Source organism: Longitalea arenae (genome assembly GCF_016924755.1).
Classification (GTDB): domain Bacteria; phylum Bacteroidota; class Bacteroidia; order Chitinophagales; family Chitinophagaceae; genus Niastella; species Niastella arenae.
Genome location: NZ_JAFFJX010000003.1, coordinates 1 through 57,671 on the forward strand (window position 1 = coordinate 1; position 57,671 = coordinate 57,671).

Here is a 57,671-nt window from a genome sequence, read left to right on the forward strand (position 1 = left end):
GACCGGAAATCTGATAGTCACCCGGGTACCGAGCGCCTCTTGCTGCTCGTCTTCCAAGTCATCGATCTGCATCGTGATTTTTTGTGCATGTTCTGTATTGTACATGGCTATCCTGTCGGCCGTTAATGACATGCCCTTCGACTGGTAATTGATGGGAGAAACGCCTTTATACCGCATAGCCGCTTTTCTGCCAATCCCATTGTCTTGCAGGATACAGACCAACTCATCGCCTTCCCGTTTCAAATGGATAGACACCACCCCATTTTTGTCGCGCCGGTAACGCAGTCCATGCCGTACACTGTTCTCCACAAAGGGTTGCAGGATCATTGGCGGAATATAGTAATCGGCCGGGTTTACGCCCTGCTCAATAGACACCGACCAGGAAAAAGCCCCTTCCAGCCGGTTCTTTTCCAGTTCCAGGTAATTGGTTAAATAATCCAGCTCCTCTTCCATACTGATCTCCGGTTTGGAAGAAAAATCAAGCGTTTGCCTGATCAGCCGCGAAAACCCGGAAATGAATTTATTGGCGCCGATCACATCGGCATCCATCACGAACTGCTGAATGGAGTTCAAACTATTGAAAATAAAATGCGGGTTCATTTGCGCCTTGCGCGACAACTGCTCCAGTTCATTGATGCGTTTAATGATCGCCGCCTTTTCCGATTCCCGCTTTCGAATACGCTGCACGTATAGCCATACCAGTAAACCCGCCGCTCCCAGGAACAACAAAACGGCCAGCAGGCGGAACCAGGTCTTTTCGTATAATAACTTATCAATAGTGAAGCGGGCGGTAATTAATTTACTGGCTTTATCAAATTTATTGATAGCCTGCAGCTGGAGCTGGTAATCGCCCGAAGGCAGGGCCGGGTAATTCAAAAACGTCTCCCGTGTTTCCTGCCAGTTGCTATCCAGGCCCAGTAACCGGTAACGGTAGCGGATATCACCACCTGATTTATAGGAAATACCCACGTAATCGAAGCGTACACTATTTTGATCATGGGCAATCACAGCCGGTATGCTGTCATAAGCCCAGGAATTAGCGCCCACGGTAATATCGGTGAACAAGAGGTCGCAACGCGAATTATTACCGATCTTGTCTTCATCGAAGAAGCTGAGCCATTCGGGAGTGCTTACAAATACCTTTTTATTCAGTACATATATGCTGTTTATAATATCAGAGGCCAAACCATCGCTATAGGTATACTTAACCGTAGGGTAATGGGAGCGCATCATATTCACTTTGTTCAGGCCTTTATCGGTACCTACCCATAATGTGCCTTTCTCATAGAACAGAGAGCGGCATATATTGCTCGTAAGCCCATGCCGCCGGGTAATATTGGCAACCACCTCGTTGTTACGCCACCCGATTACTCCGGAACCGGAGGTGGCCACCCATATAACATGATTGGCGTCTTGCCGTACGGCAACAATCCGGTTTTGCAGGGCCTTTATCTTTTGACCCAGGTAACGCACTTGCCGGTTTGGGGTAACCTGGTACAAACCATTCAAAGTACCGATATAGATTGTATCCTTATTCGAGAACAGGCAGGTCGCCCGTTCGTGCCAAACTGTATCTACTATTTTAAAGGATCTTGGATCTATTATCAGCACATTCTTTTCTGAAGCTACCAATACCATATCATTATGCCGGCACAATGCTTTCACTACCAAAAACTTTATTTCATTACTGAACTGCCTGAAGCCGGAATCCACTTTCATCAAATAGGACTTGGAGCCAAGTATAATATTATTGTCTGCCACTGTTGCCAGGTGGATCATGGGAGCAGCGTTGTACCACGAGAAGTCTGGCAAATCCCTGATGTGGTCAACACCTGCATTTTTCATGATGATGCCCATAATATCCTGTGCCCACAGCCATTCATCGGTGCGCAATCGAACAGGCACCGATTCAGGCACTTTCCTGATCGTATGCCGTACGTTCAATACAACCGCCGAATTTAACCGGTAAACTCCGCTGCCCAGGGTAGCAAACCACCAGTTTCCTTCTGAATCCTTAAATATATTACATACCGGTATTCCTGGCAGGTAATGTTTTACTTCGCCGTCTTTTTCCAGATCAAACACCCTGGCACCTACCTGCAAACATTGCGCTATATAACGATCATCGATTACCGCTAAATTAATATGTTCATCCTTTGGCAAATACTCGAAACGGCGGATCCTGTGGTTCGCCATTGACAATGCATTGTAAGACCACTCGTTCATTCGCCAGAATAGGTTTTGGCTGCCAAAAGCTGCGTAATTAAAATGCTTCAGCCTGTATTCAATGGTCTTCCACAAGGTGAACCGGCCTTTGTTATATATGTAGATGCGGTCATCTTCAATTACCCAAAACCCGCCTTCTTTTCGGCCGGCGATCAAAGTAATATACCCTAATTTCCGGCCATTATTGGTTAAAATGGTATGCACTGCCCCGTCTGCTTCTATCAGGTGCAAACAGTTAATTTCTTTTAACAGGATATTTCCCTGGTCGTCCTCGGCAAACTGGATCACATTGTCGTTCAGGTGCAGCTGCCGAAGCATGGGATCGTTCTGGCTGTTATAGATCTTTCCTTTATAATAATAACATACCGTTTTTCTAAATGGAGTGAACCATACGCGTCCCTTTGAATCGGCAAATAGTTGAATGATCTCGTTATCAGGCAATCCGTCTTCCTGCGTAAAATTTTTGAAATGCGTGCCGTCAAACTGCGTTAATCCCGTTTCTGTGCCAAACCACATGAACCCGTCCCTGTCCTGGGCCATACAATAAACCGTAGAACTACCCAGGCCATCTTTGCTGTCGTAATGTGAATAACTGTGCTCCTGACAGTAAGTAAGAAGCTGACATAATAACAAAAGCAAAGTGACGTTAAACCATTTCATAGTACTGATAAAAATAATATAATCAACAGATCAATGGACCGGAAATCTGATAGTCACCCGGGTACCGAGCGCCTCTTGCTGCTCGTCTTCCAAGTCATCGATCTGCATCGTGATTTTTTGTGCATGTTCTGTATTGTACATGGCTATCCTGTCGGCCGTTAATGACATGCCCTTCGACTGGTAATTGATGGGAGAAACGCCTTTATACCGCATAGCCGCTTTTCTGCCAATCCCATTGTCTTGCAGGATACAGACCAACTCATCGCCTTCCCGTTTCAAATGGATAGACACCACCCCATTTTTGTCGCGCCGGTAACGCAGTCCATGCCGTACACTGTTCTCCACAAAGGGTTGCAGGATCATTGGCGGAATATAGTAATCGGCCGGGTTTACGCCCTGCTCAATAGACACCGACCAGGAAAAAGCCCCTTCCAGCCGGTTCTTTTCCAGTTCCAGGTAATTGGTTAAATAATCCAGCTCCTCTTCCATACTGATCTCCGGTTTGGAAGAAAAATCAAGCGTTTGCCTGATCAGCCGCGAAAACCCGGAAATGAATTTATTGGCGCCGATCACATCGGCATCCATCACGAACTGCTGAATGGAGTTCAAACTATTGAAAATAAAATGCGGGTTCATTTGCGCCTTGCGCGACAACTGCTCCAGTTCATTGATGCGTTTAATGATCGCCGCCTTTTCCGATTCCCGCTTTCGAATACGCTGCACGTATAGCCATACCAGTAAACCCGCCGCTCCCAGGAACAACAAAACGGCCAGCAGGCGGAACCAGGTCTTTTCGTATAATAACTTATCAATAGTGAAGCGGGCGGTAATTAATTTACTGGCTTTATCAAATTTATTGATAGCCTGCAGCTGGAGCTGGTAATCGCCCGAAGGCAGGGCCGGGTAATTCAAAAAGGTCTCCCGTGTTTCCTGCCAGTTGCTATCCAGGCCCAGTAACCGGTAACGGTAGCGGATATCACCACCTGATTTATAGGAAATGCCCACGTAATCAAAGCGTACACTATTTTGATCATGGGCAATCACAGCCGGTATGCTGTCATAAGCCCAGGAATTAGCGCCCACGGTAATATCGGTGAACAAGAGGTCGCAACGCGACTGGCTGATCAGTTTCTCCTCATCGAAAAAAGTAACACCTTCGGGCGTACCTACAAATACTTTATTACTGTCGACATAAAGGGCGTTAATGATATCAGAAGACAGGCCATCGCCGGTCGTGTACTTGGTGACAGGATTCTCGGGGTGCAGCACATTTATTTTGTTAATGCCTTTATCGGTACCTACCCACAACTGGTTCCCACAGATATAAAAGGTGCGGCAAACATTACTGGTTAAACCATTTTTGCGGCGGGTTATTTCAGCAACCACCCGACCGTCTTTATATCCTATTATCCCATCGCCATAGGTGCCCACCCAAACAACGCCGAAAGCGTCTTTTTTTATGCAGGTCACACGGGCTCTTAATAGCGGGCTTTTTTCGCCAAGATATTGAATCGAGCGATTGGGGAAACTGCAATACAGTCCATAGAGGGTACCAATGTAGGCAGTATCATTACTGGCAAATACCGCTGTTGACCGTTGACGCCAAATAGTATCTGTTATCATCCAGTTACCGATATCAATCACAAAAACATTGTCTTTTGTAGAAACATATACCTTGCCTCCATCCTGTGATATCGATTTTAACGCTAAAGGATATACCTGCCGGTAACCACTCCACTGAAAATCGAGCCCTGCGCGTATCAACGCCGCACTGGTAGCCTGTATGGAATATTTGTTCTTGTAAATAAAGAAGTCAAGGATTGGGTTAAAGCCTTTTTCCTTCATCAGTACGATCTCATTTCTTTCCAGGTTCCCCGTTCTCCGGTTCAGCTTATATATGATATTTATTTCTGTTGAAACCAGGATATTATCCTTATAAGGGCAAAATGCAAACACCTGATTGGGCTGTGTATTATTGGTGAATTTTACGTTCAAAACATAAGGGGTGCTGAGTTTATAAACGCCATGTCCCATCGTGCTGAACCAGATATTGCCTTCCCGGTCTTTGAGGGTATTACTAACAGGTACGCCCGGCAAATAATGCCTGCTGCTGTCAGTACCGGTCAAATTATAAACAAATACGCCGTTGCGGGTACATTCCACCACATGGTCATCGTCGAGGATGTTGAAGTTCATATGCAGCAGGTTGAACGGAAAGTTTATATGCCTGTCACTGTCGTGGTAAGTCACTGCTGATACCAGGGAGTCCTTGCGCCAAACCAGTTTACGGGCATCAATCGTCATAGACCGGTAATGACTGGTATAGGATCGCACCGATTTTTTCAGGTAGAAATGGTTATTATAAAACTCAAACACCTTGTCGCGATCGACTACAACAAAACCACCGCCGGTACGGGCATGGATACCGTTTATGGCATGTATAGGTGTTCCATTAATGCTGTCGATCACCGAAACACTACCGTCTGCTTTAAGCAAATGCAATTTTCTTAACTCATGCATCAGCATATTGCCGGCATTATCTTCGGCAAACCTGGTCACATAATCATCAATACGGAACTGCTTTAATACCGGGTCATTGTCTGGTGTATGTATCTTCCCTTTATAATAATAACAAACCGACTTGTTAAATGGGGAGATCCAGATCCGGCCTTTGGAGTCGGCAAATAATTGTATCACCTCATTATCTGGTAAACCGTCTTCCCGGGTGAAGGTCTTAAAATGGGTGCCATCGAAGCGGCTTAGCCCCACTTCGGTACCAAACCATAAAAAACCATCCTTATCCTGCGTCATGCAGTATACGGTAGAACCGGAAAGTCCATCCCTGTTGGTATAATGCGTGTAGCCATACTCCTGGCAGAATATAAAAAGTGGGAAAAGGAGTAAACAGCAGATAGCAGCTTTAAACCGGTTCATAATACCTTATAAAAGTAAGGCTTATTCGATAATATTACAGGTACATAACGCCAACACCTGAATACATTGCCGGCAAAGCGGGCGGCCCAGGGAAAAGCCCTGAACGGGTTCCGCCCATGAAAGAGGTTATCAAAAAAACTGCAAATAAAGAAAAGCAGAATATTGAAGGTATAAGCTGCCAGTTGGAACAGGAACCAGCCGGCGCCAAACTGTTTACGGATGCGCACCATGTTCGAGATCATGATCTGCAATCCTTTCCTATCGAACAGGTTAGTATAACCTTTGCCACTGGAACTGAATGCAGTATTCGCCGATTCTCCCTGCAGGTGGATCACTTTGAATTGTCCGTAAATACATAATTTTCCATATTTCCTTAACCGGCTGCACCATTCAGCCTCTTCCGCATACAGGAAAAAATCTTCGTCGAGCAAGCCAGCTTTTTCAATAACTGTTTTTTTAACCATTAAAAAAGCGCCATTCACCCAATCCACTTCCACCAGGTTACTCGAATCGGGCACATTCGGTTTTTCGACCTTTGCCAGGTTACCCAGCCATTTGATGAACTGGCCGAGGTAAGGCAATGGGAGGAGGTAATTCAATCCACCGGTCATAAAATAGTTGCCGGAGATCTGCGGTGTACGGTCGGCATTTAACAACTGAACGCCACAAGCCACATATTCGTCGGCCAGGAACTGCCGGTAACATTTTTCAACGGCATTATCTTCTATAAGGGTATCGGAATTCAGCAGCAATACCGTATCACCGGTCGATTGCCTGATGCCTTCATTGTTTGCCCGGGCAAAACCGGCATTATACGATAGCTGGATCCATTTAACGCCCGGATAAGCTTTTGTTATTATTTCCCGGCTATTGTCACCGGAGGCATTGTCAACTACAATAACTTCCAGGGGCACCTGCGGTTCCCATGCAAAAAGCGTTGCCAGGCAATCGCTTAGTAATTGCGGCGTTTTGTAATTAACTATTATAACCGACAGGTTCATAGGCTTATAACGAAAAACTGATCAATGCCTTTATATAAGAAATCATCATTGATATTTTTGACCGGATACCCGGTTGCAATAAAGCGGGACTCATCCCCTGTTGAAACCGGACCATTTGACGCAATGCTTTTGGTACCGGTTGCTGCCGCGTACAGGCATTGAACTCGGCTTCTGTCCGGATGGCTGCATTTCGGATCAGCCGCCACCACCCGTCATATTGCGCGGGCCAGACCAAACGGATAACCTTTTCATTCAGTAATCGCAATTTCTCCGGTATAATGATATCCCGCAGAAACTGCGGATCATGCTGTGCGCTAACACCCCCTACTCCAAATTGCGCTATCACCTGGTCAACAAACTGCAGCCTGATCCCGGGCTGTAAAAAACAACGGATGTTGAATTCCCAGTCAGCCAGGGCTTTGTATTTCTTGTTGTATTTTCCTAATTGCTGAAACAATTCTTTCCGGTAGAATATAGCCTGGTGACAAATATTGTGATCCAGCAGTTTGGTAAGATCGAACCTCCCGTCATACACACCCTGAAACGAATCGCTTTTTACGTTGCCGTATACCAGGTCGGCCCGGCATGCGGCTTCCTGTGCAAACACCTCAGCTACTGCCTCCTTGGTATAAAAGACATCATCACTACCCATGAAAATGAGATAGTCACCCTTCGCCATATCGATGCCCTTGTTCATGGCATCATAAATGCCTTCATCTTTTTCACTTATCCAGCGGGTTATTCTACTTTGGTACTTTTTAATAATGGAGAGCGTTTCATCTTTTGAGCCGCCATCTACTATAATAAATTCAATATTCGGGTAAGTTTGTGTAACAACACTTTCAATTGTTGCTTCCAGCGTGCGGGCGCCGTTGTAAACCACTGTTATTACTGAAATCAATGGACCTTGCATCGGTGTAATTTTGTTACTATTGATTTCGTTTAAAAAGCAACTGTTTAAACTGAACCAGCAATTGAAAGGATCCGGGATAGTGTACAGCGATATGATACTTGCGTTTCCACCGCTTCATGTATGGAAGTTTAAAGATTGCTTCCATACATTGCTCAAAACTTTCGTTCCTGTTCTTGGTGGAGACGATCATCTTTTTTATAAAAACAAAATATACTACCAGCGTTTTGCCCACATACTCTTCGAGCGCTTCCTTCAACTGTTGCCGGTTGCCCGATGGCTGCAGTTTATCCAATGTATAGTTAACAAAACCTTCGGGCGCATTTACGAGGCTTTGGTAGTTACCGCCGGCATACCCAAAGTTATCGCCATGGATCACCTGCTGACCCAGCGCCTGGTTAATGACCACCATTCCCGATTGAGCGCCTGCCAGCAATACATAGCTGCAATCGGCCATGAACGGTGAGCCAAAATCAGGCACACCACCAATGGCTAAAGCTATATCCCTTTTCACCATACCTACCGACCACAGAATACCGCCGCCAAAGTCTTCTTTCATAAAGGCGTTGGGAAAAGCTTCAGCCGAAAACTGCCGCACAGTGCCGATCTCCAGGTCTGCAAGGCTGCTGTTCACCCCTACTTTTCCCTTAGATACCTTTGCCAACAACAGCTTGCTGTAATAGGTATCGTGACTGCCATAATAAGCACCATAACCAGGATGGTCTTGAGACAAGGCTACCAGCACCTGCAGCATGTTGGGGTACACCGGGTCATCGTCAGTAAGCATTACCACATAATCTCCCTTCGCATGCTGCAAACTGTTGTTGAAACTTTTTATCATGCCCAGATTTGCACCATTACAGTAATAACGGAACCGGGCATCGTTCATGCCGGTCACTACATCCCGGGCACTGCCTTCCGTATCGTTATCACAAACCACCACTTCAAAAGAGGTATATGTTTGCGTAAGTAATAATGACAACTGTTTTTGCAGAAAATCGGGACGCTTATACGTTGTCATGCAAAAACTGATCAACGGTTCCCTGTTAGTATTTTCCATAGAATGACCGGTAATTAGCCAATTCGCTTTAGATAGCCCTGCGGGGCTACGCTTATCAATAATTTATTGTCGATGCTTTCGTCGATCTGGAACTCTGGATGGTTCTTAATGAATTTCCACACCGCTGTTTTCGGATTATCCCCGGGTCCCCAGGGCCGGCCTGGCAAATAGCCTGAAGGCATATCTTCTACAATGGTATCGAACACCACAATGTAAGATCCTTTAGTGACCAGCGGAGCATATAATTCCAGTTCCTGCAATACATGTTCTTCCGTATGATTAGAATCGAGGGCAACCAGTACGGTTTGCTTGCCGGCAGCATATTGCGCCACCTGTTCTGCCATTTCCCTGCTTACCGAAGACCCCTGCAACATTTTGATGCGCTTAAACATGGGGTGACTTTCAATTTCCCTGCGATTGTGTTCGCGGATGTCAATGTCGATACCCAGCACTTCACCCTTGCCGATCAGTTCCAGTAACGACGCATAATATATTAATGAACCACCATGCGCAATACCTGTCTCAATAATGAGATCGGGCTTCAACTGCCAGATGATCTCCTGCATGGCGATCATATCCTGTGGGTATTGTATGATAGGCCTGCCCATCCACGAAAAATTATAGGAATATTGTGCAGTATTGGAGGTCTCATTAAAAGCCTGGGCGGCTTTGCGCAGCGAGGTATTATTTGCATTTTCGGCTACACGGTTCTTTCGCTCTTCAACAAACGCTTTAATTGGGTCGTTCATATTGTAGAATTGTTTTTAATTTGGTATCATCACCCCAGAAACGCATTGGCTCATAATCAGGATACGGATAATACCCCAGGTTCAGCGCAATGGTCTGTTTCTTTTGGGCCAGGTAATCATTTACAAGATCCTTTATAGTGACCGGCTTTCCACTACAGCAATTTATCACCCCGGTAACCGCTTTTTGCAAGGCGATGCGTACAATGTATTCAGCCACTTTTTCTACCGGCAGGTAATCGCGTACCTGCTCGCCTCCACTCATGTTAAATACCGGCTCATGGGCATCCAGTGCTGCGTCCAGCTGCGAAAGTAAGGATTTCGCACTTTGCCCTTTCCCATACATATAAAATAGCCGGATCCATTTTAGTACAAAAGGGGTTTGCTGTTGCAACTGCTGCAGTTGCAGCCTCAACTCATTCTTTGCCTGGGCATATGCATTATCAGGAAACACAGGCATATCTTCACGCAAACAACCTTCCTGCATTCCGTATTCAAAACAGGTTCCTGTAACCACCAGATCAGTAAGGCCATGTTGCACCAGGTTTTGCAGGAAGGCAAAATGACGCGGCAAATTTACTTCCGTATGAAAACTGGCCTTGTAATTGGGTAATCCTTCCCAGGCCAGATGTATCACAAGATCTGGCTCCCCAAAAAAACGGTAATAGTCAATACCGGTATCCAGGTCTTCGAGCGCAAAGGGAAAGTATTGTATCCGGCTGAACCAGGAGAAACTACTGGCTTTTTCGGGCCGCAAAGAACTCGCCAGCACCGTACAATTTACTTGCAGCAGTTCTTGTATGACATAGTTACCAATAAACCCTGTTGCACCGGTGACCAATACTTTCTTCATAGCTCTTTTTTTCGTCAACCCACTGTGAACCTGTTTTCAGCCATTATATTACCTCCAGTTGCGGAACCGGAATGATAAAGCGGCCTCCCCATTCTTTAATATAAGCCAGTTGCCTGGTGATCTCTTCCTTCAAATTCCAGGGTAAAATGATCACATACTGGGGTTTTACCTGTTTTAAATGTGCTTCATTTACCACCGGTATATGACTGGCTGGAAGATATTTGCCCTGTTTATGCGGATTGGCGTCTACCACAAAATCAATCAGGTCATTTTTAATACCGCAGTAGTTGAGCAGGGTATTGCCTTTGGCTGCAGCGCCATAAGCGGCCACGGTAGCATTCTCCCGCTTTAAATGGATCAGTTTTTGAATCAGGTCGAGTTTCACCTGCAATGCTTTTTGCTGGAAATGGCTATACCAGTCGAGGCCATTCATACCCTTGCCTTCTTCTTTTTGCAACAGGCGCCCAACAGCAGGACTGATAGTTTTGCTTGCATCTTCTGCATGCTTTCCGTAAATGCGCAGGGAACCGCCATGCGTTGGCAATTCCTCCACATCGAAGAGTTCAAGCCCCTGTGCGGCGAATATGTTTTTTACCGTTCCGAATGACAGGTAGGAAAAGTGTTCATGGTAAATAGTATCAAACTGGTTATTCTCCACGAGCTGCATCAGATGCGGAAACTCCATGGTAATAACTCCCTGGGGTTTTAAGGCCAGCTTCAATCCTTTTACAAAATCCACGATATCGGGCACATGTGCCAGTACATTGTTCCCCAGCAGCAGATCGGCCTGCCGGCCTTGGACCTTTAATGCCGTAGCCAGTTTTACACCGAAAAAGTCAACGATGGTCTCGATGCCTTTATCTACCGCCACCTTCGCCGTATTGGCCGTTGGCTCAATGCCCAGAACAGGTATGTTTTTCTGGTGAAAATATTGCAGCAGGTAACCATCATTGGAAGCAATTTCTATTACTTGTGAACCGGTATTAAAACCAAACCGTTCTACCATTTTATTGGCATAGTCCCGCGCGTGTGCGAGCCAGGTAGTGGAATAGGAAGAAAAGTATACGTAATCGCTATTGAAGATCGCATCAGATTTTTTATACTCGTCAACCTGTACCAAAAAACAGTTATGACAGGTATACACTTTTAGCGGATAAAAGGTTTCTGGCTCATTCAGTTGCTCACCAGTTATGAAAGAATTTGAAGCCGGTGAGTTGACCAGGTCAATAAAAACATGCTTCAATTCGGTTTTACAAAATCTGCATTGCATAATTAAATTCCTTTAAATTCAGCTGTCAGGTACGTATGACTGGCATCGCGTTCTGAAATAACCCCTGCAGGCAGCGGCCAGTTTATATTTATCAACGGATCATTGTACCGGATACCACCCTCAGCGTTGGGTGTGTAGAATTCAGTATGATGGTAGATCAACTCGCAATTGTCGGTGATACACTGAAAACCATGAGCGAATCCTTCCGGTATATAGATCATTCTTTTGTTTTTTGCAGATAATTCCACGCCAAACCATTGCAAAAAAGTAGCCGAATCCTTCCTCAGATCAACAATTACGTCATACACCGCTCCTGCAATACAACGCACCAATTTAATTTCACTGAATGGCGGTAGCTGGTAATGCATTCCGCGCAGGGTGGCTTTTTTGTAAGAAGTGGAATGGTTCAACTGGACCCAGGGTTTCACATGCCCTATCTGTGTAAACTCCCTTTCGCAATAAGAACGGGCAAACCAGCCGCGTTCATCGCTGTACGGCTCCAGCTCAATCACATAACTCCCGGCTAACGAGGTTGCAGTGAATTTCATAGGCCAAAGTAAGAATTGATCTGTTGAAAAGCATATTTAGCCTGCACAGCCACCGGCTGTTTGTACCAGTCAATGGTATGTTGTATCGCCTGGGTAGCCTTCCAGGAAGGTTGCCAGCCCAGTATCGTACGGGCCCTGCCAATATCCAGTTTCAATAATCCGGCTTCATGCACCTGAGCAGGGTCCGATACATCTTTCCATTCCCCGCTTCCCCAGGAAGCAATGGCCAACTGCACCAGTTCCTTCACCGTCAGGTGATCATCGGGCAAGGGGCCAAAATTGTAAGCTGCTGAATATTTTTGCGGCTGCTCGTGCAACAATCCGGCCAGCAGCAGGTAACCGCCGATCGGCTCCAGCACATGCTGCCATGGCCGCACCGCACTGGGGTTTCTAACCTCAATGGTCTTTTCCTGCTGCAGGGCACGTACTATATCAGGTATAATGCGATCGCGGCTCCAATCGCCGCCTCCGATCACATTTCCCGCCCTTACACTGGCGATAGCCTTTTTATGTTTATTGAACTGTGCAGGATTGAAAAATGAGTTTCGAAATGAATTAACCACCAGTTCTGCACAGGCCTTACTGGCACTATAGGGATCATACCCCCCCAACACATCTTCTTCGTTATATAAGATATCCTTCTCCCGGTTCTCGTACACCTTATCAGTCGTGATCACAATGACAGTGCATTTGCCTGGCAACATGTTAACTGCTTCCAGCAAATTGGCAGTACCCGTAACATTCACATCAAAAGTTTCGGCCGGAATTTCATATGACCGCCGTACCAGTGGTTGGGCGGCCAGGTGAAAAACGTAATCAGGTTGAAAGTCCAGCAGCTCTTCTGTTAAGCGTGCTTTATCGCGGATATCGGCAATTATACTATGAGTTACTTTATACGGCTGCAAGAGTTCGTACAGGCCATTTTTATAATCAGGTGCCAGGGCATACCCTTTTACGGTGGCTCCAAATAAATGAAGGGTAGCCGTTAACCAGCTGCCCTTAAACCCGGTGTGCCCTGTAATAAATACCTTTTTATGCCTGTAATAGGAGGAAAGGTGTTGGCCTATTTCCAAATTTTCCATTTTGCCTGATTTTTTTGCCATAAGGATTCCAGTTCCAGTTTGTCGCGCATAGCATCCATACATTTCCAGAAACCATGGTGTTTGTAGGCCATCAGTTGCTTGTCTTTCGACAATTGTTCCATGGGATCGTCTTCCCACATCATATTATCAGCATCGTCTTTCAGATAACTGAAAACTTCAGGCCGCAAAACAAAAAAGCCGCCATTGATCCATTTACCATCCCCTTTCGGTTTTTCCTTGAACACGCTTACGACCCCTTGGTCGCCGATCTCCATGCCGCCGAAACGGGCTTCCGGCTGAATCGCCGTAACCGTAGCTATTTTGCCATGCGATCTATGAAATTTCAGCAGTTCGGGCAGGTTTACATCAGCAACGCCATCGCCGTAGGTCAACATAAAATCTTCATTGCCTACATATTTCTGAATACGCTTCAAGCGGCCGGCTGTTTTGGTAGGAAGCCCGGTGTCTATCAGGGTTACTTTAAAAGATTCCGAATTGGTGTAATGCACATCTAGTTTATTGCTACCCAGCTCGATGGTGATGTCGGAATTATGCAGATAATACTGCATAAAGTATTCCTTGATCAGAAATCCTTTATAGCCCAGGCAAATGATAAAATCATCAAAACCATAATGACTATAAATTTTCATGATATGCCATAAGATGGGTTTTCCCCCGATCTCAACCATTGGTTTTGGACGGATATCAGTTTCCTCCGCGATGCGGGTACCTAACCCACCTGCAAATATGACAACTTTCATAGCACTTAGAAATTGCTGCAAAACTAACTGTATTTCAGTTACATCGCATAATTAACCGGCCCAAATTTACTAAGGTGGGGTGCGTCTGCTACAAGTTGTTAATTAACTGACAATCAAATATTTTATGAATCCAGCCAAGGTGTATTCAATAAAAAAAGAAAGCCCTTTCGGGAAAGGGCTTGTTATAATTGTATTGAAGACTTTGTTATTTCCAGGCATGCGCCAGCTTATCTATCTCACAGTCGTTCAGCACCCGGTTATATAACCGCACTTCATCCATTTTACCATCCAACGACATGATATCGTTTTTCCAGTGTCCTCCGATCACGAGGTCGGCGTTATCACATTTCTTTGCAGAAGAAGCTGGTCTTGTTTTAGAAGCTTCCAATACCCCATCGATATATATTTTTTGAACCCCACCGGCAAAAGAAACAACTATATTATACCATCTTCCAGCCTTGATTGGACCTTTTGAAAAAGCATAGATCGAAGAATCGTAGGTAGTATACACTCTTGTACAATTATCAGTGCCCGGAGGAACGCTGAAGGTCCAGAAAGTATCTGTTACAGAGCTCTGATGTACATTAAATACAGCCGATTGAGCGGTTTCAAAATTTAAACGGCTTATTGCTGCGTAATAACGGTTGGTATTGTTAATGAAGATCTGAAATGAAACGGTTATTGAATCAGCATTCAGTTTACTACTGCCAGGCACTATTAAGTAGTCATTTATGCCATCAAAACCCGCAGCTCCACCTGGTCTTCCCAGAAAATCGGTAGTGATCACCGCCCCGTTCTTTGCAGTTGCATTGTTACCATTCCCACTTTCATCATTAAAATTACCGTTGAAAGGATAATAAGCCAGCAGGCCTTTTGAGAGATTCACCTTGCAAGAAATATCGGGTGGCGGTGGAATGTAGATCGTATCAGTATTGCATGTCGAATCTTTAGTAAGATCGCACTCTTTACATTCTTCGCACTCTTTTTCACAGGCTGCCAGAACGGCGAGCGCAAGCAGGGTACATAAGAAGAACGAGACCTTTTTCATAATAGTGTATGTGATTAAAAAATCGAATTAGGACGAATTTGCTATAAGCCCCCGCGGACGGGCGCCCCCTTGAAGTGACATTTATAGTTATTTAGTCGGCAAACGGTTCTGCCAGTTTTTTGATCTCACAATCGCTTAACAGGCGTTTGTACAGCCGTACTTCATCTATCTTTCCATCTATAGATACGATGTCATTACTCCACCATCCGCCGATCATCAGGTCGCCATTATCACATTTTTTGGCGTTTGCAAATGTCCTTGTTTTGGTCCCTTGCAGCACCCCGTCGATATAAAGTTTTTGCGATCCGCCGGCAAACGAAGCGATGACATTATACCATCTGTTCGCTTCCATGGTTTGATTGGCATAATTCGCCATACCAGGATCGTAGGGGTCGTTTTTTGCGCAGGGATCTGTTCCGGGAGTTACACCAAAATTCCATTTATTATCTGATGGTTGACTGTTATGTATTCCGTATGACAACGATTGTCCGGTCGCAAAATTTATTTTGCTCACCGTTACATGCCTGCGATTAATGGTTTTTACCATTACCTGGAAAGACAGCGTTACTGTATCTGCATTCAGCTTACTGTTACCAGGCACGATCAAATAGTCATTGATACCGTCGAAGCCGGCCGCTTTACTGGCTTTACCAACCATATCGGTCGTAAGAAAAGCCCCGTTCTTTGCAGTTGCATTATTACCATTCCCACTTTCATCATTAAAATTACCATTGAAAGGATAATAAGCCAGCAGGCCTTTGGTCAAATCGGTTTTACAAGAAGTATCGGGTGGCGGTGGAAGGTAGATCGTATCAGTATTGCAGGTTGAATCTTTGCCGAGATCGCATTCTTTACATTCTTCACATTCTTTTGTGCAGGCAACCATGTTGATCATGGCAATGGTAAATATACTTACCGCTATTTTTTTCATGCTATCTAAAGGGTTTAATGAAAGGATATTGCGGGCAAAACTAATAAACCCCAGAACACATGCAAATAAAACTGATAAGTGTGTCAATAATGGCGATAACTGTGCAGAATTGGCAATAGGCGTGTAAAAAACCAAAGGCTAAAATGCTACACACTGATGGCAAAAAGACTATCAAAAATGAAATTTGCGTTCGGCGTTGTGTAAACTCGCGCGTCAGTTAGCATTCACCATTAGACCTGCAGCCTTATACGGGAAGCGTAATACGTTCGGCATTAAGAAAAGACAAAAATGTATCCAACCCCTTTCTTTTTTCAGCCGTAAGCTCATAACTGATATGCTGGGTATAATATGTATGCAGGTCAAATACCGTGTATGGATTTTCGGCCACGGCTCTATCAATATGCTGCAGCCCCAGTTGATTGGCTGCGTTGAATTCTGTTATAAAGTCTTCGGGTAGCGCTTTATTGCTTACCCAGGCGGCAAATACAAATGGTAAACCGGTCATTTCGATCCACGCTTCGCCCAGGTCATATATATATGGCGAGACCTTGCGCTGCTCCAGCGCCCGGTCGCCAATGACCACCCCTGCGGTGGTGCCATTGATAGATGCCCGGTAGTCAGACCGCGTATCTACCAGCTCCGGTGTTATCTTCCAGTATTTACGCAACAACACTTTGGCCAGTGCTACCGATGTACGGCTCTGGTAGTCGAGTAGTATTTTTTCGATCTTGGTTATCGGAACTTCACTAAATATAGCTACAGAAGCCACCGGCCCTGTACAACCTATACAATAATCGGTAATAATATGATGCGTTTTCAACCGCGGGATCACCGCCACAGGAACCAGGCCTGCATCAATTGTTCCTTCCACCAGCATCTTAGCCACATTGGCCGGATAATCTTCTATCAATACTATTTTATCAGCCACCGGCGCACGTTGAATTCCATAAATTAAAGGCTTCGTATTGAGATAATTAACAATTCCAACCTTAATCTTATTCAATTGATTTAATTTTGCGGTCACAAAGGTACTCGACGAGCCTTAAAACAACAATTGTTCATGGAACTAAACGCACTTACGGCCATTTCTCCTGTTGACGGACGCTATCGCCACCAGGTTCAACATTTAGATGATTATTTTTCTGAATTCGCCCTCATCAAATACCGGGTACTGGTAGAAGTAGAGTATGTGCGGTTCCTGGCCGACAAAAAATTCTTCGCCCTGAACGCTGATCAAAAAAAGGCCCTGCAGGAAGTTTGTGAGAATTTTTCCATTGAAGACGCTCAAAAAATAAAAGACACTGAAAAGATCACCAACCACGACGTAAAGGCCGTGGAATACTTTCTGAAACAAAAGATGGCTGCGATCGATGCCGAAGACCTTCAGGAATGGGTGCATTTTGGCCTCACCTCGCAGGATATCAATAATACAGCCATTCCGCTCTCGTGGAAACACGCTATAGAAAACGAATACCTCCCTGCCCTGCTGAACTTTAACCGGCAGCTGGAGATCCTGGCTACCGACTGGAAAGAGGTGCCCATGCTGGCTCATACACACGGACAACCTGCCAGTCCCACCCGCCTGGGCAAAGAGATCATGGTCTTTGTAGAACGCATCGGCAACCAGGTAGAACAAGTGATCAACGTACCTGTTACCGCTAAATTTGGCGGTGCAACCGGTAACTTCAATGCCCATTCAGTGGCTTTCCCCGAGAAGGACTGGATCTCCCTGGGCAACGAATTCGTGGAAGGCGTACTTGGTTTGCAACGGCAGCAGTTCACCACCCAGATCGAACACTACGACAACCTGGCGGCACACTTCGATGCCATGAAGCGCATCAATAACATCCTGATCGACCTTTGCCGCGATATGTGGACCTATATTTCCATGGACTATTTCAAACAACGCACCCTGAAAGGGGAAGTTGGTTCCAGTGCCATGCCGCATAAAGTGAATCCCATCGATTTCGAAAATGCCGAGGGCAACCTGGGCATTGCCAATGCGCTGCTCGAACACCTGGCCGCCAAATTACCGGTCAGCCGTTTGCAGCGCGATCTTACCGACTCCACCGTGTTGCGTAATATCGGTGTCCCTTTTGCACATATCACACTCGCGATAAAGTCTATAGAAAAGGGATTGGGCAAACTGGTGCTGAATGCCAGCGCCATCAATACCGACCTGGAAGATAACTGGGCCGTAGTGACTGAAGGCATTCAAACCATCTTACGCCGCGAAAATTACCCGCAGCCCTACGAAGCCCTGAAAGAACTTACCCGTGGTAAAAATGGCATCAACCAGGAAACCATTCACCAGTTCATCGACGGATTGAAAGTGTCCGCCGCCATCAAAAAAGAATTGAAAAGAATTACGCCGCAGAACTATACCGGGGTGAATCCTGAATTTTAGGGGTGTGCTTATTTAATTGAGTGTAGAAGGCAATTAGCTGATCTGCTAATGTGATAATTTGCTAATGTAATAATTAAATACAATTATTTCCAATGCTAAGACGTGCGGCTCTATCAAAAAGGACTGCTGCGGGTTGAGGCATTATCAAATTATCATATTATCACATTGTATTTGCACATCAGCACATCAGAACATCAGCACATTGGTAGTCTTCCTCCACCACCAATTCACACCTGGCCCATCTATCCGTTCAAACCCGTTCTTCTCCAGCACTCGAATGGATGGTTTATTGTCGGCACGGGTTTCGGCCAGTACCGCTGCGATATCCGGCCGGCTGGCAGCCCATTGTAAGAGGCCTTTCACCGCTTCGGTCATATATCCTTTGTTCTGCATGACTGGCATTGTGCCATACCCGATCTCTACCTCCCCTTTTGCCGAGGGCTTTCCTTTAAATCCCATCTCCGCCACGATCACCTTGCTTTGTTTATCTACCACCAGCCAGAAAGTATGAAACAGGTAATCAGCGCCGGCCTTTTCCATTTCGGGCAGCGTACACTGCGACACCCGGTTCAACACAGCTTGCGAGACCGTACGGCCAAAAGGGGTAAGCCCCAGGGCTTTTTCCAGTTGATCACCAGCCTTCAGGTATAATTCCAGTTGTTCTACTGTAAGTGGAAATAAATGAAGCCTTTCTGTTTCAATTGCGTTGGGATTGTGGCTGGAAAAATAACATAGGTATTTGTTGCCTTCCCTGATATTCGGCTGCTGTTTGAACCCGCAGCGCAACAACACCTTTTGCGACGCAATGTTCTCCGGCTCGGTAATGGCAACGATCTGCGGCAGCTTCATTACGTCGAAAGCATATTGACGGCCGGCCAGGGTACTCTCGGTTGCATATCCCTTGCCCCAGTGATCTTTCAATAAAGCATACCCTAACTGTATTTCGGTATGGCGTTTTTGGTCGGCGCTTTCAACAGGGATAATGGCAAAGGAGCCAACAAAACTGCCAGATCCTTTTTCGGTCATGGCCCAGCGGCCCATCAGTGGATTTTGCTCGTAGAACTGGATATTCCGTTTCAGAAAGATCAAGCACTCCTGCCGGTCCCGCGGTTCCCGGATATATCGCATGATCTCAGGATCTCCATTGATGGCGAAGAAGTTTTCTTCATCGGCCAGTGTATAGCGGCGAATAAGCAACCGGTCTGTTTCGAAGATAACCATGAACACTTAATGTGATAGTTTGATAATTCGATATTGTGATAATGGTCTATTGCGAAAGCGCCTGTTAAAAACCAACCTCACGCGAAGCAGCCACATGACCTGTATTTCATTATCAAATTAGCTAATTATCACATTATCATATTTCTAAACTGCTTCTTTGTGAATTTCACTCGTAAAGTGGAACTCGATATCGGGGTTATTGGTACGTTCGGTATTGAGGAACCATTCGCTCTGGGCCAGGTATACCAGGTGGCCGTCTTTATCAGTTGCGATGTTGTTCGACTTGAAGCGCGTGAAATCATCCAGCTTTTTAGGGTCAGCGCTGGTGATCCAGCAGGCTTTATAATAAGGCAGTGCCCTGAACTCGCAGGAAGCACCATACTCCTGCAACAGGCGATATTGGATCACCTCGAACTGCAGGTCGCCCACGCAACCGATGATCTTTTTATTTCCGCCGAACTGCGTGAACAATTGTGCAACGCCCTCGTCGGTAAGCTGTAAAAGACCTTTTTCCAGTTGTTTGGTTTTCATGGGGTCTTTATTGATCACCTCTTTAAATATTTCAGGAGAGAAAGAGGGAATGCCGGTAAAATAAAAATTTTCTCCTTCCGTAAGTGTATCGCCGATCTTGAAGTTGCCGGTGTCGAACAAACCTACCACATCGCCAGGGTATGCTTCTTCAATTACATCCTTGTCGCGGGCCATAAAAGTATACGGGTTGCTGAACCGCACATCTTTATCGAGCCGTACGTGGTGGAAGTATTTATTCCGCTCAAAACGGCCGCTGCATACGCGCAAAAAGGCGATCCGGTCGCGGTGTTTGGGATCGAGGTTGGCATGGATCTTAAAAATAAAGCCTGAGAACTTTTCTTCTGTGGGCGGAATATCCCGAACCGAAGTAGGCCGCGGACGGGGTATAGGTGCAATGCGGATGAAAGTGTCCAGCATTTCTTTTACCCCGAAATTATTGATGGCTGAGCCGAAGAATACAGGCGCTACTTTGCCCGAGAGGTAATCATTTACCGGCAGTTCGCCATAAACACCTTCAATGAGTTCTACATCCTCGCGTAAGATGGCTGCATCTTTCTCCCCCAGTTTCTCATCGAGCACCGGCAGGCTGAGGTCAGAGATCTGCACCGCATCTTCATCATCCGTAACCTTGGTGTTGGCAGTAAACAGCAGCAGGTTTTTGTCGTGCAAATTATACACCCCTTTGAAGTCCTTACCACTGTTAATGGGCCATGTCATCGGATGCAGGGAGATCTTTAGTTCATTCTCTATTTCTTCCAGCAGGTCGAAGCGGTTCTTACCATCACGGTCCATCTTATTGATGAACACGATGACCGGGGTATCGCGCATGCGGCATACTTCCATCAGGCGGCGGGTCTGTTCCTCTACCCCATTTACGCTGTCTACCACCAGGATAACACTGTCAACGGCGGTAAGAGTACGGTATGTATCTTCCGCAAAGTCCTTGTGACCAGGGGTATCGAGCAGGTTAATTAAAATATTTTTATACTCAAAACTCATTACCGACGTGGCTACCGAGATACCTCTCTGGCGCTCGATCTCCATAAAGTCACTGGTAGCGTGTTTTTTGATCTTGTTGCTTTTTACAGCACCGGCCGTTTGAATGGCGCCGCCGAACAGCAGGAATTTCTCGGTAAGGGTGGTTTTACCGGCATCAGGGTGCGAGATAATAGCAAAAGTGCGTCGTTTATGAATTTCGTTGTTGTATTTCATTGTGTTATAATCTTCTAGGTACCTTGGCCTCACCTGAAAATTGCCGCAAAGGTAAAGCACAATGGGCTAATTTGCTAATGTGCTGATGTGCTAATGAAAATCGATTGCTGATTTGCCGATCTGCTGCGAAAAATACAAGTCCGTTGCAGTTGCTTTCGTGCGAGGTTGGTCAATATTTATGCGGTCTGCCGGTGCAGCATTGCACAACTTGTCCCGCTCTGCGGGATTAGCAAATCAGCACATTAGCACATCAGAATTCAAATTTCTCCACATTCGCATCATTTAACATATAGTGAATGAACGCATTATGCTGCTCTTTGGAGCCCTCCGCCTCCCAGGTGCCGGAAACGGTTCCCTGATCACGGCATTGCGGCCCCCGCCGGAAGGTCAGATTGTGTTGTTTCATCAACGCTTCATAATGTTCAAATACTTTTTCACGGTATGGACAGGTGATCTTGTACATATGACTACGATTTAACCGGTCCATCCACCCTTCGATAATGGTGAACGCCTGCAGTATACCCACCAGGATAATACATCCCATCAGGGAAGCGTATTGATGGCCGGCGCCAACGCCCATGCCCAAAGCAGCGGTTACCCAAATAGTAGCAGCGGTGGTCACCCCGTTGATGCCGGTATCCCCACGGAAGATCACCCCGGCGCCCACAAAACCAATCCCGGCAACAATGCCACCGGCAATACGGTCGGGTGAGTTCTCATAACCGATCTCCATGGAGAACATCGTGAACAGGGTTGAACCCAGGCAGATGAGCATCAAGGTGCGTAAGCCGGCTGTTTTATTATGATACTCTCTTTCAGCCCCGATAATACCACCGATCAAAACGGAAATGAGTAGTTTGGTTATTACGTCTAATGCTTCCATGTCGTTAATTGTAGGTTTTGAGAATTCAGGGTGTCGTTGCAAGTTCCAGGTTACAGCTTGTGCGGCCCCCTGGAACTTGCAACCTGGAACTTATAACTATACCATCTACCACAAGCTTTAAATTAATAACTTCTGTATCTTGTCCCCATGTTCACCATCGAAAACAACCAGATCAAAGCCGTTATCAATGCCAAAGGCGCCGAGCTTACGCAATTGATTCACAAGGAGCACCAGCTCGATTACATGTGGCCGGGCGATCCTGCTGTTTGGGGCAAACATTCGCCGGTACTGTTCCCAATTGTAGGTACATTAAAAAATAATACCTATTTCTATAATGGACAATCGTACCAGCTGCCGCGGCACGGTTTTGCCCGCGACAAACAATTTGCCATAGAGCACCAGGCAGCCGATTCCATTACCTTCCTGTTGCGGCACGACGCAGAGACGCTCACCGTTTTTCCCTTTGCGTTTGAATTCCGCATCCGGTATACCCTGGTTGAAAACGCCCTGGCGGTCGCTTATGAGGTAGTGAATACCGGGAATGAATGGATGTATTTTTCCGTAGGCGCCCACCCGGCCTTTAAGATCCCGCTGGTGCCAGGGACTGATTATACCGATTATTACCTGCAGTTCAATCAAAAGGAAACAACTCCCCGGTGGCCAATTTCGCCCGACGGATTGATCGAAAGCTCGCCCTCACCCCTGCTCGAAAATACCGACCGGCTGCCTTTAAAGAAAGAACTTTTTCAAAAAGACGCCCTGGTTCTCAAGGGAATGAGTTCGACTATTGTCACTTTAGGTTCCGGTAAAACCAGCCATGGCTTCCGCTTCGATTATCCTGGCTTTCCATTCCTCGGCATTTGGGCGGCCAGAAATGCCGATTTTGTATGTATAGAACCCTGGTGCGGCATCGCCGACAGCGTGACCACGAACCAGCAGCTGCCAGAAAAAGAAGGGATCAATAAGCTCGTAGCGGGTGAGACGTTCACCAGGACATGGACAATTACTTTATTCTAGGCGTGGCATAATAGGCATGCAATGGGCTAATGTGCTGATTTGCTAATGTGCTGATGCTGCACCGGCGGACTGCATATATAATAGCCAACCTCGCGGCTATACGACCGCCCGGTACTCTTACTTTCATTAGCAAATCAGCTAATCGCGTTTTCATTAGCACATCAGCAAAACTTGTCCCGCTTGCGGAATTAGCACATCAGCACATTAGCAAATTAGTTAATTAAATCAACCATTCATATCAAAGAACAACCATAAACCACAAAGCCTCAATTAAATCAAGGTATTGATTTACATTTGGTCTTATGCGCCGTGTGCTCGAAATACTAAGCAGTAGCCTCAACCTGACCTGGCAGGAATTCAAAAGCCATAAAATTCGCACCTTGCTGTCTTTGACCGGGGTGGCCTTTGGTATTTTTTGCATCATCAGCGTGCTGGCCACCGTCGACAGCCTCGAATACCAGGTGCAGAAAGACATCAAGGCCCTGGGCACCAATACCGTCTATATTGATAAATGGGTATATGCCGGCGGTCCGGACTATCCCTGGTGGCGTTATGTAAAACGTCCCTCGCCCACCTATGAAGAAATGCAGCTGGTTAAACAAAAAGTACCGGCAGCCGCCAATGTGGCCTTCAATATCAGCACTACAGGTTATGTGGGTTTTGAGAACGATGTGGTGAAAAATATCAATTATTATGGCATCACCGAAGAGTTTGTAAATATCCAGCCCGTAGAAATACAGCTGGGCCGCTACCTGCAACCGGCCGATTATGATTTTGCCGCCAATGTGGTGGTCGTTGGTTATACCGTTGCCGAAACCCTTTTTGGCAAAGCCGAAAAGGCCCCCGGCAAAACCCTTCTTCTGAAATCAGGCAAACGCGCTCTGGTGGTCGGACTGATCAAAAAACAAGGGAAAAGTTTTGTTGGCGGCTGGGAATACGACAACAGCATCCTTATGCCGCTTGGTTTTATGAAACAAATAGTGCGCGAAAAGAATAGCAATCCCGTCATCATGGTGCAGGGGAAGGAAACGGTGCCCATGGAACAACTGCGCGATGAACTCACCGGGGCCATGCGTTCCATCCGCAAATTAAGACCCACCCAGGAAGACGATTTTGCCCTCAACGATATCGACGCTTTCAGCAGTTTTGCCAGCGAGATCTTCGGTGGCATCAATAAAGGGGGCTGGGCCATTGCCACCCTCTCACTGGTCGTGGGCATGTTCGGCGTGGCCAATATCATGTTCGTGACGGTTCGTGAACGCACACCACAGATCGGTTTGAAAAAAGCCATCGGCGCAAAACGCTCGGTGATCCTGACAGAATTTTTGCTGGAAAGCGCTTTCCTATGCATCATGGGTGGATTACTTGGACTGATCATCGTATTCCTGCTCACCCTGGCCTCCCAGGCCATCTTTGGATTTGCCGTGTTCATTGCCCCCCGCATCCTCATCCTCGCGGTTTCCATCTGTATCATTGTGGGCGTATTGGCCGGTATTATACCTGCATCTATAGCCGCTAAAATGGATCCCGTGGTAGCGATTAGAAGCAAGTAAGCCAATTAGCTGATTTGCTAATATGCTGATGTGCTGATAAAAGCCAATTAGCTGATTTGCTAATATGCTGATGTGCTGATAAGAGCCAATTAGCTGATTTGCTAATATGCTGATGTGCTGATGAGAATATAGGGAGGTTAACATTTAATGGGACTTCTGCAGTGAAAGCATTAGCACATTAGCTAATCAGCACATTAGCTAATTATCACATTGCGCTTATATTTGCACAGTGAGTATTACAATTCTGGCTATCGAATCTTCCTGCGACGAAACATCCGCAGCTGTCATCCGGGATGGGGCCATCCTGTCGAATTTTATCGCCAACCAAACCGTGCATGAACAATATGGCGGCGTGGTGCCTGAACTGGCTTCCCGCGCCCATATGCAAAATATAGTTCCGGTAATTCAGGCGGCTTTACAAAAAGCAGCGCTCGCTCCAGGCAGTGAATCAACAGGTGAAGCTGCTGCTCACATGCTGTTGCAATCCGTGAACGCCATTGCTTTCACCCAGGCCCCGGGACTCATCGGTTCCTTACTGGTAGGGGCCCAGTTCGCCAAATCACTCGCGCTCTCGCTGAATGTACCGCTTATTGCCGTACACCATATGCAGGCCCATGTGCTGGCCAATCTGATCGAGGATCCCAAACCGGAATTTCCCTTCCTGTGTTTAACGGTCAGCGGCGGCCATACCCAGATCGTATTATGCGAATCGCCGCTTTCACTAAAAGTGATCGGCGAAACCATGGACGATGCCGCCGGCGAAGCCTTCGATAAATCAGCCAAATTGCTGGGCCTGCCCTACCCGGGCGGTCCGCTCATCGATAAATATGCCCGAGCCGGCAATCCCAACCGGTTCAAATTTCCCGAACCGCAGATCCCCGGATTGAATTTCAGCTTCAGCGGACTGAAGACCGCTATTTTGTATTTTTTGCAGGAGAATACCGCCGCCAATCCACGTTTTGTAGAAGAGAACCTGGCAGATATCTGTGCATCCATTCAGCACCGCATTGTATCTATCCTGCTGAACAAGTTGAAAGCCGCGGCCCTCACGACAGGCATCGATCAGCTCTGCATCGCCGGGGGCGTTTCTGCCAATAGCGGGCTGCGCCAGGCATTTACCGAAATGGGTGAAAAATACAAATGGAAGACCTTCATTCCCGCCTTTCAATACTGCACCGACAATGCCGCCATGATCGCCATGACCGCACATTACAAATATCTGGCAGGCGATTTTGTGGATCTCAGTGCCAGTCCAACCGCCAGGGCGGAATGGTGAGGGCAATGCTAATGTGCTAATGTGCTGATATGCTGATATGCTGATGTGCTGATTTGATGATGTGCTGATGTGCTGATGTGCTGATGCATAAGATCGGGCAATTCCTGAAAGATCGAAGCTCACCTGTTAGCAACCATTAACGCCTGTATTCAATTATCGAATTATCACACTATCGAATTATCACATTCATTACGCACGTTCAATTTTCATCTAACTTGCATCATTTGAATGCGACTCAATTAAATGGCCAACTCCTATTTTCAATTCAAACAATTTACGATCCACCAGGACCAATGCGCCCTTAAGGTTTGCACCGATGCCTGTATTTTCGGCGCATGGTTCTCAGCCAAGATCCCGCAATACGCCACTGTGCTCGATATCGGCGCCGGTACGGGCCTGCTCATGATGATGCTTGCACAACGCTCCCAGGCCGAGATCCACGGCATCGAGATCGACCTGGCCGCTTACAGGCAGGCAAAGGAAAATATCAGCCAGAACGCCTGGGCAACGCGTATGAAGGTATTTCCCGGCGACGCCCGCAGCTTCCGGTTCCCCCTGCAATATGATTTTATTATAACCAATCCACCTTTCTTCGAAGACGACCTGCCGTCTACGGATGACCGTGCGCAAACCGCCAAACACAGCAAACACCTCACCCTTGAAGAGCTGATCGACGTCATTTCCGGCAACCTGCAGCCACATGGCGCTTTTGGTATCCTGCTTCCCTACCACCGGTGGGAATATTTCCATACGCTGGCCACCCGGTACAGTTTCTCGCTCACCGAAAAACTGTTCGTAAAACAAAGCCCCCGGCACAACCATTTCCGCGCTATCCTGCATTATACCCGCCATCACGAGGATTTTTCACCCACCTTCGAACTGACCATCCAGGAACCCGATCGATCGTACACGCCGGAGTTTATGGAGTTAATGAAAGATTATTATTTGTATCTGTGAAGAAGTATGGAAGGAGGAAGGCGAAAAAAATAAGGTTTAAGGTGCTTTGCCTTTCCGGAAATGTGCGTAAGCCATTCATCACCAAAAAGACGGAAACTTAAACCTTAAACCATGTACTGTAAACTTTGAACTGTTAAGTGTGAACAACTGTGAACTGTGAACTTTAAACGGCGAACTGTTTTATGCCAATGCCCTCAAACCTGACATAAGTATAACTTGCCAAAATATTTTCCCCGTCCTTACGGGATTCATAGATGGCAAAAGGGTTTACGCCCACATATACGCCAAATGACCCGGCGTTACCCTGGTTGTCAGCAATCTCCACATAGTCCTGGTACAGCCCCGGTGTGGTCCAACGGATAGTGACATACAGGATGCCTGCTGCAGGATCGGTGTTTTGCGCCACTATAGTGCCCGAATATACGCTCCAGGTATAAGTTGCTCCTTGGGCAACCGGTGTGGCATAAAAAGTGTATTCAGATGTACCGATGATCGTGTTTTCACCGGTAATGGGAATGTTGGCCGAAAAAGCAGGGCTGCTGAAGGCCATCAGAACGAGGGCAAAAAAGGATAAGATGCTTGTTTTCATAAAATTTGTTTTGGTTAATGAGACAGGTTTAAAGAGAATGAAGATACCAGAAAAAGCATATCGCATACGCCGCACACTGCTCTAATTAGTCACCGGCTGTTGGCAATCTATCGTTTTCAGCACATAAGGGAAAACAATTAAACTTTATACGTTGATTACCAGTCAGATAAATAGCATTGTAATAAATATTCGTGTACTGTTGGTTAAAAATCGAATATTTGTTCATTCGTATTCGTTTGAAAAGCGGTGAAACACGCTGGTAAGCGACCAAGACCAAACCTTGTCTGATTGTTGATTCCCGTGTTAAAAACCGAAACATACATGAAAAGCAAACTGTGCATTTCTTTTCCTTTGCTGCCGTTCGTATTGCTGATTCTATTTGTTGCCTGTAAAAAAGGCAATCATTCAGATGCTAATACAGGTACTGATCCCGTTGAGACAGGCGTTGATTCATCGATCACAAAAATTGATTCAACCGGACTTTCAGCCGGCAATAACCTCTTAATAGTAAATGCTCCCCAATGCCCCAATGCGCCCAATTACGGGGATTCGATCGTTTTCACAAAACCGAGGAACGGCGGTGACAAATTTGTTGAACCGCTCAATAATGCAGGTGTTCAGGGCACCTATTTATCGTGGCCAGAAGGTCTTAAAATTAACAGAAATACAGGCGCCATTAATGTATCGCAAAGCGAATCCGGCGTTCGTTATAATATCGCTTTCATTAAAAAAGGCACCCAGGATACCTGTGTGAGCCAACTGATCGTGGCCGGTATGACCTACCTCGATCATATCTTTGTGCTTGACCAGCACGACACCCTGGCAAAACCGATCTTTAATGCTAACCCTTTTGGCGCTTCGATCTGTGATGCCAGTGATGACACGGATTATCCCGACAATAACAGCAACGGTAACAGCCGCTGCAGCTTCGATGACGCAGCCCCGGGCTCTAAAGCCAATGACCAGCATTTACGGGTACGCTCAACCAGCGGTATCATCAACCTGAAAAGATCAGTGGCTGAAGGGCTGTTCGGTACCAGCCCCCGGAACGGCGCCACCAGGATAATTCCCATCGAATACAAACTGAACGATGCCAGCCAGCGGGCAGTACAACGGCTTTCTGTGCAGGTGATCTACTACGACAAAGCCTCGAATATTCCTCTTAGCCTGCAGCAGGAAGTTTCCAATAAAAATCTCAGCATGTTCAATTACCGGGTAGTGAATGGCAAACCCAGACCGCCATTGCTGATCATTGCCGGCTTATTGCGTTAATATATATCTTCGCCACCCATGACAAAAATGGTGCGGGCAATTTTACAGGGACTAACATGGAAGAGCTGGCTGTTGCTGGCAGGCTGGATGGTGTGTTCGTACAACACCGGCAATCCAGACAACCCCCAGGCGCTGCAGGAGCTTTACCGCAAGGCCAATGCGCTGTTCAATACGCCCAACCCAACCGATCTTACCGATAGCCTGGCCCTCGACATGTTTCAACAGGTGCTCGACATGGCCAATAAACAGGGATCAGCACCTGATTCCATCTTGTTCTATACGCAGCTCAGAAAAGGCATCCTGCTCGATGTAGCTACCAACTATCCGCAGGCCATAACAGCTTACAGGCAGGCATATAGCATTAAACAACGCAATCCGCAATGGAGCGATTCCCTGCTGTTTGAAGTGGCGGAACACAGTGGTTCCGTGTATTATCACCTGAATAATTTTGATTCAGCCAGCTATTTCCTGCTGCTGGCAGAAAACCTCGCGGTACGATTTCCCAATGTGCCGGAAAAAGAACGGCTGTACAACGACCTCGGCGTACTCTACTACGAGAACGGCAATTATTTACAAAGCCGTAATTATTTCAGAAATGCCCTGGCCATCATTAATAAGAACCCGAAGAAAGATCCTGCCTGGGTGGTGAATATTGAGAACAATATGGCTGCCGCCAGTTATAAACTGGGACAATATCAGCAAGCCATTGCCATCTACCAGACGATCTGCTCCCGCAAGCTGTTCACCAGTCAGATCTTCCTTAATATGGGACTCGCCTATAAAGGCATGGGAAAATACCAACAGGCGCTGCAGTCCTTTTACCGCGTGAACGCCACTACCCTGCCCCAGGTATACAACGAACTGGCACATACGCATGGCTTGCTCCAGCGACCTGACTCGGCCGGCTATTACCTTACCCGCTTTGAAAAGGCGGCCGGCGCTACCGGAACCAACCGTATTTATACCGGCATGAATCATTTTTACCGCGCTGAATGGCTGGCACAACAACAACAATATCTGCCGGCCTTACAAAAACTGCAGCAGGCGATCATTATTTTCAGCGGTCATTTTCGCAATACAGATATATTTACTGATCCCACGCAGTTCACCGGCACTTTTACCTCGTACCGGCTCTTCGATGCCTTGTTTAAAAAAGCCGTTACATTCGAAGCACTGTACCGGCAGCAGCGCCAGGAAAAACAATTGCAGGCGGCCCTGAGCACCTATGGCAGCGCCATAGCCCTCTTGCGTTATATCGAAAAGAGCTACGATACCGACGAGGCCAAATTGTTTTTGAAAAAGAATAACCAGCAGGTGTATCAGAATGCGGTGCAGCTTTGCATGCAATTACATGCCCTGCATCCTGAGGCAGGCTATGCACAGCAGGCTTTTGAAATGGCCGAACGCAACAAGGCCTCGGTAGTATATAGCGGAGTAACTGAAAAAGGCATTCGCAAGATAACGGGTATCGATCCTGCATTGTTACAGCAGGAACGCAACATCAAGTATAACCTGGCCCGCCTGAGCATCAGAACCGATCAAACGCAGGACAGCGCTGCGCTTCTTGCCCTGGCCAATGAAAAAGCCCGGTACGAGCTGCAACTCGTACAGCTACAGCATACTATTGAGCAGCACAGTGGGTATTACCGCCTTAAATACAGCGATAGTTACCCCACACCCGACTCTATACGGCCATTGCTGCATGCCAACCAGGCAGTGATCAGCTTTTACGCCACCGGAAACAGCCTGCATGTATTTGTAATAACCCGGTCGGGCTTTCAACACAGCCGCATCGATTCTTTTGCTTCGATACAGGAAGCCACCCGGTCATGGCTGGCGGCTTTACAAACTACCGAAGCTGGCCGGCGTTTTAAGGGCGAGCCCTGGGGCGGGCAGCTCTACCGGCAGCTGGTAAAACCAGTGCAGGCGCTGGCAGGCAGTAAAAGCGAATGGATCATCATTCCCGACAATATCCTGTATTATCTGCCTGTTGAATCACTGCCGGCAGACAATAACCCAAATGGTAAAACGCTGTTAGAGACCAACGAGATCAGCTATCAGTTCTCTGCGCGGTTCATTACCGCCCGGCACAAGGGTCCGGCTGCAACAAAGACTTATGCTACCCTGGCCTTTGCGCCCTTTGCGCAAAGCGGTGAACGCTTTCCCCATGCAGATTATCCTTTTATGCAACAGCTGCCGGCTTCAGCCAAAGAGATCGCCCGGTTACCTGGCCGTTCATTCACCGGCGTGCAGGCTACCAAAGAACATTTTCTGCAATACCTGCCCCAATACCCGGTGGTGCACCTGGCCACCCATGCGATTGCAGATACGGGTAACAGTGCTGCCTCTTTCATTGCATTTTATCCGAAAGCCCAACAACCAGCACAGGACGCCCTCTACCTGGAAGAATTGTATGGAATGAATATGGAAAACACCCGGCTTATGATCGTGAGCGCCTGTGAAACGGGGCATGGACAACTCGTGACTAGTGAAGGGGTGTTAAGTCTCACGCGTGGATTTGCCTATGCGGGTTGCGCCAGCCTGGTAAACAGTTTATGGAAGGCCGATGATGAAGCCACGGCGGCCATCCTGCATCAGTTTCATCTTTATCTGCAGCAGGGATATAGCAAATCGAAAGCATTACGCCAGGCCAAAATCGATTACCTGCATAGCAATACATTGCATAAGTCGCCCAACTACTGGGCGCATTTGATACTTACGGGTGATCCGCGGCCATTGATAGAACCGGTCAGCTGGCGCCGGTGGTTGCTTGTAAGTGGCGGATTGGTGGCAGTAATCAGTTTGGGAATGATCTACTTCAAAAGGAGAAAAAAGTCGACGTGGTTTTCCTAGTAATACGGATTAAAAAATTGCTCTGATGTGTGTACTCCGGACTACAGCAGGTTCTGCGTTATCCTTCGTGATCGATGACGTCGACTTTTATACGTTTAGATCCGTGATCAGCGGATGAATGATTTTATAAAGAGCTGCATTTGGCGTTTTGTGATTTTGCTTTAAAGAAGGTAACCGGGGTCCATTGCTGGGTGCCCGGTTACCGACAGAAAACTAAATCATTGTGTAAATCAGGTCTGTTAAACGCTGTTTTCTCTGGCTATGTCATTTAGGGTTTAGAGATACGCTGAACGCAATACGAGGTCATACACGTTATCCACTTCAGGTGGACAGCGCATGTTAGCGTTCTGCGTAATATATATGTGACTGCATCGTGCCCAATGAATATTGTCACGAACGGGTTGTACAAAAAAATCGTGAAGAAAGAACCATCCAGGTTTCTCTGCTGTGGATCCTCCGCCTAAAGGCAGAGCACCACCCAGGTTTCCGATATCATGATCCGGTCTTCACGAATAGTGAAGCTCGTTATCCGTGAAGATGGAATCAAGCAGGTTTCTCTGTCGTCGATCTGCCGTTGGCGGATGCGCAGGTTTCCGATATCATGATCCGGTCTTCACGGATGGTGAAGCTATAATGTCCGTAAAGTAGGAACCATCCAGGTTTCTCTGCCGTGGATCCTCTGCACATAGGCAGAGCTCCACTCAGGTTTCCGATATCATGATTCAAATCCTTACGGATGACTAGAATATTCGTGAAGATGGAACCATCCAGGTTTCTCTGCTGTGGCCGTAACTACTGCCACCCAGGTTTCCGATACCATGATCCGGATCCTCACGAACGTAAAAAGAATTAATGTAAAGAGCTGGTTCTATTTAATAGTAATAGCTGACTGAACGAATGTAACCGCGAATGAAAAGTTTTTTTAAAAAATGTTTCAAACTAGCTGCCACCTTTGATCTTTATGATCTGTAGATCGATATTCCCGATCCGGGCAGCCTGTTCGTGGTACAAATGACCCTTATCGGCCCTGATCTTTTTCAATAAAGGAATGGCTTCGCGGGTATTACGATTGGCCAGGTAACTCAATGCCCCGTAAAACTCAGCTTCGTCCTGGTAAAGGTCGTCCCCTCTTTGGGTATTGTTGGCCATCACCTTGTTAAACAATCTTGACGCAGACGCGTAATTATGCAACTGCAGGTGCGCCATACCGGCCAGGAATAAGGTTTTATTGTCATTTAAGGAAGAAGAGCCAATGGTATTGAAGGCGGCGATCACAGCCTGCCAGTTTTGCTGGCGGTATGCCTGTTCTATATCAGTGATGGTTGCCTGCCCCCTGGTAGTTGGTAGTGTATATGCTATGAACGCGTCGTCATACATGCGTGTTGCGCTTACTGATAAATATTTATATACTCCGGCGCCCATCACGCAAAATAATAAGACTGCGGCCACCCGCATGATCGTACGCATTCGCATGCGCACGTTTTTTTTAGTAGATGTTTGTAATACCTCAACAGGTTGTATGGTGCGAAAATTTTCTTTTACCGCTGCTACCTGGTCATAGATGGCGGAATATTCCACTGCATCCACAGCAAGTTGCAGGAACTCCCATTGACGGCGTGTTTCCTGGTCGCTGTTGATCAGGGCTTCCATTTCCCGCATTTCCTTTTCTTCAAGGGCTCTGTCGAGGTAATTGATTAATAGTTGTTCGTTGCGGCCTTCCATATTAATCGGTCTGTTGGTTTACCATTTTGGCAATAACGGGATTTTGTTTTACCAGTTCCGTTAGCGCCTGCAGGCATTTATATTTTTTATTACGCACCACCTGCTCATTTTCATAAGGCAGGTGATGCACTATGTCTTTCATTGAGAGATTTTCATAATAGAACAAGGTGAGCAACTTTTTACAGGGTTCGCCCAATTTACCCAGCACCACCAGGAATTCTTGTTTTACTTCCCGGTTGGCAATGTATTGGCTAACGTCCATTTCGATACCCTCGCGATCTGTCTCAAACGCCTTTTCCCGGACACCGCTACGCGCTCTTTTTTTCAATTCATTCAACCACAGGTTTCGGGCGATGGCGGTTAAAAAGGTCTTTACACTGGCTTCTCCCCGGAATTTACCTTTCCTCACCAGGTCAATGAATGTGACCACCGTTTCCTGGAAGATATCTTCGGCGTCGGGCGCTGTCCCGCTATTAGCCAGGATAAAAGACTGAACCGTTTGTGAATATTGCTGGTAAATGAAAAAAATGGCGTTATTCAACTGATCCCCGCTTCCGATGGCAGCAAGCAGCTCGGCATCGGAATACATGTTGCCTTTTATCATTCTCCGTTATTAATAGTAAACGCCGGGTCTGGTTTTGTAACCGGCCTGAACACTTTTTTAAAGATTTTCAAAAGTTCCCTGTCTGTTGGGCGTAAAAATAACGCACGGAACATTATAAGCACATTAAAGTTTGTAGAATAACCCATCAAATTGATGGATGTCAACATTTTCCACCCGGAAATACAATCCAACGCCGGAAACCACTTTTACAATGATAGCCTGCTTTTAAGGCCGGCCGCCATGTCTGCGCCAAACGATCAATACAGGATTTTATTAAACGGACCATTTTCCAAACGCTCCCCCCAACTGCTGCTATTTCCGGCCTCTTTCCTAATGACCGGGCCGTAAAAAGCGTTTTTTATGCATGGGAATGAAGGGCAAGTCGATCTTTCGGAAAACGAATTCGAAAAATAAAGTTTCAGGTCATAAAGGTGAACACACTCCATGAAATCTCCATATATAATTCCTTTTCGTTCAAAAATGCACATCGTTGATTGTCCACTGTTCTAATAGGAAATACAAAGAGGCGCAGGAGTGAATTTTGCCAAAATGGCGAAAGCACAACCGAATAGGGCAAAACATGAATTGATTGATTTAGAAAATAATAACAAGGTAAGTAACTTGCATTCGGAATGTAGAATCAACCCGGGATCTTGCGAAGGGAGATTTGTAGCGCCCTATCCATGTCATAAATTGTATTGCTTATCCTTTAGCATGCAGCGTACAGTGCGCAAGCGTTATCCCTGACAAGTGGGCAACGGCTTGCAGTTGTATATTATCTGTTAAAACCAAAAGAATGGCAACGCAGTTCTGAATGAATGTGGCTGTGGACGCATATATGCCCGAGATAGATAGCATACGAATTCGTCACCATTCATTTAAACAGGCGTATATGCCAAGACAATATAAAAAAGGAGTATTGGAGGCAGTGAGATGGGTCAAAAAAAATATCGACAACCATCCCAACAATGGCACCAGCACGGCAGCAATGGCCCGTATAGCCGGTGTGAGCCGAAATGCGCTCCAGGAAGTATTCAAGGCAAAATATGGTACTTCCATTGGCCAATACAAATTAAACCTCCGCATGAAGCTGGCCGCACAACATCTTAAGACCGGTAAATCGATCAAGGAAACAGCCATCCTGTTACAGTATTCCTCCGCCAGCTCATTCTGTAATGCTTTCAGGAGTTTTCATGAGGTTAGCCCCACCGACTGGTTAAAAACACAAAAGCTGACTAACGCTAACAAACAGGCCAAATAGCTACTCTGCCCCGGCGCCATTGCATTCCAAAATACCACCTATGTAAGCCGTTCATACATGTATGGTACAAAACCAGATCTGCGGATAGCCAGGAAACTGTATTCACCGGCAAGGTCCTTACAGGTTGCCGACGCTATCGGCAGCTTCAATAACAAGCGGGGTATGACCAGAGCAGAAAAAGATATATATGCTTTCCTGGACGATCATTTAGGGATCTATGATAATCCCCATGGCATTGAGTTTATCATGAACATGGATGATTCGGTATTTGTCATTCATGGATTGAACCCGCCGCCCGAGCCCTATGCTGACTTTGGATTGTTATATCCCAGTGCTGCATTCAACACCTTTGTGAAAGATTTTAAGTTTGCGAACAGCCGCGCCCTGGCCACATTAACACCCGGGCATCTTTGGCAAATGTATTATGAAGGCAAAGCTGAGATCTATTGTACCCTGGTGGTAAAGATCATCTTTTATGCATTGTATTTCCGCCTCACCGGCCATAATACAATGATCGTACGCGATGAGAATGACCAGGAACACGAAATAGGCGAAGTATTTACCAGTCCACACCAGTTCCTGGAGTATACGCAAAGCCATTTTTTGCAGGACGAAGGATGACCCTGGTTAAGCCCTGACCTCACCATTAAACCGGCCGGAACATGACCAATGATGAAAAAAGAGTTAAACAACATGTGCTGGAGGCAGTTCATGCCTTTAAGGGGCTTCTTGACGACCACCGTTATAATGGCGATTCTGCAGTGCAACTATCTGCGCAGTTCGGTGTGAGCCGCAATGTGCTACAGGTAACTTTCAAGCGGAAATATGGCATCGGTATCCGCGACTATAAGATGAAACAACGTATGGAGCGGGCCCGCCAGTTACTGGAATCGGGCAAGGATGTAAAGGAAGTGTCGATGTTACTCAATTACACGCAGCCACGCGCCTTCACTGCTGCATTTAAGAATTATTTCGGCGTTACCCCTACTGTTTTTGCGCATAAGTCGCCGGGTGGGTGAACGTATCCCCAAGTCTGATGTACATAAACCCAGTCTTTTTTCAACTTCCGGCTTAATAAAAATCTCGCTTAAATTGACATTAGTCAATAATTTTTCTGACTGTCCGCGCTCAAACTTTGTTCGGGATGGTACCCGATAAGTGCCGGGATGGCTCCCGACTTTGTTTTGGTCTTCTTCGGGTCTACACTAGGGAGACCGGGTGTTTTCCCGGAGAAATCCCGAAGCCGTACCGAAGAAAGCTGGACGAGAACCCAGCACAATACCACCGCCATTCTGCAGACAACCTGAAGCAAACCAATACTTTACCAACAGACTTCTTCGTTAATTCCTGAGGGTATTGTTTCCATCACTTAGGCTATAGCGTTAGAGAAAATGTTTAGCATATCTATTTGATGGAAACATCAAATCAACATAGATCGGCCATTCATCAGCGTTCTATATCGATATAGATTTTATTTAAATTACGGTTCATGTTCATGGCAAATAAAAGCAGCTTATTTTGTACTTATAGAGCTATTAAATGGTGGCGACGCTTTGAGTAACACGAACATATACCAGGCCAATAAACCTATCATGGTTCAACGAGATACTGTCTGCAGGGCATTACTCCACCACCCATTCATGAATACCCGTAGCAAATTCAGCCGGCAATTGTACTTCCAGTTTGAGCGCATGTGTTGTTACCGGCTCAAAACGCACCTCATTGTATTTATCTTTCGCTATTTCATAACCAGTCGTATGCTTTACCGGCAGCCATTGCCCATCCTTATTATAATAGACCGTCCATTTTGCCGGAATGCGGCAACCGCCCCAGGGACCGTCATCGAACCAGTACACCTTGCAGGACGATACCGTACGTTCACTGTTAAAATTATATTGCACCCATTCAGTTGTGTTCTTTTTTGGCCACCAATGAAAGTAAGGCAAGGAATTGTCTTTTGAATCGGCTGGCTCCAGCTGGTCGTGCACTGCCATCAAACTTCTTGACTGGATGCTAGCTGTTGCCTTACTCGTGTATGCAACCGTTGGCGCCGGCTGGGGGCGGGCAACCGCCTGTGTATAGGGGATCCAGACCTGCATCTCCCCCGCACCCCGGTTATTCCAGGCATAATAGGGTATCGCGGTAACGGTTTGCGCACTGGTGATCAATGCAGTGGTATTCAGCTGGCGTTTGGAACCGGTACCGCGCATGGTGATAACATTGATGCCACCGAGCAGGCTATCTGCATAACGCACCTGCACATGTGCATTCTTATCTACGACAATATTCTGTACGAGGCTATCCTTGTTATCCCAGCCTTCGAGACAATATACGACGGGTCCCACCTGCAGGGCAAAGCGGCCTTCATCGGCCTTTACTTTTTCATTGGCATACACATGTTGCGGCTGCATCGGCAGGTTGAGTGCGACCTTGTCTCCTTTTTGCCAGCTGCGTTCCAATACTGCATAGCCTTTTACCATTTTAGCGGCAACCGGTTTTCCGTTTACCGTTATAGTAGCGTAACCCGGTTTATCAGTAGTTGTATAAAGATCGCCGGGAACCGGTTTCCCTTGCGCCCAGCCTGGAATGCGGATATGCAGGGCAAAAGCAGTTGGTTTGGCCACATCTATTCGAATGGCGACCTGTCCCTCCCACGGATAATGGGTGGTCTGTGTCAACCGCACCTTGCCGGCCGGTAATGTAATGGTGCTGTTATTACTCATGAACAGGTTTACATACAGATCATTTTTATTCTGTGCATATACATAACCTGGCACAGAGGGCAGGAAGCGGGTCATATTCGAGATACAGCAGGCGCAGGAAAACCAGGGACTGCGGTCATGCTGGCCAACCGAAGCAAGCGGATTCGGATAAAAGAACCGGGTGCCGTTCAGCGACATGCCCGACAATAATCCATTGTACAGGGTCCGTTCCAGCACATCGATGTATTTAGCATCGCCATGCAGCAGGAACATCCGGTTATTCCAGTACACATTGGCAATGGCGGCACAGGTTTCGGCATAGGCGCTCATATTCGGCAGATAAAATGCGTCGCCAAACGCCTCGCCATTATTGGTAGCGCCAATTCCGCCGGTTATGTACAGCTTCTTCGTCACCACATCATTCCAGATGGCGTCAATGGCTTTCAGGTAGGCGGTATCGCCGGTGAGCGCCGCAATATCGGCCATACCGCTGTACATATACGCTGCCCGTACCGCATGGCCTACCGCTTCTCTTTGATCTACCACCCGTTTATGGGCTTGGTTATACGCGTCGCCTGACGGACCGCGTACATCCAGGAAGAATTTGGCAAGGTCGAGGTATTTTCTGTTGCCGGTAATGCGATAGAGTTTGGCCAGTCCGGTCTCGATGATCTGGTGTCCCGGGTAGATCTCCAGTTTGCCCCAGCCAAAATCTTTTACCAGCAGATCGGCATTCTTGAGGGCAATATTGAGCAGGTTCTTTTCTCCCGTAGCATTGTAATGAGCATAAGCCGCCTCGTATAGATGGCCGCTGTTATACAATTCATGGCTTAATACTGAATCTTTTACCCAGCGCCTGTCGCCGATCCATTCGTGTGGTTGAGCAGGTTTAATGGTTCGGAAAGTGAACAGATAACCATCGGGTTCCTGTGCTCCGGCAATAATATCGATCAATGAATCGAGGTATTGGGAAAGTGCAGCATTAGGCGCCACCTGCAAAGCGTAAGAAGCGCCTTCGATCCATTTGTACACATCGGTATCGTCGAAAGTGAATTGGGAGCAGACTTTATTTTCCCGCTTGCCCGCCGCTGCCAGAAAATTATCGATCCGCCCATGCTTTTTACACATCTCCAGGATATAAGGAATAGTCACCGTAGCATTTACGTTCATCTTCGGTTGCCAGAAGCGGTCGGTCACTTTCACCTGCGTGAAAGGCACCGGTTGTATAGGATAGTCTTTTATCTGCGCCACGCTTGCTAAAGGCAGTAATAACAGAAGTATGTTTTTTATGACCATGATTCATTTTTGTTTGAATGGAGGTATATACAGGGTTGCGGGGTGAATGGTAATTGTCAATGCGGGATGGTCAGCCTTGAACTTTGTGCCTTTTCCTCTTTGCCTTTTTGCCTTTTTTCTATTGGTCTCTGTTCCTATCAGGCGGCTCTACAATCAGCAAATGCTTTACAAAGAAATCCCGCTTTCTCAGTCTGCCGTAGGGCCCACCATCGCCATGTCCCATACCGGGTATCACCAGCAGGTCGAAGATCTTACCCGCTTTACCACAAAGAACACGATTAGAAACCCATAAAAAAAGCATTGCGTTCATTTAAGCCGGTGAAAGCTAAAATTAATGCAATGCCAGTGGGTTGTGATAGCCTGTGCTAACCGGTTGTTTACCGATATTGACTGGTTTGGGGGGACCGACTTTATCCGGTAGCCTTATGTTCGGTTTATATAAGGCCGCCAATTTTTGCACCTGATTGTAGCTGTTCATAACTACTCTATTTGAAACAAATACCAAAAGGAGGAGGCTACTATCCCCTATCTAGAAAACAGGGATGACAGTCTCTAACCCTATACCCTGATAAAACCTGATTTATTTGTAATAAGCGAAAACTGACCCCTATTGGCTATTTCATTGAAAAAGGAAAGTTCCTCTTCTTTGAACTGAAATCCTATACCTGCATTATCGGTTTCAATCCAGACCCAGATGACAACCTCAAGAACGGGATTACGTTTACATTCCCTAGCACATCCAGCTTTGCTTTGAACAGCGCACTCAAATATTCAGTATGGCCGCTTACATCTTCTTCATCTGATACTATAACTTTTGACCTGAAGAAATCCCCGCCATGGTCAACCCAAAAGGATAATAATCACCATGCCTATTTTAATGCTTCCTCGGATTTTGGGGAAGCTAGTTTATAATGCTGTTCAAAGAGCTCTAACAGTCTCCAAAATAGGTTTTTTATTTTCAATTGAAAGAAAAAAATCCGGGCGTACAACCCGGATTCTATAAAGCTGCTTTAGCTTGTAAAGTTATTCACTACGATCACTGATGAACTGGCTGAACTGGATCAACACTTCCTGGATGCTGTTGCCGCTGGCGATAATGCGGCCTGCATATTCTTTCAGGAACGCGGCTTCCAGTTCCGGCCGTCGCCAATGCCCTTGAAGTATCATTGGATTACCTGGCCGGCAATACAGACCAGCTCCTCGAAAAAAATATTGTAAAGCGTATAACTGATATACAACAGCTGCCGCAGGATGATAAGGCACATCTGTTCGCACTTAATGGATGCCTTCCTCAGAGATCATAAAGCTAAAAAGGCGTATGCTTCTTGAAAATGCAAAAGCCCGGCAGCGCCGGACTTTAGCATTTTCAAGACTGTGCAACCCTACTTTTCCTAAAAACAACTATAGAAGATACTATAAAACTTGCTATCGCTATTATATGTATACCTATATCAATAAATTCAGTTTTTTGAGCAAGCAAACCCTTAACCGCATCGAATGTCAAAAACTTCTTCTCACTTAATAATGGGATGCTATTCAAAACAAACAGGCACAATATGGCATAACATATAATCCTTACTTTAAACGATAGCGTATACTTATGTGATAAAAGGCCAAATAATAAAAATGCAACAGAACCAATTGCTGCATAAAAAACATACACCCATATTGCATAAGAAAATATTTCAGCACTTAAAGGGTGAAAAGCTATTTGTGATAGCACCAGTATCAAAATAGATACTATCGAATATATAAGGATAAATTTAATAGCTTCTTTCATTTACTGGAATTTTACAAAAGTTCTTTTTTCCGATTTCGTTTTTACCCATTCTCCGTCATCATTTTTATTATAAACATCTACATCTGTGTACACGCCATTGGCAGTAATATTGCTTCCAAAATGGTTATTTCTGGCCCCTATATATTTACCTATTGCATCTACCTGATTACCTTCTACACTAAAAGCACTGATGCCTTCTCTAATCCTTATTTCTGTTTCAAAGATTGCACTATTTTGTTGGGTGCTTCCTTTAGAGTCCGCTACATAGTTAAATGTAAACATGTCAATATTACCTTCAAATCCTAAACGCCCACCCAAAGCTTTTGCAAGATGCTGCGTATAGGATTTGTATAATTCAGGTCTGTTAGCAATTTTATCAGCACCATGTCCACCATCGCCACTAAAGATATGCCCATATCCAGGATTATACATTCTATTCCTATCGCTCCTTTTAGTATGAGCATAGCTATCGCCCAATCTATGTAAAGCCATTCCAAGTTGCCGGGTTGATGCAGCATCTAAAACCATATCCGCTGATTTCATTCGTTCATAGACAGAATTTCCTCCTGTTAAAGCGTGAACAGCAGTTTGATAACCCGGATCAATCCAAGTGGGATTTTCTTTATAAGCATCACCACTTCGATACATATAATTATCCCAAACCTCTGTGTTTTGCGCAATATTAAACGCTAAGCTACTTCCCATCATGGTAGCCATCAAGTAAACAGTCCAAAAATGACCATCAGTTTCATAAGCGCCATTGGGATCCAAAAATCTAACAGGATTATTAAATCCATAACGATAGGGAGTTAATCCCGGGGCTTTACTTGCAAGTGGATCAACAGAGTGAAAACGTCCTATTTGAGGATCTTGCATTCTTGCGCCATAATCATATAGCTCTAAACCTGCACCATCACTGAACTCCGTTGATTGAAGCTCCTTGCCGTTATACTTATACTTGTTTTCAACACCTCCGAATGATAGCGCTTTGCTACTTATCCCAGCCATCGTTAACCCAAAAGGATAATAATGCGTTTCCTCCAGTAAAGCGCCCTGATTATGCTCCACCCGGATATCATCAAAATATACGTCCCCTTTGCTCTCATTGCTTACAAACACGTAAAGATATCCATTCTTTTTCATTTCTATTTCTCCCCCATTACCGGCATCCAGTAACCGGTATTGGAGATCACCTTCACTTATCTGGCCAACCGGGATCGCATTCCCCTCCACCATTTTAAATTCTTTTTCATCCAGCAATACCCAATTTAAATACGCTTTTGGCGTGTTGGTAGGCAGATTTTGAGTTTGTTTGTTCAGCAGGCTTTCCATACCAGGCTGCAAAATTCCATTGGTGACCTGACCGGTGGTAGTTCCATGCACCAGATTTCTGATCCCTGGCGTTAACTGGCTCAGCATATTGGTAATAATGGACGTTAAACCGCTTTGGGTATTGTTATCCACCTCCATTCTTCTGTACCAGGCCTTGGTCAATGCTTTGATCTTATCGCCGGCCATCACTTTTAATATGACGCCCGGTCCTACCCTGCCTTCTTCTGTGGAGCCGTTTACTTTGCTCACCATCGTGTTTGCAGCATCCGTATCAAAGCCGCCACTTAATTCAGTTTTGGCTTTGGCTGTGCTGAGGTTGGATGTTAGGTGCACCTATGATGACGGCATCCAAACCAAGCCTTTTGTTTTCCTGCGTGGCGCCAAAATATTTTGGAATAAAGTCTGCCTGCTTGATTATATCTGTTGACGAACTCACAGGAGCGACCGTGATTTTGGTCAATCTCTTTAAATTGTTAAAATCATCTCTGCCGGCATACTCAAACCTGACGATTGCTTTTGAACTAATGATTGATTCCAGGACAGGTGTAGTGAATTGAGGCAACGGCGAATTTATTGTGGACATCGATGAGCCAAGGTTATTAGGCGAACAACTGCTGCTATAATTTTCGGCCCATCCCTGATATACGTACGTCACCAAACCCGGAACTGAAGGATTTGTATTCTGCAAAACATAATTAAAGGTTATTTTGTCTCTACCGTCAGCCGAAGTCATGTCTTTTATAAACCATTCTGAATAATCCTGCCCTGGATTAGCCACAATGGTTTGAAAAGTATAGACGATGCCATTATCGTCAGTAATTTTTAGATTACCGATCCTGGGCCAATCACTGCTCCAATCCAAAAATTTTTCTATTTTCAAGTGACGGTAGGGAAGCGTAATGGCATTATCGCCATTTGTATATTCATAAGTAAATATTCCAGAAAGTCCGGTAGGCAACTTATAAAAAAAACGATCCTTCATAGGATCCCCTTCGCCGCCAAAGTACCGGTTTAAAAAATCTTCAAAATTCCTGAAGTCATTTAGGCAAGCGCTGGATTGATCATAGCTTCCATTCGATGACTTAATAGCGCTCAGCAATGCCCCGGCATTATCGTACGTCCTAGGCATCGCTGGCCTTTCATCCCGCATACCGTTAATGGACCTGGAAACCAAACCTCCGGCGTTCAGCGCCCAGCCCAGACCTACTTCCGATGCGATATCATTAACTTTTATTCCAGAGGCATGGTATGAGATGGAAACCGGCACCTTTAATTGTCTTCCTTCTACCGTGTATATAGGAATTTCAATATTCAGAACACCAGTACTGTAATCGACTGGTATTTCGCCATAACGCATGAAGGTTTGGGCAGCCGGGGAAGGCGGTATTATTTTTGGCATGTCGTAACTGGATCCCTGACCGAAAGTTATTACCGCAGCAAAAAGCATTGCAAAAACAAACACTGCTTTTTTCATTATAATTCCTACCATTTTTAATAATGCCATGTTTACTACATTTAGCGTTTGATACGCTTTCAATTCTTTTTAAGATTACTTGCTTTTTGACTCCAGCTCTTTCATTCGTTTTTCAAGATCAATCACATACAAGGTCAACTCCTCGATCTTCTTCAACAGCGCGGCCTGGTTGTTACCGAGATCCAAGCCGTTCTTTTCAACTTCCGCTGCTGATGCAACTTCAGGCAAATGATGATGTTGTTTGATGTATTGTTCTACTTCACTGAGTGGGCGGAGGCGATAACTGGCATTGAAGACATAATCTGGCCATGGATAGGTTTTCACGGTCACTTTTGTAAATATGGCAGAGCCGGCAACAGCGAGTTTATGTCCCTTTGTATCTGTAGTACCAATGGCCAGAGCACTATTAATACCAACATTGCCTGAGCCTCCTACGGTTAAAACATCAGGTGCTATAACATTGACATAATCAAAATACAGATCACAAATTCCGGGAACAAACTCCATTCCTCTTATTTCCAGATCCGTTACATTATGCGGGATTTGCACAGGCAGCGTGAATAACTTCCATTGATTACTTTCATCAAACATGGAAGGTGTGATCGTGAGATAATTTAAAGCTCCTGACCCTGCTTGACTGCTAAATACATCTAAACGGCAGATTTGCGAAGTAGATACATTAGATGAAACTTTAAGCCTGAACTGGATCAGGTAATAGCCAGCTTTATAACTCGTGTAAGGCCCATAGAAAAAAGTAGCTGCCGGTGCACTACTCAAGCGCCGGAGGGCTTTTCCCTCAAACGCAGTTGCATCAGTTACTATTTCAGTGCCAGCGGTTTCGGAAAGCTGGTCTTCATCAAAGAAAATTCCGGATTGGGCATGTACGTGGAAATTAAAACAACCCAAAAGAATGCTACAAATCAGATAATATTTCATATTTCACGGTATGTTAGGTGATACGAATTAAGACAATTTAGAGGCCAGTGGAGTTTTATGTCACTCTTTCCTCCATGGCCTTCATTTTAACCTCCAGCGCTTATAAAATGCCCAAAAACTGCCATGTATTAACGGCACTTTTAAAACTTAAAGCGTTATCCCCTGATTCAATTAAACCCTTTCCAGCTACATGTAATTTTTCAGTAGGAGTATTGGTGCCAATGCCCACACCATTACTTTTAACATGGATCTGGGCGAATAGACAAGTGTGTAATGCAGCCACAAAAAAGGTGGCTAATGTCGTTTTTAACATTAATATTAATTTAAGATTATGGTTTTGCTTTAAAGTTGGAATTCGTCGCAGGTAAATGCTTTATGCAGGTATTGAAGCTGATGACATCTCATGTGCAGATCTAGTTTGGTTAGGGGTTACACGAAAGTATAACACGGCACGCATGTAAAAAAGAATTATTCGTCACATTTGATAAACGTGCAGTTTTGCCAATAGGCGTGTAGATTCTGCCAATAGACGTGTAATTAAAATGGGCCTTTTGTCACATCATCCCGTTTTTCCATGGCCACCTTAACAGCGGCCGTCATACTTTTTATATTGAATTTTTGCATCAGGTTGCGGCGGTGCATCTCTACTGTAAGCGGACTAAGATGCAATTGTGCGGCAATGGCGGCATCACCAGCAAGGGTGGAAGTTAAAGCAGCAACCGTGCTTATGTAGGCGGCCGGTATCTTTTGCGAGGGTCCATTATACCACCTCCCTGCTCCAGTTTTACCGGAATCTGCTTTTTTAACTTTACATACAACCAATTCGATCTTTCACTTTAAAACAAAAGTTACATGAAAAAAAACTTGCTCTTCTCCCTGACCTTCTGTATCGCCATAAGCTTTGCAGCCTGTAAAAAAACGAGTACGGCTGATGAAGCAGCGCAGCCTGAGGATAATGCATCTAAAGTGTATGCCTACATCCTTGACCTCGGTTTCCCCGCCGATCAAATTGTGAATAAGCCTGATAAATTTATTGTAGAGGAAGATATCGTCTTCCCCAAAAATATGGTCGTGCCCGCGGAAAAAGTACGGCCCGAACAATACTATACCGGCAGCCTGGTAAACCAAACAAAGGCAACGAATATCCGGTTACGGGTAGATGCATCCATGACTTCCATGCTGGCAGAAATTGATGCAGCCATTGCGCAATGGAACAGTATCCCCAATTGCCGCATTCACTGGACAAGAACTACCGGTACCTACGATGTGCTGATCGTGAACAGCAACCTGGGCAATGGTGTATGCGGACAAGGCACTTTCCCTTCCGGTGGCAATGCCGGCGGCACCATCTGGATCAACAAGAACTATATTGCGGGCAACAGCTTCGCCCAACGTTCCCGCACCATTTGTCATGAAATGGGCCATAATGTTTCTTTGCGGCATACCAACTGGGCAGCCCGGGGCGAATCAAGCGCAACGGCCGTACCGGGTGTTGGCGGTACCGACGCTTCTTCGCTGATGAATGGAGGCCAGTGCGGCAGTGGCGCTACCGTATTATCTGCGAAAGACAAACAGGCTTCGGCGGTATTGTACCCGCTATAATTTCCTGCCAATGAATTTCAAGGGGCGCCCCTCGGCGCCCTTTTTTTTTACTCCGGGAATAATAGAGTGAAAACAGGTATAACAGAAATGTACAGGTCAGCATTATAACGGTAATGGAAAGTTGGTATTTCAACTTATCGTGGAGTATAATTTGAAAGAAATACGTTAAATTTCTATAAACGTAATCTTATCCATATGCCAAAGCATTATTTCGACCGGTTGGAAAACATTGACCGCCTTATTCGCATGAAGGGAACCGGCACACCAAAACAACTTGCCGGCAGGCTGCACATTTCAGAAAGTTTATTATATGAATATTTATCCTTTATGAAAGAACAGGGCGCCCCCATTGTTTATAGCAAAACGCGGCAAAGCTATTACTATGAACGTCAGGGCGGATTCAATTTGCGATTCATAAACGGCGCCCCGGCGGAAGAGCAATGAAGCAGCGCAAATAAAAATCCCGATGTCATATCGGGGCTTTTTATACTTGATCCTTTACATAAATCCAAACAAACAGTATTACAAAGAGTACCGGAGTGTAATGCCATAAGTTCTTTGGTCGCCCAACACACCGGCATAATGGCCTGCATTACCTGCCGCAGGTAATAATTGCTCAAAATAGTCCCGGTCGAGCAGGTTGCGGCCCCACACGAAGAACGACAATCCATTCACCGCCCGGAAACCAATTCGTCCATTCAGGATCGCATAACCAGAAATGTTCAAATATTGTGAAGGCGATGGGCTTGACGAAAAATTGGAACGGAAATAACTGTCGATGCCCAGGAAGAACTGCCCGGTTTGGGCCAGCGCCTTTGTTTGTTTGGAAAGCAGCTCACCACCTAATGAGCCTGCCCATTTGGAAATACCCGGCAGATCACCGCCTGATACGTCTTTGAACGCACTGGTACCACCGGTCTCTTCCAAAGGCACTGGGGCATTTGTAAAGGAGACATATTCACCTTCCGTATAAGCCAGTGCGCCATTTAAAGAAAGGTATTTTCCAACAGTTACATTTGCATCTACTTCAACACCCAGCACCCGAATCTTTTCCGCATTGGCTAGGTAACCGCGATTCACACCTACTTCAGCTGTTTGTACCTGGGTTTGATAATCTTCTACCTCGGTATGATGGAATACCGCATTCAATGTGGCGCCTGCAAATGGCCTTGTCTTCAGTCCGGCTTCAAAATGGGTTACATATTCCGGTTTTATCTGCGCCAGATCGAGCATTACTTCGCCGGCCGCTGTGGGCAATCCGCCCAGGTTCACCCCGATTGGTTTATAGCTGGTAGAATAAGTGGCAAAGGCATTTATTTTATTCGAGGCTTTGTACGATACCGTTAACTGCCCTGATAAATTGTTCTCATCCACATCCTTCGTAAACGCCTGGTTGGTGTACACCAGATTCTTCAGAGCGATCAACTCGGGATCTGTTGTTTCCAGTCCGCCATAGGTCTGCCGGTCATAATCAACCTCTTTTTTATCATAATTGAAGCGCAAGCCTGGCAATACGTGCAGGCGTTCGGTGACGGCCCAGTCAACCTGTGCAAATACCGCAGCCCCCAGGCTTTTTAACCTTGAGTAGGTTTTAATACCGAAGCCATCAAAAAGGCCCGGCGTTTTCCATTTTGAAGAGGTAGTGCTTTGGGAGAAACGCCATTGAGCGGCGCCTGATTCTTCTATATGATATGGATCGGTCTTCAGGTCCTGGCCAATGGCAAATACGCCAATAACGCCACTTATTTTGGAAGAGATATTCCCGGCATACCGGATCTCCTGCGTCCAGTTCTGGTGCCTGGAAGTAGCCTGCGATAAGCTCAGCACGGCCAGACCGGTAAAGTCGCGGTCATTGGAAGGATCCCAATGCCAGTAGCGCCAGGAGGTAGTGGAGGTTAAAGTGCCGCGGCCGATCTTCTGATCGATATTGATAGATACACCACCCAGATCATTTCCTGAGCGCCAGGGCGTATTGTGATCGATCACCCGGTCAAAAGGATTTCTGCTCGGAAGATCATAGTTCAGATCTTTAATGATATTCTCGAACTGGCGGTAAGCGGCCCTTTTTGTTTCAACCACGCCTGCCACCACCTGCGCATAACCATCGGGGCGTTGACGCGTGGCATCCCCGGCCAGCGTAATAGTAGTGCGGCTGGTAGGCGTAAATAACAATTGCGCCCTTACGCCCAGGTTATTGATATCATTTACATTTTTCTGGGTAGCTACATTGTACAAAACGCCATCGCGCTGCGTACCGGAAAAGGAAAGCCGGCCTGCCAGCTTATCTTTTATAATGCCGCCGGTAACAGAACTTTTCGCCTGCACAAAGCCAAAATTACCATAACTCACTTCGAAAGTGGCGCCTGGCGTAAAGCTTGGCTTACGTGTGGTAATATTGAAAGCACCGGCCGTGGTGTTCTTACCAAACAGGGTGCCCTGTGGCCCGCGCAACACCTCGATCTGTTCGATATCAATAAAGTCTAGTGTAGTGGCAGCGGGACGCGCGAAGTATACGCCGTCTACATAAAAGCCTACGCCGGGATCAATGCCATCGTTGGTAAGCCCGAATGTAGAACCCAGCCCACGCACGTTTAAAGTGGTATTACGGGGGTTTGAAGAATATAACTGCACCGTCGGCACCAGCTCTTTCAAACGGTTCACATTGAAAGCTCCTGCCGCTTCTACGCGGGCGCCGCCCACCACAGAGATCGGAATGGGCACCTCCTGCGCGGTTTCTGTCCGGCGACGGGAAGTAATGACAACCTCCGTCAATTCATTGCTCAGCGCCAACACAATGGCCAGCGGTTTATCACTTAATCCGGTCAGCTCTATCTCTTTGAATTTATAACCAACAGAACTGACCTGCAATATAAATGGGGGCGCTTTTTTAGTAGTGACACTGAATGCTCCGTTGGCATCTGCCACCGCAAAACTGTTGGTGCCCTTTATGCCTACCGTAGCACCTGCCAGCGGAGCCCCGAGGCTATCTCTAATGGCGCCAGTTACCACCTGCTGGGCGGCGGCTGCTCCAGCAAACAGCATGCATACAATGATCATTGAAAGTAAACGTCTCATAAGTCTGGTGTTATTTAAGGTTTATGTTCTATTGTGTTATAGTATGTAGCATATAGAAATAGACAGTCATTATTCATATGATGCTCATAGGTATTCCGGGCAGCCCGGTTAAGCCTGCCCGTAAAAATGACCTTTCTTATGTGCGGGAATTATTCCATGCAACGCAAATTACCGGAACCGGTATGCAGTTATAGTCAACAACGATATGAAGTATAATCGGCAATCATGTGCTCCATTTACATTCCCCACAAATATACAGGCCACATCTGTATCAACAAAATAAATCCACTGTTTTAGTAGACTTTTCGTTTTAGCACTGTCAAATCAGTTATTATCAATATTTGTATCCTACTGCATTAATAGACTTATTTATCCTACCATTATAGTATAGTAATTAAAAAAATAATTATTATTGCAGTACACCTCATTAAATTAATACTACTATGACTCGTACCGAATTTGAACAATTGAGCAAGCATGAACAAATAAGCGTGATCAGTAAATATGGCGTTTTTGTAGCCGATAAGATAGAATCGGGCAACAGGTTATATCTCTATGCCATTAATAGTTTTTACGTGGAGTTATTGCATGAGCTCTCGAACCTCAACAACAAGGGGCTGGAGATCCTGCGTGCAGTGGATGATGCGCAGGCTTTTGCGACCGCCAAAAACCTCGATCTTGCTGGCACTTATTGAGCGCGCTGTTTTTGTAAATAAGCATTCGGGTTATGCGCTATGGCGCCCTGCGGCAGCCATTGATACCACACGCCCAGGTCTTTTTTAATGATATTGCTGTAAAATGCCGGCAACCGGTTGGTTTCGCCTTCAAAATAACTACGAAAGCTGCGATCTTCGACCAGGTGTTTACGTACCTGGCGGTAAAACCGCAGGCGGCCATACCCTTCGGAAGATATTGCCCGCATAAAATTCATCCATCTGGAAGTTAGATCAGGTGTATTCTTAAATCGGCGGTACAGCGCTTTTGCAGAAAAAGAATATGCAGTGAGGTCAATGACCTTATCATAAAAATCTATCCAATTGTAATTCCTGGGCTTCACATTCATGGCCAGGTGGTTATTCAGAAAGTGAAATGGGAACGGCAGCACACGTCCCGCCTTTTGATACTCCAGGTTGAGCGGGGCCGCTTCACCAAACGCGGTAAGCAGTGAATAGCCCGGAAAAGCATTGGGCGACTTATCAATAAATCGCTTAGTTAGTTCAAATGGCTCACTGCCTTCATCGCTATCAAGTCCCAACACAAAATTAGTTTGTATATAAGGTATATAATCAAACAATAGTCTAACGTGCTCCGACACCTGTTTTACTTTTTGCTCACCCGACATATGGGAAGTGCGCGATTTATTTCCCAATTCGTACCAGGATTCTATACCGGGCAATAAAGCCGCAAAACCATTGTCGCGTAAAACCTTCAGATGTTTTTCGGTAAGTACCGACAAACTGCTTTCTGCGATGAAATGAAAACTTTTTGGCGGGGCAGCAGTAGCTATCGCTTCCATATTCTCATCGAAGCGGATGCCAAAATTCGGATCATGCCAGGCAACCCAGGGCTTTTTAAATTTGGACAGCAAAAACTGGAGGTCTTTTTTAATAACCTGAAAATCCAGCGGCTGATAAGGAACCGTAGAATCAATGCAAAAGGGGCAGGTATATGGGCAGCCAACGCTACCCAGCATCGGCACGATCTTCAGCAATGGCGCTTTTTTCAATGTAGGCTCTATAAATTTCCAACGCTCTTCCACGCCACAGAAGCTGCCTGGTTGACTGGAAGCAGTTATATATTTACCGCCCAAAGGCCGGGCGGTACAATCATTCAATAATTCTGTAATGGTCTTTTTGTTAGTGAAGCCAAATACGTAATCGAAATACTGAACAGCATCATCGGGATAACAGCGCGCGTGCGGACCACCCAGAACGGTGACCGCTCCCTGGCTGCGAAAAAAATTACTGAGCGCATAGGCCAGGAGCGCCGCCTGTGTAAAGGCACTGATGAATACCAGGTTGATCCCCTGTGGCAACGCTTTGCTGAGATCCTCCTGGCCTGTATAACAGATCATGGTCACTTCATGACCTTCCTGTTCACACCAGGTGGCAATTACCTGGGGCATTATGCTCTGCAGATTCGCATGCATAATTTTTGCCCACAAGGTATTTGATGGGCCTTTACACACGAGATCAATAACACCGATTTTAAGCCTTTGCATACAAGAGTGCTCATTCCTGGCTTACTGAAGTTAACCCTTATTCAATTAATTTCCTAATTATTGGGCCATAATACAATCAGTATGGAAGACACACTTATACATCGTTGAATAACACATCGCTTTCCATCGTCTATTCATAACACCGCACGGCAAATACGGCCGCAGGTACTTCTTCAGTTGGATGTTCTACTTCGATGATCAACCGGCTTGTTGTCACCGGTGTGGCAAAAGTGATCTTATTACGCGTTTGATAGTTTCCTGTTCTTGTTATAATAATATTGCCGGCATCGTCTTTAATACGGTAACTCCTTACACAAAAAGGCATGGCTGTTTCCGGATGTTGCATCAGCACAGATTCCATCGGATGATCGTAATCGGTATCAAAAAACAGGTCGATACAGCCGATCGATTGCGGCTTCGGCCAGCTGATCGTTAACTGCGGGGCAGTATCCTTCCAGTCAGCCACCCAGGCATTGGGCGTATTTACCGGTCTGTCAACACCATTGCGAATATTCAATGCCTTAAAGGAATCTAAGCCCGCCGGATACTTGAACGCGATATTATGTCCTTCCGGGCGCCGCTGCGGGCACCAGAATTCAAAAGCATCCATGCCTATGTCTTCGGGTGGCGTTTGTTTGCCATAATTAGACACTGCTTTATTAATGGTATTGAACACCGATAACAGTCCTGTCACCCTTTTACGGCTATAATGCAATTCAACCAATGGATTTTTAATAAAGGTGATAAAGGCATAAGCGGCTTTTTCCATTACAGCATCGAATTTTACCTGTAAGCAATTACGGCCGGGCTGTATGGGCAAGGTGATGGTATCAACCGTGATATCCGGCGTGTGATTTCCTTCCCTACTGCTGATGCGCAGTTCTACCTGTAAGCTGGTTGCTTCGCTGGCCCGGGCATGAAATACAAAGGGTTCTACCCTGCCGGCTGCCAATGGCACCATTTGCGCTACGGACAGTTGTAATGGTTTCAGAAAATTACTTTCGGGTAGTTCGGTCAACACCAGTTCGCTGGAGGCCGTTATAGTGGCCTTTTGCACCAGGTCGCTGCTGTTTTGCAGTGACAGACCAGGAATATACTGGCCTGAACGTAAGAGCCGCTGTTGCAGCGCCTGCATAAGTTTGTTCTTAGCAATATCAGCGGGCAGTTGATTATGTTCTTTACAAAGTGCAGCCGCCATGCCCACCGCCTGGGTAGCATAAGCCGCCGTGGCCATTACGCGGGTTGAACCAAAAGCTACATGCGAAGCGCTGATCAGCCGGCCACCCAGGAACAGGTTGCTGATATTCCTGCTGTACAAACTGCGGAAGGGGATCTGGTATATGCCTTTGCTATGCCATTGATTACAGCCTGGCTTTTCGCTAAATACTCCATCCGCAGGATGCAGATCTATCGACCAGCCGCCATAGGCAACCGCATCTTCATGCATACGCTGTTCAACGATATCCTGCTGGCGCATCATATAATCGCCTTCAAAGCGACGGCTTTCCCGTTTGCCCGGAATGGTTCCTACCCATTCGAGCGTAAGATTGGCCGCTTCAGGAAAATTTCCTGAGTTCTTGATATAATCCCACACCCCATAGATCACTTTCCACAATTCCCATTTTATTTGTTCCGTATCGTGTACAGTATCGAGGCGGCCGCCATATTCGATCCACCATAATTTACACCCGAACTCCTGCGCATTGAAAGTCTTGAACCGGGGGATCTTTGTAATGTCTTTTAACGCAAATGCAGGCGGAATAAAATGAACAGGCCGGCCGGTATCCTTACTGTAGAAATATAAAGTATGCCCCAGTAACTCCCCGTATTCTTTATCCGGTGCAAACTTTTCACCGAACTCTTCACTGCTTTCAGCGCCCATGCGAAAGGCAGCGCCTGCCAGGAAGCCCACCACCCCATCGCCAGAAGCATCACAAAACAAGGGGGCGCTTAATGTATATTCTGTTTGATTCTGACTGCAAAATGCCTTTACTGCTGCTATAGTAGTTTCATTCTTTTTTTCAACCTGATATACGGCGGTATTGAGCAACAGGGTTATGTTCGGTTCGGCCATTACCTTATCGAGCAGGATCATGTCGAAGATCACCGGATTGCCTTCCGGATTGCGATAGGTATTTTCCACCAGTATTTCGTCTATAACGCCACCTTCCCGCGCCCAGCGGTTGTTATTGCCCATGTGTGAAGTGGCGCCCAGGATCCATAACCGCACTTCACTGCTGGCATTACCGCCCAATACCGGCCGGTCCTGCACCAGGATCACGGAGCAGCCTTCCCGCGCGGCGGTAATGGCGCAACATACGCCCGATAAACCACCACCGGTTATTACCAGGTCGGCCTGTATTGATCTATGTAGAAATGAACGCTTGCCTGTACTGTTATCAACTTTCATCGTTATATCAATTATTATTTAGAATAAAGTTTCGGTTATTGGTTTATGATCAGCGTGTTTTAATACCCAGGCCGACGGAATTGCTTTTCTCGACCTGGCCGTTCACATTTTCCAGCGACAGCTGAAAGGTCACGGGTGCTCCTGCCGGAACAGGCACCGTAAATTCGTAAGGATACGCTTTATCAATTAGCTGCTGTTCTTTACCATCCTGCGTTTTATATGTCATTGACACCTGGCGATATTTGTTATCATCGTCTTCGAGATACACATACAGGCGGCGATCGTAGGCGCCTATTTGAAACAATAAAGCATGTGCATTCCCTGCATCCAGCTTGATATAATCATTCGGGCAGCCGGCTTCGGTAGATAATAATCGTTCCTGGAAATGCGATTTCGCATGCACCCCGGTAATCGCAATGGCGGTTATGCCATTAGCATCCACCTGAACGGAGAAACTGCTGTCCTTCAATACCGGCTTTTGTTTGCCGGTAAAACACTGTATTTGACTCTTGCGGCCGGTGGTGACCCAGGCGGGATTGAGCACCCCTTTTGCGGTAACAGGCTGGTTCGACTGATTGGTAAATGCCAGCAGCAACCGATCGCCTTTACGGGCGGCCATATAATTCAATTCGGTATTATCTATCCGCAGCAAACGGGCAGGCATCCACAACTGCACGTTTTGCTCATCGTAGAACTTACCCTTTTGCATGCCATACATCTTGTTCTGCAGGTAGGCATACCCTTCTATATATTCGGAAGGAAAATCAATACGGCCGGCACTGCGCACGAAAGCATCGGTTACGAGGTAATCGAGCAGCATCGAAGCCATGGGCATAATATGATTGTAATGAAAAGAGTTTACGCTTTGATCGGTATGGACATGCAGCGGAAAGTCGGGCTTTTCATAAGCGGTCGTTCTTTCAGTATTGATATGATAGCCCGGGAAATTGCGGTAGCGGCCAATGATGGCGGCTTTTGCTACCTGCACCAGGAATGTATCGCGGGTATAATAACCGAGCCGCAGCATCCAGGGCGCGTAATTGGCCATAAAAATACCGCGGTGACCGGTGGCTGTACCCGAAGACTCGGGCGTTAACCCGATCTCCGATAAACGCCATGCCGGCGCCTTTTCTTCGGGATAATACATTTGTTTGTGCCCTTTAGATCTCAGGTACCAATACATGGGCGCCTTGCCACCTTTGTTTACTGTAACAAGGCTATCGGGAACACGTGGGCACATCCACGTGAACTGGCAATATTGGCGGCCGCCTTCATGGGCAGCAGTAAGATATTTCCGGTCGCCCGTCAACTCATACAATTGCAGGAACTCTATCCAGCGGCCAGTGAATGTAGGCCAGAAAAAATAACTGCCCTGCAGGGGATCATTAAACGTTGTTTGTGGTGTACGGATCCGTTGTTGCAGGTATTTGTCTGCCCCCATAATGGCTGTCTGCAAATAGCGCTTATCGCCGGTCGCTTTATACAACATCATGGCATTGATCCAGTTCCTGCCCTGCTCCTGATCGTCCATATTCCGCACCCTGGTGGTATTGTATTCCTTATGCGCCATTTGCAGGTAGAAGCCGTTCTTCCGGCCAAATACATTGTACAATGCCACCAGTTCCGACAAGGGGGCAATGGGTCCTTTTAACTTGCGTGAGGGGCTTTGGATCTTTTGGGTGCTGTCTAAGCTGAACAGGAACTTCTCCCTTGACAGCATGAATTCCATCAGGGGATATGCCCGCTTTTCGAACATGATGGAATCGTCCCGTACCAGCGCCAATTCCAATGGATTCAGGCTGGATACATTCTTCACAGCACCGGGCACATCGGTTGAGTAGGCACAGCCCTTTAAGCTGTCGATAAACCAGGCGTATGGCGACAGGGCATAATCGACCATATTATCCAAAGCCGTGTTCAGGGATGCAATATCATTCCGCCTGTAGTTGCCGAACCCAAACAGCTGCCGGGCGATCGCTTCATAAGTACCAGTTATATTGTTCGCTTCCGTTACGAGGTATAGAGAAAAATCAAAGCTGGCGCCTGGCGGCAAATGCGATAAATAACCACCGGGCAGAGGCGCATATAACTGCGGCTGCAACTGCTTTTCTTCATTCAGCAGGGATACGCCAAAACGGCTGTTGTTCAGGAGCGGCAAAGGCTGAAAGGGGAGCTCTTCCGCGGCCGCCAACACCCCAATGGTATGGGTTCCATCGTATACCATGGTCGCAGGCAAAGTAGCCATAAACGCCGGTGTACAATAGGCGGCATCAGGGATCCGCTTCTCCTGCCAGATCAATGGCTGCCAGATGCTCGCTGCTTTATCGCGCCCGGTCACGGGGGCGCCCGTATAACCAACACTGTAATATCCTGGCTGTAATGCCTTAAAAGTATATTTTAATAATGGATAGGGTTTTGTGCTGGTGATCAGCATCGCGGTCAATACAAACCTGTCGTTGGCGGGATAGGTGAAGAACAGCGTGTCGTCTTTTTGTGTAATCTCTTTCGCCGTTAATGCCGTTCGTTCGCCGGCATTATAAATATTGGCGGTGCGCCAGTCGGCTTTGGCTCGCAGAATGCGATCATCGAAACCGTCGCCAGCCATGGAAGCGTTCACTTTCTTTTGTTTAAAATCGGCTTTTGCACTATCGTTCACCTTCCAGGTAAGCACATTATAATTTACTTTCTGAATACCGGCAGGCTTTAGAGCCATATCTGGATTGGCGGCATTATATAAAACCACGAAAGATGGTAAAAAAGTATAAGCCATCTTTCCATTGGTTATGACCACCTTCTTGCCATGTAATTGCACTTGTTTCTGGGCCTTAGCGGATAGAACCAGCCAACAGCAACCAATCATCATTGCGCAATACTTGTTTATACAATTGCTCATCATCAATTATTCGCTTTTAGGTGTATAACCAATCCGCCTGCCGGCTGCAGCTTAAATCTTTTGAGGTCCGAAGCCTGCATTCGCCCGTCTGTTGTTACAAACCCACCGTCGCCAGCCGCATCAGACAGTACCTTAGATGTAAATGGTTTGTTCCCGCGCAGAAAAGAAGGCCTCAGCGCATAGGTAACAGCACTGTCTGTTCCATTGATCACCGCTATATACCAATCCTTTCCCTTTCGCCTGGCAAAAGCAGCCAGGGTGCCGATGCTGCTGCCGGGCAATACCCTGGTCTCATCCCAGGTGACGGGCAGGGTTCGTAATAAAGGAAGTACCGGGGCATAAGCTGGATCCTGTAATAAGGTGACCGGGCTTTCGGCCAGGCACTGAAATGGTGAGTTGAAAAGATATAAGAGGGCCAGTTGGTGCGTATTGGTAGTCTTTCCCCTGTTGGTAAAAAACCCGGGCGTGTAATCGCCATGTCCGCATAAAAAACGGGTAAAGGGTAGTGCCGCATTATGCCATGCCGGAATAGGCTCATTCATAATATTCAGCTCCATTCCCC

The 57,671-nt window shown here is 46.3% G+C and carries 47 protein-coding genes (1 of these 47 running past the window's edge); 13 read left to right on the forward strand and 34 right to left on the reverse strand.

What is annotated here, in order from left to right; all coding sequences use genetic code 11:
• The 14 genes from JT717_RS08840 to JT717_RS08905 form a co-directional block, all read right to left on the reverse strand.
• On the reverse strand, positions 1-2,886 hold a 2,886-nt coding region (locus tag JT717_RS08840; protein ID WP_205509861.1), incomplete at its 3' end, for a sensor histidine kinase.
• A 30-nt stretch (positions 2,887-2,916) separates the two neighbouring features.
• Positions 2,917-5,820: a sensor histidine kinase gene (locus JT717_RS08845; RefSeq protein ID WP_205509862.1), complete on the reverse strand. Its 2,904-nt coding sequence runs from the start codon at positions 5,818-5,820 to the stop codon at positions 2,917-2,919.
• The gene (locus tag JT717_RS08850) at positions 5,817-6,821 is read right to left on the reverse strand and encodes a glycosyltransferase family 2 protein (RefSeq protein WP_205509863.1); all 1,005 of its coding nucleotides are present in this window, start codon (positions 6,819-6,821) and stop codon (positions 5,817-5,819) included. Before JT717_RS08850 ends, JT717_RS08845 begins: the two co-directional genes overlap by 4 nt.
• Before the next feature lie 4 nt (positions 6,822-6,825).
• Positions 6,826-7,734 carry a glycosyltransferase family 2 protein gene (locus JT717_RS08855; protein WP_205509864.1) on the reverse strand — a complete coding sequence of 303 codons (909 nt, stop codon included), beginning with the start codon at positions 7,732-7,734 and terminating at the stop codon, positions 6,826-6,828.
• A gap of 16 nt (positions 7,735-7,750) precedes the next feature.
• Positions 7,751-8,791, reverse strand: a complete 1,041-nt coding sequence (locus tag JT717_RS08860) for a glycosyltransferase family 2 protein (protein ID WP_205509865.1) — start codon at positions 8,789-8,791, stop codon at positions 7,751-7,753.
• 14 nt (positions 8,792-8,805) lie between these two features.
• A complete protein-coding gene (locus tag JT717_RS08865; RefSeq protein ID WP_205509866.1) occupies positions 8,806-9,540 on the reverse strand; it encodes a cephalosporin hydroxylase family protein in 735 nt (244 codons plus the stop codon).
• A complete protein-coding gene (locus tag JT717_RS08870) occupies positions 9,524-10,390 on the reverse strand; it encodes an NAD-dependent epimerase/dehydratase family protein (RefSeq protein WP_205509867.1) in 867 nt (288 codons plus the stop codon). Before JT717_RS08870 ends, JT717_RS08865 begins: the two co-directional genes overlap by 17 nt.
• A gap of 43 nt (positions 10,391-10,433) precedes the next feature.
• A complete protein-coding gene (locus tag JT717_RS08875; protein WP_205509868.1) occupies positions 10,434-11,660 on the reverse strand; it encodes a class I SAM-dependent methyltransferase in 1,227 nt (408 codons plus the stop codon).
• Positions 11,661-11,662: 2 nt separating this feature from the next.
• Complete coding sequence (gene rfbC, locus JT717_RS08880) at positions 11,663-12,208, reverse strand: dTDP-4-dehydrorhamnose 3,5-epimerase (RefSeq protein WP_205509869.1); 546 nt, start codon at positions 12,206-12,208, stop codon at positions 11,663-11,665.
• Entirely contained in the window at positions 12,205-13,290 is a 1,086-nt protein-coding gene (rfbG, locus tag JT717_RS08885) for a CDP-glucose 4,6-dehydratase (RefSeq protein WP_205509870.1), read from the reverse strand. The genes rfbC and rfbG overlap by 4 nt, the downstream gene beginning before the upstream one ends.
• The gene (gene rfbF, locus JT717_RS08890; protein WP_205509871.1) at positions 13,272-14,051 is read right to left on the reverse strand and encodes a glucose-1-phosphate cytidylyltransferase; all 780 of its coding nucleotides are present in this window, start codon (positions 14,049-14,051) and stop codon (positions 13,272-13,274) included. Before rfbF ends, rfbG begins: the two co-directional genes overlap by 19 nt.
• 205 nt (positions 14,052-14,256) lie before the next feature.
• Positions 14,257-15,099 carry a LamG domain-containing protein gene (locus JT717_RS08895; protein ID WP_205509872.1) on the reverse strand — a complete coding sequence of 281 codons (843 nt, stop codon included), beginning with the start codon at positions 15,097-15,099 and terminating at the stop codon, positions 14,257-14,259.
• 91 nt (positions 15,100-15,190) lie between these two features.
• A complete protein-coding gene (locus tag JT717_RS08900) occupies positions 15,191-16,030 on the reverse strand; it encodes a LamG domain-containing protein (protein ID WP_205509873.1) in 840 nt (279 codons plus the stop codon).
• 244 nt (positions 16,031-16,274) lie between these two features.
• On the reverse strand, positions 16,275-17,033 hold the full coding sequence (locus tag JT717_RS08905; RefSeq protein WP_240347915.1) for a menaquinone biosynthetic enzyme MqnA/MqnD family protein: 759 nt from the start codon (positions 17,031-17,033) through the stop codon (positions 16,275-16,277).
• A gap of 57 nt (positions 17,034-17,090) precedes the next feature.
• Between JT717_RS08905 and purB the strand changes: the two genes are divergently transcribed.
• On the forward strand, positions 17,091-18,437 hold the full coding sequence (purB, locus tag JT717_RS08910; protein ID WP_205509875.1) for an adenylosuccinate lyase: 1,347 nt from the start codon (positions 17,091-17,093) through the stop codon (positions 18,435-18,437).
• Between the two features lie 186 nt (positions 18,438-18,623).
• Here the strand turns inward: purB and JT717_RS08915 are convergent, their stop codons facing one another.
• The 3 genes from JT717_RS08915 to JT717_RS08925 all read right to left on the reverse strand — a co-directional run bounded on the left by JT717_RS08915 (position 18,624) and on the right by JT717_RS08925 (position 22,284).
• Complete coding sequence (locus tag JT717_RS08915) at positions 18,624-19,658, reverse strand: GNAT family N-acetyltransferase (protein WP_205509876.1); 1,035 nt, start codon at positions 19,656-19,658, stop codon at positions 18,624-18,626.
• A gap of 144 nt (positions 19,659-19,802) precedes the next feature.
• Positions 19,803-21,401 (reverse strand): peptide chain release factor 3, encoded by a 1,599-nt coding sequence (locus JT717_RS08920; RefSeq protein ID WP_205509877.1) that lies wholly within the window; start codon positions 21,399-21,401, stop codon positions 19,803-19,805.
• 250 nt (positions 21,402-21,651) lie between these two features.
• On the reverse strand, positions 21,652-22,284 hold the full coding sequence (locus tag JT717_RS08925) for an MgtC/SapB family protein (RefSeq protein ID WP_205509878.1): 633 nt from the start codon (positions 22,282-22,284) through the stop codon (positions 21,652-21,654).
• Positions 22,285-22,431: 147 nt separating this feature from the next.
• Between JT717_RS08925 and JT717_RS08930 the strand changes: the two genes are divergently transcribed.
• From JT717_RS08930 to JT717_RS08945, 4 genes are all read left to right on the forward strand, one after another.
• Positions 22,432-23,301 (forward strand): aldose 1-epimerase family protein, encoded by an 870-nt coding sequence (locus JT717_RS08930; RefSeq protein WP_205509879.1) that lies wholly within the window; start codon positions 22,432-22,434, stop codon positions 23,299-23,301.
• Positions 23,302-23,603: 302 nt separating this feature from the next.
• Positions 23,604-24,854: an ABC transporter permease gene (locus JT717_RS08935; RefSeq protein WP_205509880.1), complete on the forward strand. Its 1,251-nt coding sequence runs from the start codon at positions 23,604-23,606 to the stop codon at positions 24,852-24,854.
• A 229-nt stretch (positions 24,855-25,083) separates the two neighbouring features.
• A complete protein-coding gene (tsaD, locus tag JT717_RS08940) occupies positions 25,084-26,130 on the forward strand; it encodes a tRNA (adenosine(37)-N6)-threonylcarbamoyltransferase complex transferase subunit TsaD (protein WP_205509881.1) in 1,047 nt (348 codons plus the stop codon).
• Between the two features lie 243 nt (positions 26,131-26,373).
• Positions 26,374-27,087, forward strand: a complete 714-nt coding sequence (locus tag JT717_RS08945; protein ID WP_205509882.1) for a tRNA1(Val) (adenine(37)-N6)-methyltransferase — start codon at positions 26,374-26,376, stop codon at positions 27,085-27,087.
• Positions 27,088-27,250: 163 nt separating this feature from the next.
• Here JT717_RS08945 and JT717_RS08950 read toward each other — a convergent pair whose 3' ends face one another.
• Positions 27,251-27,676 (reverse strand): hypothetical protein, encoded by a 426-nt coding sequence (locus JT717_RS08950; RefSeq protein WP_205509883.1) that lies wholly within the window; start codon positions 27,674-27,676, stop codon positions 27,251-27,253.
• A gap of 321 nt (positions 27,677-27,997) precedes the next feature.
• Between JT717_RS08950 and JT717_RS08955 the strand changes: the two genes are divergently transcribed.
• The gene (locus tag JT717_RS08955; protein ID WP_205509884.1) at positions 27,998-28,948 is read left to right on the forward strand and encodes a hypothetical protein; all 951 of its coding nucleotides are present in this window, start codon (positions 27,998-28,000) and stop codon (positions 28,946-28,948) included.
• Between the two features lie 18 nt (positions 28,949-28,966).
• Positions 28,967-31,801: a CHAT domain-containing protein gene (locus JT717_RS08960; protein WP_205509885.1), complete on the forward strand. Its 2,835-nt coding sequence runs from the start codon at positions 28,967-28,969 to the stop codon at positions 31,799-31,801.
• Positions 31,802-32,740: 939 nt separating this feature from the next.
• Here the strand turns inward: JT717_RS08960 and JT717_RS08965 are convergent.
• Complete coding sequence (locus tag JT717_RS08965; protein WP_205509886.1) at positions 32,741-33,523, reverse strand: hypothetical protein; 783 nt, start codon at positions 33,521-33,523, stop codon at positions 32,741-32,743.
• A 1-nt stretch (position 33,524) separates the two neighbouring features.
• A complete protein-coding gene (locus JT717_RS08970) occupies positions 33,525-34,127 on the reverse strand; it encodes an RNA polymerase sigma factor (protein ID WP_205509887.1) in 603 nt (200 codons plus the stop codon).
• An 892-nt stretch (positions 34,128-35,019) separates the two neighbouring features.
• Here JT717_RS08970 and JT717_RS08975 point away from each other — a divergent pair.
• The 3 genes from JT717_RS08975 to JT717_RS08985 are packed head-to-tail and all read left to right on the forward strand — an operon-like array spanning position 35,020 to position 36,407.
• Positions 35,020-35,388, forward strand: coding sequence for a helix-turn-helix domain-containing protein (locus tag JT717_RS08975; protein WP_205509888.1), 369 nt, complete (start codon positions 35,020-35,022; stop codon positions 35,386-35,388).
• A gap of 57 nt (positions 35,389-35,445) precedes the next feature.
• Positions 35,446-36,009 carry a hypothetical protein gene (locus JT717_RS08980; protein ID WP_205509889.1) on the forward strand — a complete coding sequence of 188 codons (564 nt, stop codon included), beginning with the start codon at positions 35,446-35,448 and terminating at the stop codon, positions 36,007-36,009.
• Between the two features lie 41 nt (positions 36,010-36,050).
• The gene (locus tag JT717_RS08985; RefSeq protein ID WP_205509890.1) at positions 36,051-36,407 is read left to right on the forward strand and encodes a helix-turn-helix transcriptional regulator; all 357 of its coding nucleotides are present in this window, start codon (positions 36,051-36,053) and stop codon (positions 36,405-36,407) included.
• Between the two features lie 603 nt (positions 36,408-37,010).
• Here the strand turns inward: JT717_RS08985 and JT717_RS08990 are convergent.
• The 9 genes from JT717_RS08990 to JT717_RS28375 all read right to left on the reverse strand — a co-directional run bounded on the left by JT717_RS08990 (position 37,011) and on the right by JT717_RS28375 (position 45,730).
• Entirely contained in the window at positions 37,011-39,386 is a 2,376-nt protein-coding gene (locus JT717_RS08990) for a glycoside hydrolase family 127 protein (RefSeq protein WP_205509891.1), read from the reverse strand.
• Positions 39,387-39,504: 118 nt separating this feature from the next.
• On the reverse strand, positions 39,505-39,687 hold the full coding sequence (locus JT717_RS08995; protein WP_205509892.1) for a hypothetical protein: 183 nt from the start codon (positions 39,685-39,687) through the stop codon (positions 39,505-39,507).
• Positions 39,688-40,409: 722 nt separating this feature from the next.
• A complete protein-coding gene (locus JT717_RS09000; RefSeq protein WP_205509893.1) occupies positions 40,410-40,553 on the reverse strand; it encodes a hypothetical protein in 144 nt (47 codons plus the stop codon).
• A 199-nt stretch (positions 40,554-40,752) separates the two neighbouring features.
• On the reverse strand, positions 40,753-41,166 hold the full coding sequence (locus tag JT717_RS09005) for a hypothetical protein (RefSeq protein ID WP_205509894.1): 414 nt from the start codon (positions 41,164-41,166) through the stop codon (positions 40,753-40,755).
• Positions 41,167-42,750 carry an RHS repeat domain-containing protein gene (locus JT717_RS09010; protein ID WP_205509895.1) on the reverse strand — a complete coding sequence of 528 codons (1,584 nt, stop codon included), beginning with the start codon at positions 42,748-42,750 and terminating at the stop codon, positions 41,167-41,169.
• A 37-nt stretch (positions 42,751-42,787) separates the two neighbouring features.
• Entirely contained in the window at positions 42,788-44,002 is a 1,215-nt protein-coding gene (locus JT717_RS09015) for a hypothetical protein (protein WP_205509896.1), read from the reverse strand.
• Between the two features lie 45 nt (positions 44,003-44,047).
• Positions 44,048-44,908, reverse strand: coding sequence for a hypothetical protein (locus JT717_RS09020; protein WP_205509897.1), 861 nt, complete (start codon positions 44,906-44,908; stop codon positions 44,048-44,050).
• Positions 44,909-45,008: 100 nt separating this feature from the next.
• Positions 45,009-45,221 (reverse strand): hypothetical protein, encoded by a 213-nt coding sequence (locus tag JT717_RS09025; protein ID WP_205509898.1) that lies wholly within the window; start codon positions 45,219-45,221, stop codon positions 45,009-45,011.
• A gap of 224 nt (positions 45,222-45,445) precedes the next feature.
• Positions 45,446-45,730, reverse strand: coding sequence for a response regulator transcription factor (locus tag JT717_RS28375; RefSeq protein ID WP_240347916.1), 285 nt, complete (start codon positions 45,728-45,730; stop codon positions 45,446-45,448).
• A gap of 30 nt (positions 45,731-45,760) precedes the next feature.
• Here JT717_RS28375 and JT717_RS09035 point away from each other — a divergent pair, with 30 nt between their 5' ends.
• Complete coding sequence (locus JT717_RS09035; protein ID WP_205509899.1) at positions 45,761-46,510, forward strand: M57 family metalloprotease; 750 nt, start codon at positions 45,761-45,763, stop codon at positions 46,508-46,510.
• Positions 46,511-46,705: 195 nt separating this feature from the next.
• Complete coding sequence (locus JT717_RS09040; RefSeq protein WP_205509900.1) at positions 46,706-46,954, forward strand: hypothetical protein; 249 nt, start codon at positions 46,706-46,708, stop codon at positions 46,952-46,954.
• 78 nt (positions 46,955-47,032) lie between these two features.
• Here the strand turns inward: JT717_RS09040 and JT717_RS09045 are convergent, their stop codons facing one another.
• Positions 47,033-49,585 (reverse strand): TonB-dependent receptor, encoded by a 2,553-nt coding sequence (locus JT717_RS09045; RefSeq protein ID WP_205509901.1) that lies wholly within the window; start codon positions 49,583-49,585, stop codon positions 47,033-47,035.
• A 443-nt stretch (positions 49,586-50,028) separates the two neighbouring features.
• On the opposite strand from JT717_RS09045, the gene JT717_RS09050 reads away from it, so the two are divergent.
• Entirely contained in the window at positions 50,029-50,280 is a 252-nt protein-coding gene (locus JT717_RS09050; protein ID WP_205509902.1) for a hypothetical protein, read from the forward strand.
• Here JT717_RS09050 and JT717_RS09055 read toward each other — a convergent pair.
• From JT717_RS09055 to JT717_RS09070, 4 genes are all read right to left on the reverse strand, one after another.
• Complete coding sequence (locus tag JT717_RS09055; protein ID WP_240347917.1) at positions 50,274-51,734, reverse strand: B12-binding domain-containing radical SAM protein; 1,461 nt, start codon at positions 51,732-51,734, stop codon at positions 50,274-50,276. The genes JT717_RS09050 and JT717_RS09055 overlap by 7 nt on opposite strands.
• A 202-nt stretch (positions 51,735-51,936) precedes the next feature.
• Complete coding sequence (locus tag JT717_RS09060; protein WP_205509904.1) at positions 51,937-54,216, reverse strand: FAD-dependent oxidoreductase; 2,280 nt, start codon at positions 54,214-54,216, stop codon at positions 51,937-51,939.
• 49 nt (positions 54,217-54,265) lie between these two features.
• Complete coding sequence (locus tag JT717_RS09065) at positions 54,266-56,986, reverse strand: glycoside hydrolase family protein (protein ID WP_205509905.1); 2,721 nt, start codon at positions 56,984-56,986, stop codon at positions 54,266-54,268.
• A gap of 125 nt (positions 56,987-57,111) precedes the next feature.
• A protein-coding gene (locus JT717_RS09070; protein WP_205509906.1) for a glycoside hydrolase family 97 protein crosses the window boundary here: on the reverse strand, positions 57,112-57,671 show its end. The gene runs 1,309 nt beyond the window's last position; the window shows 560 of its 1,869 coding nt (coding positions 1,310-1,869); the start codon falls outside the window, past its right edge; its stop codon occupies positions 57,112-57,114.

What these genes read in the sequence shown, in the direction of transcription:
- JT717_RS08970 (WP_205509887.1), bottom strand. Translation starts at nt 34,127, where the DNA reads ATGATAAAAGGCAACATGTATTCCGATGCCGAGCTGCTTGCTGCCATC.
- JT717_RS08855 (WP_205509864.1), bottom strand. Translation starts at nt 7,734, where the DNA reads ATGCAAGGTCCATTGATTTCAGTAATAACAGTGGTTTACAACGGCGCC.
- JT717_RS09020 (WP_205509897.1), bottom strand. Translation starts at nt 44,908, where the DNA reads ATGAAATATTATCTGATTTGTAGCATTCTTTTGGGTTGTTTTAATTTC.
- JT717_RS08845 (WP_205509862.1), bottom strand. Translation starts at nt 5,820, where the DNA reads ATGAACCGGTTTAAAGCTGCTATCTGCTGTTTACTCCTTTTCCCACTT.
- JT717_RS08895 (WP_205509872.1), bottom strand. Translation starts at nt 15,099, where the DNA reads ATGAAAAAGGTCTCGTTCTTCTTATGTACCCTGCTTGCGCTCGCCGTT.
- JT717_RS08930 (WP_205509879.1), top strand. Translation starts at nt 22,432, where the DNA reads ATGTTCACCATCGAAAACAACCAGATCAAAGCCGTTATCAATGCCAAA.
- purB (WP_205509875.1), top strand. Translation starts at nt 17,091, where the DNA reads ATGGAACTAAACGCACTTACGGCCATTTCTCCTGTTGACGGACGCTAT.
- JT717_RS09045 (WP_205509901.1), bottom strand. Translation starts at nt 49,585, where the DNA reads ATGAGACGTTTACTTTCAATGATCATTGTATGCATGCTGTTTGCTGGA.
- JT717_RS08990 (WP_205509891.1), bottom strand. Translation starts at nt 39,386, where the DNA reads ATGGTCATAAAAAACATACTTCTGTTATTACTGCCTTTAGCAAGCGTG.
- JT717_RS08900 (WP_205509873.1), bottom strand. Translation starts at nt 16,030, where the DNA reads ATGAAAAAAATAGCGGTAAGTATATTTACCATTGCCATGATCAACATG.
- JT717_RS08980 (WP_205509889.1), top strand. Translation starts at nt 35,446, where the DNA reads ATGTATGGTACAAAACCAGATCTGCGGATAGCCAGGAAACTGTATTCA.
- JT717_RS08850 (WP_205509863.1), bottom strand. Translation starts at nt 6,821, where the DNA reads ATGAACCTGTCGGTTATAATAGTTAATTACAAAACGCCGCAATTACTA.
- JT717_RS09065 (WP_205509905.1), bottom strand. Translation starts at nt 56,986, where the DNA reads ATGGCTTATACTTTTTTACCATCTTTCGTGGTTTTATATAATGCCGCC.
- JT717_RS09060 (WP_205509904.1), bottom strand. Translation starts at nt 54,216, where the DNA reads ATGAAAGTTGATAACAGTACAGGCAAGCGTTCATTTCTACATAGATCA.
- JT717_RS08945 (WP_205509882.1), top strand. Translation starts at nt 26,374, where the DNA reads ATGGCCAACTCCTATTTTCAATTCAAACAATTTACGATCCACCAGGAC.
- JT717_RS09005 (WP_205509894.1), bottom strand. Translation starts at nt 41,166, where the DNA reads ATGAAAGAAGCTATTAAATTTATCCTTATATATTCGATAGTATCTATT.
- JT717_RS08950 (WP_205509883.1), bottom strand. Translation starts at nt 27,676, where the DNA reads ATGAAAACAAGCATCTTATCCTTTTTTGCCCTCGTTCTGATGGCCTTC.
- JT717_RS09040 (WP_205509900.1), top strand. Translation starts at nt 46,706, where the DNA reads ATGCCAAAGCATTATTTCGACCGGTTGGAAAACATTGACCGCCTTATT.
- rfbF (WP_205509871.1), bottom strand. Translation starts at nt 14,051, where the DNA reads ATGAAAGTTGTCATATTTGCAGGTGGGTTAGGTACCCGCATCGCGGAG.
- JT717_RS08985 (WP_205509890.1), top strand. Translation starts at nt 36,051, where the DNA reads ATGACCAATGATGAAAAAAGAGTTAAACAACATGTGCTGGAGGCAGTT.
- JT717_RS09010 (WP_205509895.1), bottom strand. Translation starts at nt 42,750, where the DNA reads ATGGTGAGCAAAGTAAACGGCTCCACAGAAGAAGGCAGGGTAGGACCG.
- JT717_RS08860 (WP_205509865.1), bottom strand. Translation starts at nt 8,791, where the DNA reads ATGGAAAATACTAACAGGGAACCGTTGATCAGTTTTTGCATGACAACG.
- rfbC (WP_205509869.1), bottom strand. Translation starts at nt 12,208, where the DNA reads ATGAAATTCACTGCAACCTCGTTAGCCGGGAGTTATGTGATTGAGCTG.
- JT717_RS08935 (WP_205509880.1), top strand. Translation starts at nt 23,604, where the DNA reads ATGCGCCGTGTGCTCGAAATACTAAGCAGTAGCCTCAACCTGACCTGG.
- JT717_RS08960 (WP_205509885.1), top strand. Translation starts at nt 28,967, where the DNA reads ATGACAAAAATGGTGCGGGCAATTTTACAGGGACTAACATGGAAGAGC.
- JT717_RS08955 (WP_205509884.1), top strand. Translation starts at nt 27,998, where the DNA reads ATGAAAAGCAAACTGTGCATTTCTTTTCCTTTGCTGCCGTTCGTATTG.
- JT717_RS08915 (WP_205509876.1), bottom strand. Translation starts at nt 19,658, where the DNA reads ATGGTTATCTTCGAAACAGACCGGTTGCTTATTCGCCGCTATACACTG.
- rfbG (WP_205509870.1), bottom strand. Translation starts at nt 13,290, where the DNA reads ATGGAAAATTTGGAAATAGGCCAACACCTTTCCTCCTATTACAGGCAT.
- JT717_RS08920 (WP_205509877.1), bottom strand. Translation starts at nt 21,401, where the DNA reads ATGAAATACAACAACGAAATTCATAAACGACGCACTTTTGCTATTATC.
- JT717_RS09035 (WP_205509899.1), top strand. Translation starts at nt 45,761, where the DNA reads ATGAAAAAAAACTTGCTCTTCTCCCTGACCTTCTGTATCGCCATAAGC.
- JT717_RS09055 (WP_240347917.1), bottom strand. Translation starts at nt 51,734, where the DNA reads ATGCATGCGAATCTGCAGAGCATAATGCCCCAGGTAATTGCCACCTGG.
- JT717_RS09015 (WP_205509896.1), bottom strand. Translation starts at nt 44,002, where the DNA reads ATGGCATTATTAAAAATGGTAGGAATTATAATGAAAAAAGCAGTGTTT.
- JT717_RS08870 (WP_205509867.1), bottom strand. Translation starts at nt 10,390, where the DNA reads ATGAAGAAAGTATTGGTCACCGGTGCAACAGGGTTTATTGGTAACTAT.
- JT717_RS08995 (WP_205509892.1), bottom strand. Translation starts at nt 39,687, where the DNA reads ATGCTTTTTTTATGGGTTTCTAATCGTGTTCTTTGTGGTAAAGCGGGT.
- JT717_RS08925 (WP_205509878.1), bottom strand. Translation starts at nt 22,284, where the DNA reads ATGGAAGCATTAGACGTAATAACCAAACTACTCATTTCCGTTTTGATC.
- JT717_RS08865 (WP_205509866.1), bottom strand. Translation starts at nt 9,540, where the DNA reads ATGAACGACCCAATTAAAGCGTTTGTTGAAGAGCGAAAGAACCGTGTA.
- JT717_RS09000 (WP_205509893.1), bottom strand. Translation starts at nt 40,553, where the DNA reads ATGATACTTCAAGGGCATTGGCGACGGCCGGAACTGGAAGCCGCGTTC.
- JT717_RS08965 (WP_205509886.1), bottom strand. Translation starts at nt 33,523, where the DNA reads ATGGAAGGCCGCAACGAACAACTATTAATCAATTACCTCGACAGAGCC.
- JT717_RS08975 (WP_205509888.1), top strand. Translation starts at nt 35,020, where the DNA reads ATGCCAAGACAATATAAAAAAGGAGTATTGGAGGCAGTGAGATGGGTC.
- JT717_RS09050 (WP_205509902.1), top strand. Translation starts at nt 50,029, where the DNA reads ATGACTCGTACCGAATTTGAACAATTGAGCAAGCATGAACAAATAAGC.
- JT717_RS09025 (WP_205509898.1), bottom strand. Translation starts at nt 45,221, where the DNA reads ATGTTAAAAACGACATTAGCCACCTTTTTTGTGGCTGCATTACACACT.
- JT717_RS08875 (WP_205509868.1), bottom strand. Translation starts at nt 11,660, where the DNA reads ATGCAATGCAGATTTTGTAAAACCGAATTGAAGCATGTTTTTATTGAC.